General features: G+C 70.0%; 62 protein-coding genes and 2 pseudogenes (2 of these 64 running past the window's edge). 25 read left to right on the plus strand and 39 right to left on the minus strand.

The window, feature by feature from the left end:
* On the minus strand, window positions 1-290 hold the 5' portion of the coding sequence (locus ACQB60_RS09725; RefSeq protein ID WP_496925434.1) for an antibiotic biosynthesis monooxygenase. The gene continues 301 nt to the left of window position 1, outside the view; 290 of the gene's 591 nt are visible here — the first part of the coding sequence; its start codon is at window positions 288-290; the stop codon falls past the left edge of the window.
* Window positions 291-410: 120 nt separating this feature from the next.
* Window positions 411-962: a DUF1062 domain-containing protein gene (locus tag ACQB60_RS09730; RefSeq protein ID WP_496925435.1), complete on the minus strand. Its 552-nt coding sequence runs from the start codon at window positions 960-962 to the stop codon at window positions 411-413.
* A gap of 325 nt (window positions 963-1,287) precedes the next feature.
* Here ACQB60_RS09730 and ACQB60_RS09735 point away from each other — a divergent pair, with 325 nt between their 5' ends.
* The gene (locus ACQB60_RS09735) at window positions 1,288-1,758 is read left to right on the plus strand and encodes a hypothetical protein (protein ID WP_496925436.1); all 471 of its coding nucleotides are present in this window, start codon (window positions 1,288-1,290) and stop codon (window positions 1,756-1,758) included.
* A 31-nt stretch (window positions 1,759-1,789) separates the two neighbouring features.
* On the opposite strand, the gene ACQB60_RS09740 is transcribed toward ACQB60_RS09735, so the two are convergent.
* The 5 genes from ACQB60_RS09740 to ACQB60_RS09760 all read right to left on the minus strand — a co-directional run bounded on the left by ACQB60_RS09740 (window position 1,790) and on the right by ACQB60_RS09760 (window position 7,367).
* Window positions 1,790-2,479: a DUF899 domain-containing protein gene (locus tag ACQB60_RS09740; protein WP_496925437.1), complete on the minus strand. Its 690-nt coding sequence runs from the start codon at window positions 2,477-2,479 to the stop codon at window positions 1,790-1,792.
* A 117-nt stretch (window positions 2,480-2,596) separates the two neighbouring features.
* Complete coding sequence (locus tag ACQB60_RS09745) at window positions 2,597-5,446, minus strand: HAD-IC family P-type ATPase (RefSeq protein ID WP_496925438.1); 2,850 nt, start codon at window positions 5,444-5,446, stop codon at window positions 2,597-2,599.
* An 18-nt stretch (window positions 5,447-5,464) separates the two neighbouring features.
* On the minus strand, window positions 5,465-5,890 hold the full coding sequence (locus ACQB60_RS09750; RefSeq protein WP_496925439.1) for an ArsR/SmtB family transcription factor: 426 nt from the start codon (window positions 5,888-5,890) through the stop codon (window positions 5,465-5,467).
* 86 nt (window positions 5,891-5,976) lie between these two features.
* On the minus strand, window positions 5,977-6,471 hold the full coding sequence (locus ACQB60_RS09755; RefSeq protein WP_496925440.1) for an ABA4-like family protein: 495 nt from the start codon (window positions 6,469-6,471) through the stop codon (window positions 5,977-5,979).
* Window positions 6,468-7,367: a hypothetical protein gene (locus tag ACQB60_RS09760; protein ID WP_496925661.1), complete on the minus strand. Its 900-nt coding sequence runs from the start codon at window positions 7,365-7,367 to the stop codon at window positions 6,468-6,470. Before ACQB60_RS09760 ends, ACQB60_RS09755 begins: the two co-directional genes overlap by 4 nt.
* Window positions 7,368-7,667: 300 nt before the next feature.
* Here ACQB60_RS09760 and ACQB60_RS09765 point away from each other — a divergent pair, with 300 nt between their 5' ends.
* Both ACQB60_RS09765 and ACQB60_RS09770 read left to right on the plus strand, forming a co-directional pair.
* Window positions 7,668-8,321, plus strand: coding sequence for a MerR family transcriptional regulator (locus ACQB60_RS09765; RefSeq protein ID WP_496925441.1), 654 nt, complete (start codon window positions 7,668-7,670; stop codon window positions 8,319-8,321).
* 119 nt (window positions 8,322-8,440) lie between these two features.
* Window positions 8,441-10,609, plus strand: coding sequence for a hypothetical protein (locus ACQB60_RS09770; protein WP_496925442.1), 2,169 nt, complete (start codon window positions 8,441-8,443; stop codon window positions 10,607-10,609).
* A gap of 10 nt (window positions 10,610-10,619) precedes the next feature.
* Here ACQB60_RS09770 and ACQB60_RS09775 read toward each other — a convergent pair whose 3' ends face one another.
* The 5 genes from ACQB60_RS09775 to ACQB60_RS09795 form a co-directional block, all read right to left on the minus strand.
* Entirely contained in the window at window positions 10,620-10,808 is a 189-nt protein-coding gene (locus ACQB60_RS09775) for a hypothetical protein (RefSeq protein WP_496925443.1), read from the minus strand.
* Window positions 10,809-10,941: 133 nt separating this feature from the next.
* Window positions 10,942-11,412 (minus strand): hypothetical protein, encoded by a 471-nt coding sequence (locus tag ACQB60_RS09780; RefSeq protein WP_496925444.1) that lies wholly within the window; start codon window positions 11,410-11,412, stop codon window positions 10,942-10,944.
* Between the two features lie 35 nt (window positions 11,413-11,447).
* The gene (locus ACQB60_RS09785) at window positions 11,448-11,882 is read right to left on the minus strand and encodes a DUF4267 domain-containing protein (protein WP_496925445.1); all 435 of its coding nucleotides are present in this window, start codon (window positions 11,880-11,882) and stop codon (window positions 11,448-11,450) included.
* Between the two features lie 101 nt (window positions 11,883-11,983).
* On the minus strand, window positions 11,984-12,367 hold the full coding sequence (locus tag ACQB60_RS09790) for a VOC family protein (RefSeq protein WP_496925446.1): 384 nt from the start codon (window positions 12,365-12,367) through the stop codon (window positions 11,984-11,986).
* Window positions 12,368-12,482: 115 nt separating this feature from the next.
* Window positions 12,483-12,929 carry an anthrone oxygenase family protein gene (locus tag ACQB60_RS09795; protein WP_496925447.1) on the minus strand — a complete coding sequence of 149 codons (447 nt, stop codon included), beginning with the start codon at window positions 12,927-12,929 and terminating at the stop codon, window positions 12,483-12,485.
* Window positions 12,930-13,018: 89 nt separating this feature from the next.
* Between ACQB60_RS09795 and ACQB60_RS09800 the strand changes: the two genes are divergently transcribed.
* A complete protein-coding gene (locus tag ACQB60_RS09800; RefSeq protein ID WP_496925448.1) occupies window positions 13,019-13,597 on the plus strand; it encodes a TetR/AcrR family transcriptional regulator in 579 nt (192 codons plus the stop codon).
* A 74-nt stretch (window positions 13,598-13,671) separates the two neighbouring features.
* Here the strand turns inward: ACQB60_RS09800 and ACQB60_RS09805 are convergent, their stop codons facing one another.
* A complete protein-coding gene (locus ACQB60_RS09805) occupies window positions 13,672-14,610 on the minus strand; it encodes a TauD/TfdA dioxygenase family protein (protein ID WP_496925449.1) in 939 nt (312 codons plus the stop codon).
* Between the two features lie 428 nt (window positions 14,611-15,038).
* The gene (locus ACQB60_RS09810) at window positions 15,039-15,707 is read right to left on the minus strand and encodes a DUF4328 domain-containing protein (RefSeq protein WP_496925450.1); all 669 of its coding nucleotides are present in this window, start codon (window positions 15,705-15,707) and stop codon (window positions 15,039-15,041) included.
* 400 nt (window positions 15,708-16,107) lie between these two features.
* Here ACQB60_RS09810 and ACQB60_RS09815 point away from each other — a divergent pair, with 400 nt between their 5' ends.
* Complete coding sequence (locus tag ACQB60_RS09815; RefSeq protein WP_496925451.1) at window positions 16,108-17,499, plus strand: cryptochrome/photolyase family protein; 1,392 nt, start codon at window positions 16,108-16,110, stop codon at window positions 17,497-17,499.
* A gap of 76 nt (window positions 17,500-17,575) precedes the next feature.
* On the opposite strand, the gene ACQB60_RS09820 is transcribed toward ACQB60_RS09815, so the two are convergent.
* Both ACQB60_RS09820 and ACQB60_RS09825 read right to left on the minus strand, forming a co-directional pair.
* The gene (locus tag ACQB60_RS09820) at window positions 17,576-18,115 is read right to left on the minus strand and encodes a hypothetical protein (protein ID WP_496925452.1); all 540 of its coding nucleotides are present in this window, start codon (window positions 18,113-18,115) and stop codon (window positions 17,576-17,578) included.
* 198 nt (window positions 18,116-18,313) lie between these two features.
* Window positions 18,314-18,769: a VOC family protein gene (locus ACQB60_RS09825; RefSeq protein ID WP_496925453.1), complete on the minus strand. Its 456-nt coding sequence runs from the start codon at window positions 18,767-18,769 to the stop codon at window positions 18,314-18,316.
* A 92-nt stretch (window positions 18,770-18,861) separates the two neighbouring features.
* On the opposite strand from ACQB60_RS09825, the pseudogene ACQB60_RS09830 reads away from it, so the two are divergent.
* From ACQB60_RS09830 to ACQB60_RS09840, 3 genes and pseudogenes are all read left to right on the plus strand, one after another.
* A pseudogene (locus ACQB60_RS09830) lies at window positions 18,862-19,086 on the plus strand (SUKH-4 family immunity protein); the annotation flags it as partial.
* An 11-nt stretch (window positions 19,087-19,097) separates the two neighbouring features.
* Window positions 19,098-19,343, plus strand: coding sequence for an SUKH-4 family immunity protein (locus tag ACQB60_RS09835; RefSeq protein ID WP_496925454.1), 246 nt, complete (start codon window positions 19,098-19,100; stop codon window positions 19,341-19,343).
* Between the two features lie 162 nt (window positions 19,344-19,505).
* Entirely contained in the window at window positions 19,506-20,237 is a 732-nt protein-coding gene (locus ACQB60_RS09840) for a cysteine hydrolase family protein (protein ID WP_496925455.1), read from the plus strand.
* 77 nt (window positions 20,238-20,314) lie between these two features.
* Here ACQB60_RS09840 and ACQB60_RS09845 read toward each other — a convergent pair whose 3' ends face one another.
* Window positions 20,315-21,178 (minus strand): NAD(P)-dependent oxidoreductase, encoded by an 864-nt coding sequence (locus tag ACQB60_RS09845; RefSeq protein ID WP_496925456.1) that lies wholly within the window; start codon window positions 21,176-21,178, stop codon window positions 20,315-20,317.
* Between ACQB60_RS09845 and ACQB60_RS09850 the strand changes: the two genes are divergently transcribed.
* Complete coding sequence (locus ACQB60_RS09850) at window positions 21,159-21,851, plus strand: CGNR zinc finger domain-containing protein (RefSeq protein WP_496925457.1); 693 nt, start codon at window positions 21,159-21,161, stop codon at window positions 21,849-21,851. The genes ACQB60_RS09845 and ACQB60_RS09850 overlap by 20 nt on opposite strands.
* Before the next feature lie 76 nt (window positions 21,852-21,927).
* On the opposite strand, the gene ACQB60_RS09855 is transcribed toward ACQB60_RS09850, so the two are convergent.
* Entirely contained in the window at window positions 21,928-22,644 is a 717-nt protein-coding gene (locus ACQB60_RS09855) for a nitroreductase (RefSeq protein ID WP_496925458.1), read from the minus strand.
* A 142-nt stretch (window positions 22,645-22,786) separates the two neighbouring features.
* Here ACQB60_RS09855 and ACQB60_RS09860 point away from each other — a divergent pair, with 142 nt between their 5' ends.
* A complete protein-coding gene (locus ACQB60_RS09860; RefSeq protein WP_496925459.1) occupies window positions 22,787-23,431 on the plus strand; it encodes a TetR/AcrR family transcriptional regulator in 645 nt (214 codons plus the stop codon).
* A 65-nt stretch (window positions 23,432-23,496) separates the two neighbouring features.
* Here the strand turns inward: ACQB60_RS09860 and murJ are convergent, their stop codons facing one another.
* The gene (gene murJ, locus ACQB60_RS09865) at window positions 23,497-25,071 is read right to left on the minus strand and encodes a murein biosynthesis integral membrane protein MurJ (protein WP_496925662.1); all 1,575 of its coding nucleotides are present in this window, start codon (window positions 25,069-25,071) and stop codon (window positions 23,497-23,499) included.
* Between the two features lie 288 nt (window positions 25,072-25,359).
* On the opposite strand from murJ, the gene ACQB60_RS09870 reads away from it, so the two are divergent.
* From ACQB60_RS09870 to ACQB60_RS09885, 4 genes are all read left to right on the plus strand, one after another.
* Window positions 25,360-25,887 (plus strand): hypothetical protein, encoded by a 528-nt coding sequence (locus ACQB60_RS09870; protein ID WP_496925460.1) that lies wholly within the window; start codon window positions 25,360-25,362, stop codon window positions 25,885-25,887.
* A 404-nt stretch (window positions 25,888-26,291) separates the two neighbouring features.
* On the plus strand, window positions 26,292-27,926 hold the full coding sequence (locus tag ACQB60_RS09875) for a cytochrome P450 (RefSeq protein WP_496925461.1): 1,635 nt from the start codon (window positions 26,292-26,294) through the stop codon (window positions 27,924-27,926).
* 41 nt (window positions 27,927-27,967) lie between these two features.
* The gene (locus ACQB60_RS09880) at window positions 27,968-29,161 is read left to right on the plus strand and encodes an NAD(P)/FAD-dependent oxidoreductase (protein ID WP_496925462.1); all 1,194 of its coding nucleotides are present in this window, start codon (window positions 27,968-27,970) and stop codon (window positions 29,159-29,161) included.
* Between the two features lie 366 nt (window positions 29,162-29,527).
* Window positions 29,528-30,901, plus strand: coding sequence for a fibronectin type III domain-containing protein (locus ACQB60_RS09885; protein ID WP_496925463.1), 1,374 nt, complete (start codon window positions 29,528-29,530; stop codon window positions 30,899-30,901).
* Window positions 30,902-30,947: 46 nt separating this feature from the next.
* Here the strand turns inward: ACQB60_RS09885 and ACQB60_RS09890 are convergent, their stop codons facing one another.
* Both ACQB60_RS09890 and ACQB60_RS09895 read right to left on the minus strand, forming a co-directional pair.
* Window positions 30,948-31,211: a hypothetical protein gene (locus ACQB60_RS09890; RefSeq protein WP_496925464.1), complete on the minus strand. Its 264-nt coding sequence runs from the start codon at window positions 31,209-31,211 to the stop codon at window positions 30,948-30,950.
* On the minus strand, window positions 31,204-32,493 hold the full coding sequence (locus tag ACQB60_RS09895; RefSeq protein ID WP_496925465.1) for a damage-control phosphatase ARMT1 family protein: 1,290 nt from the start codon (window positions 32,491-32,493) through the stop codon (window positions 31,204-31,206). The genes ACQB60_RS09890 and ACQB60_RS09895 overlap by 8 nt, the downstream gene beginning before the upstream one ends.
* Before the next feature lie 152 nt (window positions 32,494-32,645).
* Between ACQB60_RS09895 and ACQB60_RS09900 the strand changes: the two genes are divergently transcribed.
* Complete coding sequence (locus ACQB60_RS09900) at window positions 32,646-33,293, plus strand: class I SAM-dependent methyltransferase (protein ID WP_496925466.1); 648 nt, start codon at window positions 32,646-32,648, stop codon at window positions 33,291-33,293.
* Window positions 33,294-33,329: 36 nt separating this feature from the next.
* On the opposite strand, the gene ACQB60_RS09905 is transcribed toward ACQB60_RS09900, so the two are convergent.
* The 5 genes from ACQB60_RS09905 to ACQB60_RS09925 all read right to left on the minus strand — a co-directional run bounded on the left by ACQB60_RS09905 (window position 33,330) and on the right by ACQB60_RS09925 (window position 37,714).
* The gene (locus tag ACQB60_RS09905; protein WP_496925467.1) at window positions 33,330-33,824 is read right to left on the minus strand and encodes a roadblock/LC7 domain-containing protein; all 495 of its coding nucleotides are present in this window, start codon (window positions 33,822-33,824) and stop codon (window positions 33,330-33,332) included.
* Between the two features lie 64 nt (window positions 33,825-33,888).
* A complete protein-coding gene (locus ACQB60_RS09910; RefSeq protein WP_496925468.1) occupies window positions 33,889-34,473 on the minus strand; it encodes a GTP-binding protein in 585 nt (194 codons plus the stop codon).
* Entirely contained in the window at window positions 34,454-34,840 is a 387-nt protein-coding gene (locus ACQB60_RS09915) for a DUF742 domain-containing protein (protein WP_496925469.1), read from the minus strand. The genes ACQB60_RS09910 and ACQB60_RS09915 overlap by 20 nt, the downstream gene beginning before the upstream one ends.
* Window positions 34,837-35,349: a roadblock/LC7 domain-containing protein gene (locus ACQB60_RS09920; protein ID WP_496925470.1), complete on the minus strand. Its 513-nt coding sequence runs from the start codon at window positions 35,347-35,349 to the stop codon at window positions 34,837-34,839. Before ACQB60_RS09920 ends, ACQB60_RS09915 begins: the two co-directional genes overlap by 4 nt.
* Window positions 35,342-37,714, minus strand: a complete 2,373-nt coding sequence (locus ACQB60_RS09925; protein ID WP_496925471.1) for a sensor histidine kinase — start codon at window positions 37,712-37,714, stop codon at window positions 35,342-35,344. Before ACQB60_RS09925 ends, ACQB60_RS09920 begins: the two co-directional genes overlap by 8 nt.
* 559 nt (window positions 37,715-38,273) lie before the next feature.
* Here ACQB60_RS09925 and ACQB60_RS09930 point away from each other — a divergent pair.
* A pseudogene (locus ACQB60_RS09930) lies at window positions 38,274-38,804 on the plus strand (HAD family hydrolase); the annotation flags it as partial.
* A gap of 281 nt (window positions 38,805-39,085) precedes the next feature.
* Window positions 39,086-39,586, plus strand: a complete 501-nt coding sequence (locus ACQB60_RS09935; RefSeq protein WP_496925663.1) for a GNAT family N-acetyltransferase — start codon at window positions 39,086-39,088, stop codon at window positions 39,584-39,586.
* A 40-nt stretch (window positions 39,587-39,626) separates the two neighbouring features.
* On the opposite strand, the gene ACQB60_RS09940 is transcribed toward ACQB60_RS09935, so the two are convergent.
* Both ACQB60_RS09940 and ACQB60_RS09945 read right to left on the minus strand, forming a co-directional pair.
* Entirely contained in the window at window positions 39,627-39,965 is a 339-nt protein-coding gene (locus ACQB60_RS09940; RefSeq protein ID WP_496925472.1) for a hypothetical protein, read from the minus strand.
* 73 nt (window positions 39,966-40,038) lie between these two features.
* Complete coding sequence (locus ACQB60_RS09945; RefSeq protein WP_496925473.1) at window positions 40,039-40,422, minus strand: DoxX family protein; 384 nt, start codon at window positions 40,420-40,422, stop codon at window positions 40,039-40,041.
* A gap of 279 nt (window positions 40,423-40,701) precedes the next feature.
* Between ACQB60_RS09945 and ACQB60_RS09950 the strand changes: the two genes are divergently transcribed.
* Entirely contained in the window at window positions 40,702-41,628 is a 927-nt protein-coding gene (locus tag ACQB60_RS09950) for an RNA polymerase sigma-70 factor (protein WP_496925474.1), read from the plus strand.
* An 81-nt stretch (window positions 41,629-41,709) separates the two neighbouring features.
* Here the strand turns inward: ACQB60_RS09950 and ACQB60_RS09955 are convergent, their stop codons facing one another.
* From ACQB60_RS09955 to stsA, 5 genes are all read right to left on the minus strand, one after another.
* Window positions 41,710-42,474, minus strand: a complete 765-nt coding sequence (locus ACQB60_RS09955) for an ABC transporter permease (protein WP_496925475.1) — start codon at window positions 42,472-42,474, stop codon at window positions 41,710-41,712.
* Complete coding sequence (locus ACQB60_RS09960; protein WP_496925476.1) at window positions 42,471-43,613, minus strand: ABC transporter ATP-binding protein; 1,143 nt, start codon at window positions 43,611-43,613, stop codon at window positions 42,471-42,473. Before ACQB60_RS09960 ends, ACQB60_RS09955 begins: the two co-directional genes overlap by 4 nt.
* Window positions 43,606-43,944: a PqqD family peptide modification chaperone gene (locus ACQB60_RS09965; protein ID WP_496925477.1), complete on the minus strand. Its 339-nt coding sequence runs from the start codon at window positions 43,942-43,944 to the stop codon at window positions 43,606-43,608. Before ACQB60_RS09965 ends, ACQB60_RS09960 begins: the two co-directional genes overlap by 8 nt.
* Before the next feature lie 5 nt (window positions 43,945-43,949).
* Entirely contained in the window at window positions 43,950-45,449 is a 1,500-nt protein-coding gene (gene stsB, locus ACQB60_RS09970) for a StsB family radical SAM/SPASM domain sactipeptide maturase (protein ID WP_496925478.1), read from the minus strand.
* Window positions 45,450-45,721: 272 nt separating this feature from the next.
* Window positions 45,722-45,859 carry a StsA family sactipeptide RiPP gene (gene stsA, locus ACQB60_RS09975; protein WP_496925479.1) on the minus strand — a complete coding sequence of 46 codons (138 nt, stop codon included), beginning with the start codon at window positions 45,857-45,859 and terminating at the stop codon, window positions 45,722-45,724.
* A 165-nt stretch (window positions 45,860-46,024) separates the two neighbouring features.
* Here stsA and ACQB60_RS09980 point away from each other — a divergent pair, with 165 nt between their 5' ends.
* The 3 genes from ACQB60_RS09980 to ACQB60_RS09990 are packed head-to-tail and all read left to right on the plus strand — an operon-like array spanning window position 46,025 to window position 47,679.
* Entirely contained in the window at window positions 46,025-46,723 is a 699-nt protein-coding gene (locus ACQB60_RS09980) for an IclR family transcriptional regulator (RefSeq protein ID WP_496925480.1), read from the plus strand.
* A gap of 59 nt (window positions 46,724-46,782) precedes the next feature.
* The gene (locus ACQB60_RS09985) at window positions 46,783-47,433 is read left to right on the plus strand and encodes a DUF7691 family protein (RefSeq protein ID WP_496925481.1); all 651 of its coding nucleotides are present in this window, start codon (window positions 46,783-46,785) and stop codon (window positions 47,431-47,433) included.
* Window positions 47,434-47,490: 57 nt separating this feature from the next.
* Window positions 47,491-47,679, plus strand: coding sequence for a hypothetical protein (locus ACQB60_RS09990; RefSeq protein ID WP_496925482.1), 189 nt, complete (start codon window positions 47,491-47,493; stop codon window positions 47,677-47,679).
* A gap of 58 nt (window positions 47,680-47,737) precedes the next feature.
* Here ACQB60_RS09990 and ACQB60_RS09995 read toward each other — a convergent pair whose 3' ends face one another.
* The 4 genes from ACQB60_RS09995 to ACQB60_RS10010 all read right to left on the minus strand — a co-directional run bounded on the left by ACQB60_RS09995 (window position 47,738) and on the right by ACQB60_RS10010 (window position 49,522).
* Window positions 47,738-48,562, minus strand: a complete 825-nt coding sequence (locus ACQB60_RS09995) for a nucleotidyltransferase domain-containing protein (protein ID WP_496925483.1) — start codon at window positions 48,560-48,562, stop codon at window positions 47,738-47,740.
* Between the two features lie 328 nt (window positions 48,563-48,890).
* Window positions 48,891-49,046 carry a hypothetical protein gene (locus ACQB60_RS10000; protein ID WP_496925484.1) on the minus strand — a complete coding sequence of 52 codons (156 nt, stop codon included), beginning with the start codon at window positions 49,044-49,046 and terminating at the stop codon, window positions 48,891-48,893.
* Window positions 49,047-49,127: 81 nt separating this feature from the next.
* Entirely contained in the window at window positions 49,128-49,331 is a 204-nt protein-coding gene (locus ACQB60_RS10005; protein ID WP_496925485.1) for a LexA family protein, read from the minus strand.
* A complete protein-coding gene (locus ACQB60_RS10010) occupies window positions 49,328-49,522 on the minus strand; it encodes a hypothetical protein (RefSeq protein WP_496925486.1) in 195 nt (64 codons plus the stop codon). Before ACQB60_RS10010 ends, ACQB60_RS10005 begins: the two co-directional genes overlap by 4 nt.
* A 169-nt stretch (window positions 49,523-49,691) precedes the next feature.
* On the opposite strand from ACQB60_RS10010, the gene ACQB60_RS10015 reads away from it, so the two are divergent.
* Together ACQB60_RS10015 and ACQB60_RS10020 are read left to right on the plus strand one after the other, a co-directional pair.
* The gene (locus tag ACQB60_RS10015; protein ID WP_496925487.1) at window positions 49,692-50,714 is read left to right on the plus strand and encodes a GNAT family N-acetyltransferase; all 1,023 of its coding nucleotides are present in this window, start codon (window positions 49,692-49,694) and stop codon (window positions 50,712-50,714) included.
* Between the two features lie 419 nt (window positions 50,715-51,133).
* The gene (locus ACQB60_RS10020; protein WP_496925664.1) at window positions 51,134-51,367 is read left to right on the plus strand and encodes a hypothetical protein; all 234 of its coding nucleotides are present in this window, start codon (window positions 51,134-51,136) and stop codon (window positions 51,365-51,367) included.
* Between the two features lie 112 nt (window positions 51,368-51,479).
* Here ACQB60_RS10020 and ACQB60_RS10025 read toward each other — a convergent pair whose 3' ends face one another.
* Both ACQB60_RS10025 and ACQB60_RS10030 read right to left on the minus strand, forming a co-directional pair.
* On the minus strand, window positions 51,480-52,391 hold the full coding sequence (locus tag ACQB60_RS10025) for a pentapeptide repeat-containing protein (protein ID WP_496925488.1): 912 nt from the start codon (window positions 52,389-52,391) through the stop codon (window positions 51,480-51,482).
* Between the two features lie 127 nt (window positions 52,392-52,518).
* Entirely contained in the window at window positions 52,519-53,028 is a 510-nt protein-coding gene (locus ACQB60_RS10030) for a hypothetical protein (protein ID WP_496925489.1), read from the minus strand.
* Between the two features lie 140 nt (window positions 53,029-53,168).
* Here ACQB60_RS10030 and ACQB60_RS10035 point away from each other — a divergent pair, with 140 nt between their 5' ends.
* Complete coding sequence (locus tag ACQB60_RS10035; RefSeq protein ID WP_496925490.1) at window positions 53,169-54,239, plus strand: hypothetical protein; 1,071 nt, start codon at window positions 53,169-53,171, stop codon at window positions 54,237-54,239.
* An 81-nt stretch (window positions 54,240-54,320) separates the two neighbouring features.
* A protein-coding gene (locus ACQB60_RS10040) for a YciI family protein (RefSeq protein ID WP_496925491.1) crosses the window boundary here: on the plus strand, window positions 54,321-54,511 show its 5' end (the start). It continues 217 nt past the right edge of the window; only the first 191 of its 408 coding nucleotides appear in the window; its start codon is at window positions 54,321-54,323; the stop codon falls past the right edge of the window.

Raw genomic sequence — 54,511 nt, forward strand, 5'->3', positions numbered from 1 at the left:
GGCACGAGCGTGTCGACGCGGCTCACCACCGCGGCGCGATGGGCACGGGCCCAGGCCAGGTGTTCCTCGTCGCTCGTCCACTGTGCGTAGAAGAGGAGCCCGGCACCATCCGTGGAAAGGAACAGGTGCTGCGCCAGCCGCGCCGTCGGCGCCTCGGCCGCCGCCCACTCCTCGATCATGGCGTCAGCGGCCGCGCGGGAACGCTCGTCGGTACCGGTGCGCCACTCACTCACCAGAGCGGTCCCGGCGGCGGGGTGAACGAGGTCCAGGAAGCGTGTCGTGTGTGTCATGGGCGCCAACCTCGTACGTCAACCGCACTTGAGGTCAAGCGGGTCGGGGCCCGCCCCTGTGTCCGCCCGACGGGGCCTGCCCGGCGGTTCTTGCCGGACAGGCCCCGGTCCCGCCGAGGTTCAGCGCTTGAGCGTGAAGGTGAAGTCGCCGGAGGTCTTGGCGGTCAGCCGGACCGCCGAGACCACTTTCCCCTCCTCGACCAGCCGCTCGGCCTCGGCCCGCGAGAGACCGCACCCGTCAGCGATCAGCCGCACCGGCCGGACCGGGATACGCGCCGCGAAGCGGACCGAGACGTCGATCGTCTCGGCGTGGTCCAGGTGATCCGATCCGCCGGTGTCGAGGCGCCACGCGCCCGCCCAGTCGAGGGCGATGCGGTTGCGGCGCCTTACGACCAGGTCCTGGAGCAACTCGGCTGCCAGGGAAGGGTCGTTGTCGTGCATGCGGTCAAGCAACTCAGTCCGTATGGAGCGCACATTCATCCGCTCGAAGACCGTGAGCTTGGCCGTCTCCCCGCACGTGGTGCAGAGCACGAGGAGCCAGGCGTCGAGGAGCTTGTGGTGGGCGTTGACACGGAATTTTCCGTGGGGCCGGAAGCGCCCGGACGCGCAGGCGTGGCAACGGCGGAGGACTGTCGGCAGGCAGGTGGGCATGACCACCCAGCTATTGAGCACAGAGGTACACCGGTTTCAGTGAGAAGTCCGCAGCAAAAGGCAGCGCGGCGCATGAGCGCGACGCGCGACAGATCAGCTCTCGGGAGGTCTCACACGGTGTACAACGGCACGTCCTTGCCTCGGCGACTTGGTCCGGCAGCACGGTAGCGGCGCACAGCGGCGCCGCTCCACTGGTTTTTCAGGTCGGTCGTCTCAACCGGGTTCCGCGGAGCCGCCTTTACACAGCCAGCGGATGTGCCCAGAATTCCGATGGCACAAGAGCCCCACACCGCACGGCCGTTGCGTGTGGGGCACGGGGGAAGAAGCACGGGGAAGAAGAATGACGATGACCGACACGACCGCCTTCCTCGTGGTCGGCATCCTCGCCCTAGTCCTCGTCCGGCAGTTCACCGTCCGGACCGTCACGTACCGCATGTACATCTGGGTGGGTCTGCTCGTCGTCCGCGGCTGCATTCCGCCGGGCCCCGCCGAGTGGGAGCCCGCGAGCATCGTGCTGCTCGTGCTCTCACTGCTCGCCTCGATCGGCTTCGGCGTCTGGCGGGGAGCCGTCTTCCCTATGTGGAAGGAGCCCGACGGGCGCGTGCTGCGCAAGGGGGACCGCAAGGTCCTTGCCCTGTGGGGCGGGACGGTGGCCGCCCGGCTGGTGTTCGTGGCAACCGGGGCGCTCGCGTTCCACGAGCCGTTCAACGCCGACGCGCTGTGGCTCGGCCTGGGCCTGACGCTCGCGGCACAGCACACGCTCATGATGCGCCGCCGGGCTGCGGCGCCCCTGAAGGCGCCGCAGGCGATCGCTTAGACGGTCTCCGTCAGGGAGTTGACCGTCTCCGTCAGACAGTCTCCGTCCCGTACAGCGCGGCAATGTCCTTGGACCCGGCCCACCTGCTGTACGTGGGCTGCTGCGGCCAGCCCTCGGGAGAGTCCTGCCACACCTCCTGGCGCCCGTACGGCAGGACGTCGATCAGCGCGAAGGAGTGGCTGAGCTGCTCGCCGCCGCGGCCGTCGGTGTGCCAGGTGCGGTACACGGTGTCGCCGTCGCGCAGGAACACGTTGATGGCGAATCCGCCGCCGGGCGGGGCGCCGACGTCGGCGCCGAACGGGCTGTTCGCGGTGGAGTACCAGGTCATCCGGTTCCCGACCCGGCGCTTGTAGGCGAGCGCCTCGCCGATCGGGCCCTGTGTGACGACGACGAACCGGGCGTCGTAGTTGTCGAGGAACCCGAAGCGCGTGAACTGCGAGGTGAACCCGGTGCAGCCCGGGCACTGCCACTCCTCGCCGGGGGTCCACATGTGGTTGTAGACGATCAGCTGCCGCTTGCCGTTGAAGATGTCCGCGAGCCGGACCGGGCCGTCCTCGCCGTCGAGGACGTAGTCCGGCATCTCGACCATGGGCAGCCGCCGGCGCTGGGCGGCGATCGCGTCGAGTTCCCTGGTCGCGGCCTTCTCCCGGACGCGCAGGACTTCGAGTTCACGCCGCCAGGTGTCGGCGTCGACGACGGGCGGGAGTGCGTGGGTACTCATGGAAGCCTCACAGATCAGATCAGGTGGGCGGATCACGGTCCGTGGAGGTAGACCCCGCCGGGCCCCCGAACTCATCGGTGGTCGTGCGGAGCAATTCAAAAGCAATTCAAGAGCAATTCAAAGGGGAGCAGTTACGGCATCCGTCGCCCACCGCCGCTCGTACCACCCACGCGCCGCCACCAACCCGCCCGCGTACAGCACGAGGACCACGGCGAGCAGCAGGTAGTACGACACCGGCAGCGCGGCGAGGCCGAGCAGGGAGCCGAGCGGCGACAGCGGCACCAGGAGGCCCGCCACGATCAGGGCGGCCGCCGCCCAGTGCACCGGGTTCGCCCTGCGGCCCTCGGCGGCGCGGCGGCCCGTGCGCAGGAGCAGCATGACGAGGGCCTGGGTCAGCAGGTTCTCGGTGAACCAGCCGGAGTGGAAGACCGCCGCGTCGTCGAGGCCGTCGGGTCCGTGCAGGGCCAGCGCGAGGACGCCGAAGGTCGCGAGGTCGGCGACGGCGTTGAGGACGCCGAACCAGGTGATGAAGCGCAGGAGTTCGCGGGGGCGCAGGACGGCCGGGCGGCGGGTGACGGCGCGGCTCGGCCGGTCGTACGCGAAGGCCAGCTGGGCCGCGTCGAAGGCCAGGTTCTGGGCGAGGACCTGCGCCGGGAGCATCGGCAGGAAGGGCAGGAGCAGTCCGGCGGCGAGCATCGCGATGACGTTGCCGAGGTTCGAGGAGAGGGTGACACGCAGATACGCCGCGATGTTCCCGGTGGAGCGGCGCCCCGCCGTGATCGCGTGCTCGACCGCGCCCAAATCCTTCGCGGCGTCGGCGAGGACCACGTCGGCGCTCTCGCGCACGACCGCCACGGCGTCCCGGGCGGCGATGCCGACGTCGGCGGCGCGCAGCGCGGGCAGGTCGTTGACGCCGTCGCCGAGGAAGCCGACGGTGTGGCCGCGGAGGTCTCCATCGGTGTGGCCGCCGGAGCGGAGCGCGGCGATGACGCGCGCCTTGTGGCCGGGCGCGCAGCGGGCGAAGACGGTGGTACGGGCGGCGGCTTCGGCGAGTTCGGGGTCGGTGAGGGCGTCTATGCGGTCGGCGGTCAGGACACCACCCCGTACCGCCGGATCGCCTTCTCGTACGGCCAGATCGCCTTCTCGTACGGCCAGATCGCCTTCTCGTACCGCCGGATCGCCTTCTCGTACCGCCGGACCTTCTTGTGAAATGCCGTCTGCCGACACCGGAATCCCCAGGTCACGGCAGGCCCTGAGCGCCGTCCCCGGATGGTCCCCGGTGAGCACCTTGATCGCGACGCCCCGTTCGGCGAGGCCCTTGAGCGTCTCGGCGGCGGTCGGCGCGAGCGCGTCCCGCAGGGTGACGAAGCCGTCGAAAGTGAGCCCACGCTCGTCGGCGGGGGTGTAGGCGCGGGTGCGGGCGGGGCGTTCGGCGGTGGCGACGGCCAGGACGCGCAGCCCGTCGTCCGCGAGCCGGGCGGCCCGTTCCAGGAGCTCCGCGCGCCGCTCCGGTTCCAGGGCACACCGCTCCAGTACGGATTCCACGGCGCCCTTGACGACGAGGGTGTGCGTGCCGAGGCGGCCGCCCGCCGCCCTCGGGGTCCGCACGACGGCGGTGGCCAGGCGCCGGTCCGCGTCGAAGGGGAGGGCGTCCACCCCGTCGTACGCCATGAGCTCGTCCTCGTCGGACGCGTCCAGGATCGCCTCGTCGAGGGCGTCGGGGGCGGGCAGGTCGGCGAGCTGGAGGGTCCACCAGGCGTTGACGGCGGCCCGGCGCAGGACGTCGGGGGCGTCGCGGCCGTCCGCGTCGAGGGCGCGGTCGACGACGGGGCGGTCCTGGGTGAGGGTGCCGGTCTTGTCGAGGCACAGCACGTCGACGGCGCCGAGGTCGTGCAGCGCGGGCAGCCGTTTGACGATCACGCCGTGGGCGCGGGCGAGCAGCGTGGTGCCGCGTGCGAGACAGGTGGTGACGATGACGGGCAGCATCTCGGGGGTGAGCCCGACGGCGACCGCCACGGCGAACGGCAGCGTCTCCAGGCCGCGCCCGCGCAGCGCCGCGTTGGCCAGGAGGACCAGCGGCGGGGTCAGCAGCATGAACCGGATGAGGATCCACGCGATGCCGTGCACGGAACGGTCGAAGGTGCTCGCCCCGCGCCGGTCGTCCCGCCCGTCGTGGGCGGCGGCGAACCGGGTCCGCTCCCCCGTGGCGACGACCACGGCGGTGCCGCTCCCGGAGGCGACGCTGCTGCCCTGGAAGCAGAGCTGCGGCAGGTCGAAGGGCGCCCCGCCGGGCGCGGTCGCCACGGCCCGCGCCGTACGCGCGTCGTCCGCCTCCTTGGCGACCGGCGCCGACTCCCCGGTCAGCGCCGCCTGGTGCACGGTCAGCCCGTGCGCCCGCAGCAGTCGTACGTCGGCGGGGACCAGGTCTCCCGGGCCGAGCCGGATCACGTCGCCGGGCACGAGCTCGGCCACGGGGATCTCCCGTGCGTCGGCCGCCTCGTCCTCGTGCGGGCGCCGCAGCACGGTGGCCGTGGTGGCGACGAGCCCGCGCAGTGCGCTCATGGACCGGTCGGCCCGGTGTTCCCCGCAGGCCCGCAGCACACAGCTGACCACCACGAGGAGCACGATCACGGAGGCGGTGCCCCACGAGGCGACGACCGCCGAGACGGCCCCGAGGCAGAGCAGCACGGCCGTGAACGGGTCACGGAGTCCTCGTACGAACAGCCGCGCCCAGGACGCCTCGCGCCGCCCCGCCGCCACGTTCTCGCCGAAGCGGGCGAGCCGCTCCTCGGCCTCCGTCTCGGTCAGCCCGCGCGGCCCGCTGTCGAGGGCGCGCAGCGTCTGCAGGACGGTCGGCGTACCGGCGGACGCGGCGGACTCGGCGGACGCGGCGGACGCGGCAGGCGCAACGGGGACCGGGCCCGGGCTCGAGTCGGCGACAACCACCTCGGGGGCCGACTCACGCACCGCGACGCACCCGCACCGTCACGCCCCGGTCCCGCGCAGCCGCCGCACCACGGCGGCCGAAGAACCGGAACCGGAACCGGAACCGGAACCCGAGCCGTAGCCAGAGCCCGAGCCCGAGTCCGTCAGCTGCCCGACCACCAGCCGCACGACCGTCACGACATCGGGGTCGCCGACGAAGTAGATCTGCCGCCGCCCCTCCCGGCGGGAGCGGACGAGCCCGGCGAGCTTCAGCTTCGCGAGGTGCTGGCTGACGGCGGGCAGCGCCCCGCCCACCCGGTCGGCGAGGTGGGTGACGTCGCTCTCGCCCTGGGCCAGGGCCCACATGATGTGCAGCCGCGCCGAGGAGGCGAGGAGCCCGAACGCCGCGGCCGCCTCCGCGAGCACCTCGGCGGGCGGGTCCTCGAAACCCTCGCCGCCTCCGCCGCCCACGACGTCCGACGCCACTGCACTCTCCCGTCCTGCCCGCTGCTGCCGCCTCCTGTGCGGGGCCCCAGTCTAGGTGTCCGCGCGCGAGGCCCCGGCCGCCGCAGTCACCCCGGGCGCACTCCCGGCACCGGCCTCCCCGGCCGCATCTCGACGCGGCCACCACCGCCACCACCACCGCCACCACCACCGCCGACCACCGCCCGCAGCCCCAGAAAGATCAGCATCCCGAACGGCGACAGCAGAATCGTGAACACCAGCAGCGGCCCCATCACCAGCGCATGCACCCCGAGCCGCCGCCCCTCCCGGTACATCCACTGCCCGATCAGCAGATCCCACGCGATGACCTGCGCCCAGATGGCACCGGCCCCGTCGGCGTGCGCGGTCAGCTCGCGGAAACCGTCGAGGCTCGGGCTGCGGACGGCGGCCCACAGTTCGGGGAAGACGGGCACCGCCAGCGCGAGGTAGACGAACAGGATCGGCACGACGGTCAGTGGCGAGGCGGCGACACGGGCGGTCACGCGCCAGGCCGGGGCGAAGATCATGAGGAGCCAGACCGGGGCGGCCAGCCAGAAGGAGAGAGCGAAGAGGAACCCGGTCATGCGACGACCTCGACTTCCTTGCGGGAGAGGGTGCTTGGCCCCTGCGCGGAGCGGACCGCCCAGTACACGGCAACCCCCGTGGCCACCACGATCCCGCCCGCGACCGCCAGCGTCACACCGTCCGGGTGGATCAGCGGCTGCCCCCGCAGCGCCTGCCAGGTGAGCAGGGAGAAGAGCGCCGCGTACGAGCCGGAGGCCACGAGCACGAGGCGCACGCGCACCCGCTCGTCGGCGAGGCGCACGGCTCGGGGCATGAGGGCGACGAGGCCCATCACCACGAGCGGAAGCAGCTGCAGCGCGTGCATGCCGAAGAAGTGCGGGATGCGCAAGTCACCGCCGGTCGTCGACCAGCCGGTCAGCGGCATCGAGGGCCCGCCGTCCGGGACACCCACACTGTGCGCGCCGACGACGTCGGACTCGCCGCGCACCTGCCCCGGCGCGGGCTGGGTCATCAGGAAGCCGACGGCCGCCCCGGCGAGGGCGATCGCGACGCCGCACCGCATGGCCCAGGCCGAGGCGCGGTCGGCGATGCGGGCGCGCAGCAGGAGGACGGCGATGGCGAGGGTGGCGGCCCAGAGGACGACGACGGTGACGGCCATCGCGTTGAACAGGGCCTCGTCGAAGGGGGTTTGGTGATTGAAGTGGCTGCGCTTCCCGCGCACCACCTGCCCGGTGATGATCACCATCTCGATCAGGCTGGCCGCGGCGACCACGGTCCCCGCCCACCAGCCGACGCGCCGCCCCCGGTCGAGCCACGACAGCATCCAGGCGAGCGAGAGCCCGTACGCGACGAAGGACACCGCGAACTTGAACGGCTTGGCCCAGATCGGCGCGCCCACCAGGACCCGGTCGTCGGCGGCGAGACCGACCGCGGATATGACGGCCAGGACGGCCATCGAGGCGGAGAACAGCACGAGTGGGCGGTGCCAGGTACGCCATAAGGACAAGGACACAGGTATCCCCTCAGAGGTCGGCCGCATAGAGCGAACAGAGCGCACAGAGCGCACAGAGATGTCGTACGGCGAGGAAGCATGATGGATAGCGGCGCTATCTGCTATCCGATAGCGCAACTATCTATGATGGGGGCGGGGTTGGCAAGGGCGCCCCCGGCCCGGCGCGAACCGCGAGAAGCCGACGAACAAGCCAGAGACCGACGAACAAGAACGAGCGAGACCGAACGAGGGCGTGAACAGACCGTGCGCATAGGCGAGTTGAGCCGCAGGACCGGCGTTCCGGTGCCGACGATCAAGTACTACGTTCGCGAAGGACTGCTGCCGCAGGGCGAGTTGAGCAGCCCGAACCAGGCGCAGTACGACGAGACACACGAGCGTCGACTCCGGCTGATCCGGGCGCTCCTGGAGGTGGGCGGACTCAAAGTGGCGGCGATCGCCGAGGTGTTGGGCGCCGTCGACGACCCGGAGCGCCCGCTCCACAAGGTGCTCGGCGCCGCCGCCCACCGCCTCGGCGGACCGGACGCGACGGACGACGACGCGGAGGCGGCCGCCGCGCAGACCGCCGTGGAGGAGCTGATCTCCCGTCGCGGCTGGCGGGCCAACCCCTCGAACAACGCCGCCGGGGACCTCGCCCGCGCCCTCGCCGCCCTGAACCGCGTCGGTCACGCCGACTTCGTCGAACTCCTCGACGAGTACGCCGACGCGGCCGAGCAGGTGGCCCGCGCCGACCTCGGCTATGTGGGCCGCCGGGTCGCGGTCGAGGATCTGGTGGAGAGCGTGGTGATCGGGACGGTGCTCGGCGAGGCGGTGTTCAACGCGATGCGCAGGCTCGCACACGTGGATGCTTCGGCGCGGCTGTACGGGGAGGGAGCGGCGGGGGCGACGGGCGTCTCGTGACCGATACATGATCACTTCGTTGCACGAGGCGAGTGACACCACTCTTCCTGCCCGTCCCGTCACGCTCACCGCTCTCGCCGCACTCGCCGCCCTCGCCGCACTCAGAGGTGATCTCGCTCGTGCCCGTACCCAAGTGGCTGCCGTTCGCCGCCACACGACTGGACGACATAGAAGCGACGCTCGTCGAGCAGTACGCCCGGCTCGTCCGCCTCGCCTACGTGGTCCTGCCGCGCCGCCTCGGCCGCCACAGCCGCGTCCTCGGCGCGCACGCCGTGGTCCAGCAGGCGCTCCCGCACACTCCCCTGCACCTCCTGCCGGGTCAGCGACACGACCCGGAGGCGCCCCATGAGGCACGCGGCGCGCGCGATGCGCATGACCCGCGTGACCCGCGTGACCCGCATGACCATCGCGATGCGCATGACCCGCATGACGCGCACGAGACCCACCAGGCCCACGAGGCCGAGTACTTCCTCGTACGAGAGCGGGTGCTCCGGCGGGCCCTGCGCCACGCCCACCGCCCGCGCGGCTGGCCCCGCTTCCTGCCGCCGCCGCGCATGCTGCGGCCCACCTTGCCGATGGTGTGGGGCCTGCGGCTCTTCCCGCACCTGGGCGGCACCGCCGAGGCCGAACTCGACCAGGCCCTGCACGCCGCCTCGCCGCCCGCACGCGCCGCCTTCGCGCTGCGCCACCTCGACGGTCTCGACGACGCGGACATCGACGCGGTGCTCACCGCGGTCGGCGTGCCCGACGCGTCCCGTTTCCGCGCGGAGGCACGGGAATTGGAGGAGAGCTTCGGCGCACCCGCCGAACCACTCGTCCTCTCCGACGAGTTCGACCCCTGCGCCGTGCAGGCGGGCCCGACCGACCTGCTGCGCCGCCGCAACCGCCGCCTGGCCGGGTTCCTGGCCGCCCTCGTCCTCGTGGCGGCGGCAGGGGTGAGCGCCGTGCGCTTCGCGGACGACTCCACCTCCACCAGCCCCCTGTCGCTGCCGTTGCCGCTGTCCGGCGGAGAGGCGGTCCAAAGGACGCTGAACCCGTGGAACTTGGAGCGCGTCGCGGACGACGAGTGGCTGCACACCGCGCGCATCGACTTCTCCGCGTGGCCCGCACGGGGTGAACTGACGGACGACAACACGGTGTTGGCGCGAGCGCTGGCGGCATGGTCGGCGCAGCCGACACGCGATCTGCGCCGCACGGCGACACCCGGCACCCCCACCGATCCACCGTCGCGCCCACCGCAGTTGCTCTTCGCGGGGAAGGTGGACGGGCGCGCGATCGTCGTCCTCCACGACGGCATGCGGCTCGTGCGCTACGGCGAACCTCTGACGGCCGGGTCCGGGAACGGCGCCGATGACGCGGGGGCGGCCTTCACGATCGACTTCGCCCGCACCGACGAGTCCGACGTGACCACGGCAGGCGCCGTCGAGATCTCCCGTGGCAGGGGCGGGGGCGAGGCCGGGACCGGGGCCGGGACCGAGGTCGGGAACCGAAGCAAGGAATCAGCCCGCTTCCTGCTGGCCCCCTGGATCGCCGAGAGCACGACGCGCGACCTGCTGCGCCCCAACACCCCGGCCCGCGACCTCCCCGTCTCCGACACGGGCATCACGGATCGCGCCCCGGTGCCCACCCAGCAGGGCTCGTGCACGTCATGGCCGGTGCTCCAACTCCGGTCCTCCTCCAAGGTCGCGGAGAAGCACGCCTTCCTCCTCTCCGACCTCGGCGGCCCCGCCCCCGCCCACCTCACGTACACACCGCTGCCCTCGTCGTCGGTGCCCGCCCGCCAGCCCAGGGAGGCGACGGGAACCCCGGCCCTGCTGGCCTGGGCTCACATCGCCTGCGGGCTCCAACAGGCGTACGGCAGTGGGATCCGGGCCGTGAACACCTGGGACTACGCCGAACAGCGCCTCCCCGAGCACGGCGGCAGGGCCGTGTGGTCCTGCGTGCGCTACGACTCCTGGCGCGGCCCCGGCGACGTCGCGGTCCGGTTCCGCGACAGCACACAGGCCCCCGACGCCCCGGCCGCCGACGTCGCCCGCGTCCGCAGGACGCACGCGTGCAGCCGCTTCGGCCAGCACGTGCTGGCGAGCCGCACCTGGACCGCGCCGTCCGGACACCGCTACCTCCTCGCGGCGGGCAGCAGGGCGGTGACGTCGATCCGCTCCCCCGGCACCCCGTCGATCCGGACATCGAAAACCACCCTTGCCGTGCGCGCCCCGTCCCACCCCGTACGACTCTCCGCCCGCCTCAGGACCGGCGGCACGGTCGAGGGCTTCACCGGCACCGATTAGCTCGGGCCGCTCAGCTCTCGGTGACGCGCCAGGCTCCCACCTCGCGGAAGGCGGAGTCGTAGATGGCCTCGCCGTCACCGGGAGCGAGGGGATAGTGGCGCACATTGCCGCCCCAGTACCGCAGGATGCGGCCGATCTCATCGCTGGCGTGCTCGCGGAACGCTGCATCGGTCATGTCGACCTCAAGTACGAACTTCATGCCTTCAAGATTCTCATTGAAGTCCCCAGTGAAGGTTGCGCCGCTACAAGGCAGGCAATTCCGTGCTTCACAGCGGTACAACCTTCAAACGCAGGCGAGGATGAAGAGTGCTCTGGGCCGAGTCCAGAGATTCTCACCGGAAGTCCGGAGCGGGCCCGCGCCGTGCTGTCGGTCCGAAGACGCGCGACACCCATTGATCGAGCCGGCTCGCGAAGGCGGCTGCCGAATCGATGCCGACCGCCGGCAGCACTCCGACGTCGTCGAGACCGTCGTGGCAATAGTCCACGTCGGCCCAGCCGCCCCGGAACAGCACCACCGACAGCTCGGCGTCCGCCGGCCCGGAGACGACCACGCCGATCGAGTCCGGGTCGCGCACGAGCGTCCGGTCCGTCTCCAACTGCTGTGGCCACGGCGCGGCTTCGTCCCGCCACGTCACACGCCCGACCGTGAGACCGGCCGCTCGCCACCACGCGGCTCGCTCCGCGATGACCGCACCTGCCTGGTCAAGATCAATGACTCGTCGCACCGGCAGATCATCGCACCCACGGGCACGCGCTCTGGAAGGCACGGGCGCCGGGTGGATCTCGAACTCGTCGAGACCCACGGTGAGCGGAGGGACCACGCCGCGCCAAGGCGGCGTCAGGCGGGCTGCGGGGCGGACGTTGCCGGAGCAGCCGCGACCTCGCGGTCCTCGCGGGTCTCGCGCAGCATCAGCAGACCGCTGACCACCATCACTGTCGCGGTCAGGCAATGGACACCGAACGCCATGGCCACGGAGCCGTGGTGGGACAGCACGGTGGCCATGTCCCCGTACGCGGCGAATGACTCCACCAGCAGCACCCAGCCCAGCGCCCGGCGGTGGCCCGTCACCAGCAGGATGCCCAGGACGAGGGCCAGGACGACGTCGCGTATCCCCTTGATGACCAGGAAGCCGCCGCCGTCGCCGGACGGCCAGTCCGCCAGGCCGAAGGTCGGCGCCGTCGCGGCCGGGCTCAGGATGAATTCCGAGCCGAACCAGAGGATGAAGAGGATGAAGGCGGAGACCAGGACGGTGTTGAACTTCTTCAGCGACATTGTTCTTCTCCTTGCGGGTCTTCGATATATGAGTCGTCGATTTACGCGCCTTGGATCTCGGCGGCCAACTGCCGCCGCGGGAAAGGGGATCAGGGGCCGGTTCAGCGCGTTGCGCCCGAGGTGAGGATCTCCATGAGATGACCGTCGGGGTCGCGGAAGTACGTGCCCCTGCGCCCTTCGACGTGCCTGCTGCGATAGACCTGCTCGACCTCTCGGCACGCGGGGTCGCCGTAGTGGGTGATTCCGCCCCGCTGGATGCGGGCGAGAGCGGCGTCGAACTCCTGCTCACTGACCATGAATGCGTAGTGGTGCGGCTCGAAGTCGTCCACCTGGTCGTAGTCCAGGCTGACTTGGTTGCCCAGCGTGACCGGCGTGAAGTGCGCCACCGGCGGATCGACGCTCAGGCCGAGGATGTCGGCGATGAACTGCGCCGAGGCTTGCGGGTCATGGGCGGGGACGATGGTGTGATTCAGCTCCACGGTCATGGTGACTCCTCGTCAGAGATGGGGTTACGCGTGATGGGGGGGGGAGGGAGAGGGCAGTTCTTCTCCGGCTGCCCTCCTCCGGCTGCGGCCGCCGTACTCGGCAACCAGCCGCGGTTCAGACGAGGGCGGCGGCCAGGAAGGCGAAGGCGGCGATGATGACGGCGACCCGGAGGTAGTGCCAGCGGTCCCAGCGCCGCAGCTGCTCTTTCCAGTCGGCCGGCCGGCTGTCGGTGGTCCACGCCTTGACCCGGTTGTTGATCGGGACGAGCACCAGGACCGAAAGGAGCACGCTGACAATCAGGAGCGCGCCTGCGGCGATCACGAGGCCGGTGCCGTGGTGATCCCATCCCGCACCGGCCCAGACGCCGACGAGGACGAGCGAGGTGATGTACCAGAACGGCATCACGGCACCGCCCACTCGCGCCCCGTGGGTGCGGGCGCGCAGGCCGTTGTCGCCGGGGAGGGCGTTGAGGATCGGGTTGCTGAAGACGGGGACGGAGAACTCCACCCCCACCATCACACCGACGATCACGATGGTGATGACCTGAAGCGCGTCGAACATGACAACCCCCTGAGATCTAGCGCTGCTAGGTGATGAGGCAACGCTAGCGCTACTATCGCTCGCTTGTCTAGCGGTGCTAGCCTCGAATCATGTCGGTACAGGAGCGCAAGCAACGCGAACGGGCGGAACGGGAACGCCTCATCGTGGCCACGGCCCGCGAACTCGCCGAGCAGCGAGGCTGGGACGCCGTCACCACCCGCAGGCTCGCCGAACGCATCGAATACAGCCAGCCCGTCCTCTACAGCCACTTCCGCGGCAAACGGGAGATCATCGGCGCCGTCGCCCTCCAGGGCGCCACCAAGATGGCCGTGGCGGTCAGGGCCGCGACCTCCGCCGCGGACGACCCACGCGAGCGGGTCACCGCCCTGACCCGCGCCTACCTCGACTTCGCCGTGCGCAACCCGGCGGTCTACGACGCCATGTTCCAGCTCGACGGCGGCCTGGCCTTCGCGCGGGAGGACAGCCCCGAGCCGCTCAAGGACGCCTTCGCCGCCCTGCTGGAAAGCCTCGGCGAGGTCGCCGGCGACGGCATCGACCCGGGGCTGTTCACCGAGCTGTTCTGGGCGTGCCTGCACGGCCTGGCCACCCTGACCCGGGCCGGACGGCTGCCACCCCAGGAGGCCGAGACCAGGGTGCAGCTACTGATGGACCGCCTCGCCGTGGTCTGACGGTATGGGTCGGATGGTCCGGCGGGCGCGCGGTCCAGAGCCCCTCAACCCGGCGCACCGGGCTGGCGCGCGCGTCAGTACGGCCGGTCCCCCGCGATCGCCACGCGCTCGGCGACCCGGCGTGCGTCCCCGTAGTCGGCGACGGCGTAGTGCTGCGTGGCCCGGTTGTCCCAGAACGCGATGTCACCGGCCGCCCAGCGGAACCGCACCTGGAACTCGGGCACATGGGCCTGCTGGAACAGCAGCCGCAGCAGCCGGTCGCTCTCCGCCCGCTCCACGCCGAGGATCCGGGTGGTGAAGGAGGTGTTCACGAACAGCATGCGCCGGCCGGTCTCGGGGTGCCGCCGCACGACGGGGTGCCGCACCGGCGGAAAGGACTCCTGCCACCGGGCGAGCCGGTCCGCCCCGTAGAACCGCCTGAAGCCCGGCAGGAAGTCGTGCTCGGCGACGGCTCCGTCGATGCGTTCCTTCACCGCGTCGTCGAGGTTGTCGTACGCGGCCGCCATGTCGGCCCACATGGTGTCGCCCCCGAAGGGCGGAACCTCGCGCAGCTGCAACACCGCGCCCATCGCGGGCCGTTCGCGGAAGGTCACGTCGGTGTGCCAGACGTTCTCGAAGCTGGGCACGGCCGCCGCGCTCTTGTCGAACCGCACCACCTCGTCGCTGTCCCCGCGCTCCAGGAGCGGATTGGTCTCCAACTTCCCCCAGTTGCGGGCGAATTCACGCTGCCGCTCGCTGCTCAGGTGCTGACCGCGGAAGAACAGCACCTTCCACTCGAGCAGGGCCCGGTTCAGTTCCGCGCGCAGCTCGTCGGTGACGGGTCGGGTGAGGTCGATGCCGCGGATCTCGGCACCGATGGTGGCGGCCTGCGGCACGACGTCGAACAGCTCGTACGGCCGGTCCTGCCACCCCTCGGGGGTGCGCCGCAGCAGCCGCCGTCCTTCATAGAGGCCGTCGGCGGGGATGGGGGCGGGACGCAGGGAGCCGGAGAGGGCGGAAGGGGCGGATGACATGAGGGAGAGGGAAGGAGAAGGAGAAGGGGAAGGGGTGACGGGCATGGGGCACCTCCGGAATCCGGAACGGGGGAACTCCCGTACGTGCGCGGCACGTTGGGGTCACCGAGGGTCGGCTGGTCAGGGACCTGCGAGCCCACGGGACCTACGGGCCCACGGGTCGTACGCGATTCAGGCGGCGTACACGACGCGACGTACGGAATGGAAGATCAACGGCGAGGGATCGAAAAGTCCGCTACAAGCCGCTGCGCGCGCAACCACATCGGTCCGGCACGGTGGCCGTACCGAAGGCGTGGGCGCGGTGGATGAACATGCCCTCATCCTGTGCCGCGAAGGATCCCCAGGTCAAGCCCTCCCCGGCCTCCCGACAACCGGCCCCGGCACCGCCCCTCCTGGACGGCGCCGACACCACCCACCACCGCCCGCCGCTAAAGGGCAGGCAGGTTCGGCACGAAGGGAGCCGTGCTCGGGCCCCGCATGGCCTTCTCGTGCTGCATGGACGTGAGGCGGCGTACGAAGAAGATGGCGAGCACCGCGGCCGCCATGTCCAGCGCGTCGGTCACCATGACCGAGCCGAGAGCGCGCTGGATCTCGTCGGCCGTTTCGGCGCGGGCGTACTGCCGACCGGCCGTCCGACCGGTGAGCCAGGCGAGAACCCACACCCCCCACCACCAGTTCAGGATCGCGGCACCGCGCCGGTTCTCGGCCGAGCTGGCGTTCCAAATGTCGAGGGCGATCCGGCGCGGGAACCAGAAGTTGACCACCGGGCAGAACCAGCCCCAGATCGTCCAGCCCCGGCTCTTCGCGTGGCACTCGGGAGCGAACACCTCGCCGTTGACCCGCACGCGGTGGAACCAGACGAGGAACACCACAGCGGTCGCGATCAGCGCCACGGTCTGGGCGCCACCGGCCAGCGAGTAGAGCGTGTCGGCGCGGTCGATCTCCTCGTCGGTCACGGAGCCGAAGCCGGAGGAGGCGAGCCGGTCCACCACGTCGTACGACTGGTAGCCCCGCCAGAGGGCGAAGACATCGGTGGCGATGACGACGGCCAACAGGATCGAGACCGCCTGCCCGAGCCCGACGGGCGAGCGGAGCACGGCCCACGGGCCGGGTGCCGATGATGAGGGTGATGACGCCGAGGACGGTGGTGGCGGTGGTGCGACAGGCAGGCCGGACATGTGGAAACCCCCCACGGGTCTTGGATCGTGATCGTGATCGTGATGCGCGGCGAGCCGCATCTCCCCAGGCGGCTCGCGCAAAATCGGAACTTTATGCGGCTCTCGTTCGCCATGTCCAATGCAAAAGGACGAGAAATAGCCAGGTCACCCGGTTATGGCAATAACCAGGGGCCGCCTGTCAACGTTACGAGGAGACACGTTCCCCGTACGTGGGGGGGGACGCCGTCTCCCGTGATCAGCCTTCATCAGTCGCAATCAGTCGCAATCAGCCGTCATCAGCCGTCATCAGCCGTCATCAGCGAATAGCGGAAAGGCCCAAGTGACCGTCTCCATCGTCCTGTTCACCGCCGACCTGCGCGTGCACGACCACCCGCCGCTGCGCGCCGCCCTCGACTCCTCCGATGCGATCGTCCCGCTCTTCGTCGTGGACGACGCCATCGCCGCGGGCGGGTTCGCCACCCCCAACAGGCGCGCGTTCCTCGCCGACTGTCTCGCCGACCTCGACGAGGGGCTGCGGCAGCGCGGCGGCCGGCTCGTGGTGCGCAGCGGGGAGCTCGCCGCCGAGGTGTGCCGGGTGGCGGCCGAGGCCGACGCGGAGGCGGTCCACATGGCGGCCGGGGTGAGCGCCTACGCGCACGCCCGGGAGGAGCGGCTGCGCCGCGCGCTGGCCGGGGACGGACGCGAACTGCACGTCCACGACGCGGTGATCACCGCGATCGCACCGGGCGCCCTCACGCCTTCCACCTCCGGCTCGGACCACTTCGCCGTGTTCACGCCGTATTTCAGGCGCTGGTCCGCGCAGCCCCTGCGCGGGGCCCTGCCTGCGCCGCGCCGCATCGAGGTCCCCGAGGCGATCGGCTCCGAGCCGCTGCCCCGGCGCGCCGACGCGGGCGCGGTCAGCCCGGGCCTGGCCCGGGGCGGGGAGACCCGCGCACGCGCGGCCCTGGCGACCTGGCTGCGGCAAGGCATCACCACGTACGAGGACTTGCACGACGACATGGCGGGCGATGCCACGTCGCGGCTCTCGCCGCACCTGCACTTCGGCACCTTGTCGGCGGTCGAGGCGATCCACCGGTCCCGGGGCGGGACGGGAGGCGGCAGCGGGACGGGCCCGGACGCCTTCGTACGGCAATTGTGCTGGCGGGACTTCCACCACCAGGTGCTCGCGGCGCGCCCGGACGCCTCGGTGCGGGACTACCGCACCCGCAACGACCGCTGGCGCGGCGAGGAGGAGGCCGCCGACGAGATCGCGGCGTGGAAGGAGGGCCGCACGGGCTACCCGGTGGTCGACGCGGCGATGCGCCAACTCGCCCACGAGGGCTGGATGCACAACCGCGGCCGCCTGCTGACGTCCAGCTTCCTGGCCAAGACCCTGTACGTGGACTGGCGCGTCGGCGCGCGCCACTTCCTGGAGCTCCTGGTGGACGGCGACGTCGCGAACAACCAGCTCAACTGGCAGTGGACGGCGGGCACCGGCACCGACTCGCGCCCCAACCGGATCCTCAACCCCGTGACGCAGGGCAAGCGTTACGACCCCGACGGCAGCTACGTCCACCGCTGGGTGCCGGAACTGAAGGGCCTCGACGGCCCGCACGTCCACGCCCCCTGGAACCTGGAGGGCCTTGACCGGGCGCAGTTCGACTACCCGGATCCGATCGTGGACTTGAGTGAGAGCCGGGCGCGGTTCCTGGAGGCGCGGGGCAAAGAGTAGGAGGACTAGGAGGACTAGGAGGTGATTCCGGCACCAAGTGCCACGCCTCGTCGCATCTGTGGGAGTTGCGCCGGATTCACCACCCGAACGTGGCGATCTTCACCAGGCCCTTGGCACCCTGTGTCACCGCTCCGACCACGGTCCTCGACATCACCTCGGCGACGCTCTCGCCGACCTCGACCACCTGTTGGGCGGGGCCGGCCAGTGCTTTGCTCTCCTTGAGCCGGGCGTTGACGTAGTAGCTGGTGGTGGCACCTGCGACAGGGCCGAGGACCGGGCCGACCACTGGCACGGCACCGCCGGCAATGCCGCCGGCGGCTCCGGCCGCACCGGAGACCAGCCCGCGCATGCCGGCTTCCACGTAGTCCTCGGTGTCGTGGAATTCGTCGTCCCTGACGAGAAGGGCCACCTCGATGACGGGTGTCGACACGACACCTGCCAGCGGTCCGGCCACTTTCACCAGGGTTTGCGCGCTACCTTTGGCCGTGGCGTATCGGGCCGCTTCCCGCCCGACCGTCTCGGCCCCGAGGGCTTCCGCCTTCTTCGTGAAGAGAACCTTCGTGCTCTCGCGGACCGTGGTCTTGATCACCTCGGCCATGAGGTCGTCCGTTGCCATCCCCCCGCCCTCCGCCCTTGTACGCCTGCACTCTTGTGGGCCTGCACTGTTTTCGAAGCTAAGCCGCTTCGGGGACTTGCGTGGTGCGCCTCGTACAGGTGTGGCGGGTGCGGCAAAATCGCCTTCACGAAATGAAGCACGGTCTCGCCTCGGCCTGCCTTTGCGCCCCCGTCACCACCCGGGCGCCCCCCTGAGGGCTCAGCCTCTGGACGACTCGTCGATGGCGGGCATCGGCTCCCCTCCCGGATGCCACGCGCCGAGGAAGCCGGACTGCCGTCCGACATCGACGAGTTCGACCCTGGCACCGATGCTGTCCATCCGGTGATAGGCGAACGGCCGCCCATAGGGACAGCCGGAGAAGTCCACGGGCATGCCCTCGTCCTCCAGACGCCGGGAACCGCGCCGCACATTGCTGCTCCAGAAGCCGATGTGATCGAACCTGGCCCCCTTCGAGGCGTCCCAGGGGCTCCCAGGCGGCCCTTCGATGAGCTCGATGAAGGGCGGCCCGCCCGCGGTGAAGACGATGCGGAAGTCCCACTCACCGAGCCGGTCGGAAACGGGATCACTCCACTCGACCCCGGCCGCACGCTGAAAGTCCTGCATTGCCTGCTCGATGTCCGGGACCACGAAGCACACATGGTAGAAGGCAGCCATTCACTCATGATCGAGCACGTCATCCAGAAGCCCAAAGGCCAAAAGGTCAAAAGGTTCAAGAAGGTCTAGAAGGTCAAGAGGTCAAGACAGCAGTGCCTTTTGACGTCACCATACGCGGTGAACTCGCCGCCTTCTTCGGCGCGGACCGGCTCGCGACCCTACCCGCCACGGCCTTCCCGCCCTCGATCGCGGACACCGAGGGCGCCCGCCTCCTGCAGACCGTCGGCATCCCCACCGGGACGCTGTGGCTGCGCGAGCCCGACGAGGACGGTAGCCGGCTGCCCCTGGTCCAGGACGTCATCGACAACGTCGCGCAGCACGCGTCCCATTGGCCCGTCTTCGGCTGGCTGCTCAACGTTCACCTCGCCCTGGACCCCGTTTACACGACTGCGATGAGGAGGCCGACTTCGAACGCCTGGAGCGCGAGGTCGAGCGCATCCGTCAGGAGACGAGCGGCATCGACCCGCTCCCCTTCCAGGACGACGAGACCGTCTGGTCGGTGGTCGGCGAGGAGATCGCCATGGGCCGGCGTTTCAAGGGCGACAGCCCGGGAGCCCGTTCGCTCTACGGGTGACCGGACGTTCCGGCGCACCCAAACTCCCCAACCCCCATGTCCGTAACTGCAATTGATACGTCATGGCTGCGAAGACGACCGGCTCCTAGCATTTCGTACGCGCCCCGCAGAAACGTGATTCCGATACAGCCATGCCAAAACGGCGCAGAGGGAGTTCGTCCGATGAAGCCGCTTCGTTCAGCCACCGCGCTCGGTGCCGCCGTCATCCTCGCGGCCACCGCCACGGCCTGCGGCGGAAGCTCGGAGGCCGCCACACGCACGGAGAAGAGCACAGAGAAGAGCAACGAAAAAGGCAATGAAAAGAACGTCGCGAGAAACACAAAGACGCTGCGCCAGCTCAACAACATGGACGAGACCCCGGCGAAGCTCTCGAACGCGACGCTGATCCTCGTCGACTACCAGAACACCTACACCAAGGGCGTGATGGAACTGGACGGCTGGCGCCCGGCGGTGAACAACGCCGAGGCTCTCCTCAAGCGCGCCCGTAAGGCAGGTACGCCGGTCATCCACATCGTCGACAAGGGATACGACCTCAACTCCAAGGCGGGCCAGATCATTCCGGCGCTCAAGCCGGTGAAGGGCGAGCCCGTCGTAGAGAAGAGCGTACCGAACGGCTTCCACGGCACGAATCTCGCCGAGGAGGTCAAGAAGGCGGGCAACAAGAACGTCATCGTCGCGGGCTTCATGACGAACATGTGCACCCTGTTCACGACGCAGGGCGCGTTCCTCAACGGCAACAACCCGACCGTGGTGGGCGACGCCTCCGCGACCCGCCCCCTCCCGCTGAAGGGCAACCCCCACGGCATCCCCGCGAAGCAGCTCCACGAGTCGGCCCTCGCCACGGTCCAGGACCTTTACGGGGTCGTGGTCCCGTCGCAGAGGTCCCTCAAGTAGCGCTTCACCGGCCGACGACGCCGACGCGGCGAACCCGCCCAAGTCCAGGTCTCCGACGTCGGCGTCGGCGTCGGCGGTCAGCGCGGCTGCTGTTCCGCGATGACCGCCCAGTCGTCCGTCCCGCGACCGTCGGCGATGGCCTGATCGAAGACGGCACGCAGTAGTTGGCCGATCGGGAGCGGAATGTCTTGGTCGGTCGCCGCGTCGAGTGCGAGGTGGAGGTCCTTGCGGCCCAGGGATGTGGTGAATCCGGCCGGCTGGTAGCGCCGTTCGGCGATCATCGATCCGTAGCCGGTGTAGACGGGTCCGGGGAAGAGCGTCGAGGTCAGCAGCTCGACCAACTGCCCGGAGTCGACACCGGCGCCCTCCGCGACGCTGACGGCCTCGCCAAGCGACTGGATCGCGCAGGCGATCAGGTAGTTCCCGAGGATCTTCACGATGTTGGCCTGCTCCGGACGGTCGCCGAGTCGCCAGGTCCGCGAGCCGATCACGTCGAAGAACGGCTGCACGCGGTCGAGCAGCGCACTCTCACCGGCCGCGAGGACGTTGAGCGCTCCGGCCTCGGCGACCGGGACACGGCCGAAGACCGGTGCCGCGACATATCCGACACCATGCTCGGCGTGCGCTGCACCGGCCCGGCGGGCCAGGTCGGCACTCACTGTGGCGAGGTTGACGTGAACGGTCCCGCCCGGGGTCTGGGCGAGGACCCCGGAGTCGACGAACGTCTCGGCGACGGCCCGGTCGTCGGACAGGACCGAGAAGACCACTGGCGACTGCATGGCCTCCGGCACCAAGGCGGCACGACGGGCACCCGCTGCGACGAGTTCGTCCGCGGGCCCGTCGGAGCGGTTCCACACCACGACGTCGTGGCCCGCCTTCAAGAGATTGTGTGCGATGGGCCTCCCCATGGCTCCCAGACCGATGACCGCGATGCTGCTCACGCCGGGCACTCCTCCCTTTGAACCGTCTGAAGCAGTTCACAGGATGTCATGGAGCTACGATCGCAACGAACCGTCTGAAGCAGTTCGACGGATGTTGTCGCTCACTGCGGAGGCTGAAATGACCGAGGATGCACGTCGCGTGTTCCGGATGGACAACGAGATCCTGGCGTTCCGGTTCACCGCCACCGTGAGCGATCGCGCCCGCCTGACGCCGAGAGAGCGACTGACCGATCCCGCACAACTGAAGACCTGGCTGGGGGCCACAGGGCTCGACGTCCCGGACGTGTCACCGACCGACCTGGCGGGCGCCGTCGAACTGCGCGAGGCGATCTACCGCGTCGGATCGGCGATCGCCGCAGGTGAACAGCCGGATTCCGAGGATGTCCGCACCCTCAACACGATGGCTGCCGCCGGGCACGCGAAAGCTGCGCTGGAACACGAACGCGCAGGATGGCGCCTGACGAGGACGACCCCGGTCGACGACGCCCTCGGGGTCCTCGCCACGGACGCCATCCGCATCCTCGGGGGCCCCGACCGCGACCGCATCAAGAACTGCGAAGGCCCCGGCTGCGCGGGACTGTTCCTCGACACCAGCCGCGCAGCCAACCGCCGTTGGTGCTCGATGAACACCTGCGGCAACAAGGTCAAGAAGTCGCGCATCAACACGAGCTGACCCGGCCGAACCGCGATCGGCCCCGTCGACGACGCGACGTCCCGGAACACCTAGGGCCTGATCCGCCGGACAGGCCCTAGGCGCGAAAGGTCGTGGTCGACTCGACCGGAGCCCGCTCGGTCCTCACCTGGTTCACCGGCGCGGCCTCGTCGGCGTAACCGAAGGAGATGCCGACGAGCAACTTGCCTTCGGTGACGCCGAGTTCGGTGACGCCGAGCTCCGTGCGTACGGTGTCGGCGTAGAAGCTCAACAGCCCCTGCGGGCAGCTGTCCACGCCGTACGCGGTCATCGCCAGGAGCAGCGTCTGCATATAGCCGCCGACATCCGCGGCGAGCCGCGCCTCACCCTCGCCGTGCACGAAGAGGAACGCCGCGTGGGGCGCACCGTAGAAGCGCAGGCTCTCGGCGTCGTAGGCGGCGCGTGCCGCGTGGTCGTCGGGGCCGATGCCCAGCGCTCCGTACAGTTCGGCGCCGAACGCCGCCCGGCGCGCCTGGTGCACCGGGGCGTACATCCCCTCGGAATACGGGTAGTCCACCGAGGTGCGCCTCTCGGCGTGGGCCGCCTGCAGGGCGTCGGCCAGGCGCTGACGTGCGGCGCCGCTCACCACCTCCACCCGCCAGGGCTGCGCGTTGGAGCTGGACGGCGCGGCGCCGGCCAGCGAGAAGATCCTGCGCAACGTGTCCTCGGGCACGGCTTCCGGACGGAACGCGCGGGTCGCGCGTCGGCCGCGTATCAGCTTCTCCGCGCAGCTGCTCAGCTCAGTGGGGGCGAACTCGCCCGTGGAACTGCTCATGGAACTGCTCATGGGACTGCTCATGGGACTGCTCATGGGACTCCTTGGTGCTGGAGAGCTCATGTAAACGGGATCGTTTACATGCAGGTGTCACCTTAGCCCGGCATCTCAGGTGAAGTAAACGGGGTCGTATACTTCCTTCATGAGGGCTACGGCGGGTACGGCCGCTGCAACAACAGCTGCTGCAACAACAGCTACGGCGTCCCAGCGGCGGGGACGCGGCGGGCGCGAGCGCATCCTGGCCGCCGCCGCCCGCCTGTTCGCGGCCCAGGGCATCAACGCGACCGGCATGGAACAGGTCGCGGAGGAAGCGCCGGTCTCCAAGCGGACGCTCTACGCGCACTTCCGCACCAAGAACGATCTGGTCATCGCCCACTTGCAGGGCCTCGTGCTGTCGGGTGCCACGCTGGAAGGCGTGCTGACGCGCGAGGACATCCCGCCGCGCGACCGGATCCGCAGGTTGTTTGACCAGCCGACGGCGGCCGCGGCAGCGGACGCGGCTCCGGTGCGCGGGTGTCCGTTCATTGACGCCGCCGCGGAGTTCCCGGACCCGGAGAGCGCGGTGCACTCGTACGCCCGGGAGCAGAAGCTGCGCATGGTGGAGCTGATCGTCGCCCTGGTGACGGAGCTGGGCTGCCGCGAACCCCGCTCACTCGCCGAACAACTGGCCACCCTCGCGGACGGGGCGGCCAGCCGCGCCATGGTCCTGGACGACGCGGACTACGGCCGGCATGCGCGGGCGGCGGCGGAGGTCCTCGTCGATCAGGCTCTGCCGGGAGCAAGCTGACGACGGCCGGGCACCACAGCTCAGCTCCCCTAGGCTCAGCTCAGCTCCCCTCGGCTCACCTCACCTCACCTGAGCCCAGGCAGCCCCCGCAGCTCACCCACCCTCAGGACACGGGCGAGGGCCAGGAACAGGACCGCCATGGTGGCGCCGCCCACGGCCAGGGAGAGCGCGGAGGACCACGTGCCCGAGTCCACATTCACGGCCCCGGCGCACACACGGGCGGCGAGCCAGGCCAGCGCGCCCGCCGCGACGGCGGAGGCGGTGAGTTTGCCGTAGGTCCGGCACAACCGCCTGCCGTCGAGCCGCCCTTCGAGGCGCCGCCGCAGCCGCAGCGCGGTGACGAGCAGCCCCACTCCGTACGAGACGGCGTACGCACCCGCCATCCCGGTGACCGCCCACCGCGCGGGCAGCAGCAGGTGGCAGCCCGCGGCCAGGGCGATGTTGACGACGGCGATCCACACGGCCATGAAGAACGGCGTACGGGTGTCCTCGAAGGCGTAGAAGCCGCGCAGCAGCAAGTACTGGGCGGAGAACGGGATGAGGCCGAGCCCGAACGCCTGGAGCATGTGGCCCAGCGGCGCGGCGGCCGCGGCGTCGGCCGCGCCGTGGGCGAACAGCAGCTGCGCGATGCGCGGGCCGAAGGCGAGGAAGAAGAAGGCGGCGGGGACGATGACGACTCCGCTGATCCGCAGCGCGCGGGACAGATCACGGCGCACGTCGTCCAGGCGCTGCTCGGCGACGGCCCGGCTCATGCGCGGGAGCAGGGCGGTGACGAGGGAGACCGTGATGATGGCCTGGGGCAGCATCCAGATCGTCTGCGCGTTGGAGTACGCGGTGAAGCCCACGCCGCCCTTGGGCAGGGCCTGGTCGGCGGCGGAGGCGTAGCGGGTCACGACGGTGCCGGCCACGAGGTTGGCGAGCACGAAGAGCAGCGTCCAGCGAGCCGCACCGAGACTCTTGCGCAGCCCCGTGCCGCGCCAGTCGAAGCGGGGCCGGAAGCGGAAGCCCGCGGCGCGCACGAAGGGGATCAGGGCGAGTGCCTGGACGGCCAGGGCGAGGGTCGTGCCGAGGCCGAGCAGCGTGACCTGGGTCGGGGTGATGTCCTGCACGCGGTCCGGGACGGTCATGAGCCCGACATAGACCCCGAACATCCCTACCAGAACAACGTTGTTGAGGACGGGGGTCCACATCATCGCCCCGAACCGGTTCCGGGCGTTGAGTACTTGCCCGAGCATGCTGAACAGCCCGTAGAAGAAGATCTGCGGCAGCAGGAACCGTGCGAAGGTCACGGTCAGCTCGAACGCCTCGTGATTCTCGGGCGTATCGCTCTGATAGAGGCTGATGATCTCCGGCGCCGCCCATACGGCGAGCGCGGTGCCGACCCCGAGAACGCACAGCACGAGGGTGACGAGTCGCTGCTCGAAGGCGGCGCCGCCGTCCGGCTGTTCGGCACGGGCCCGCACGAGCTGCGGGACGAGGACGGAGTTCAGGGCCCCGCCGATGACGAGGAAGTACAGGCTGGTGGGGACGGTGTTGGCCTGGTTGTAGGTGGTGGCGAGCAGCCCGGTGCCGAGTGCGGCGCCCTGCAACACCTGCCGGATGAGCCCGGTGGCCCGGGACGCGACGGTCCCCACGGCCATCACGACCGACGAACGCGCCAGCCCACCCTTGCCCCCGCCCTTACCCGGGCCCATCTTCGGGGCGGCATGCCGCCCCTTCTGCCGCTTCCGCCACCCCTGCCGCTTCCGCCACCCCTGCTGCTTCTGCTGGTTCTGCTGCTTTTGTGGCCGCGCTGTCGCCGCGGTCGGCGCCGTCCCCTCCGTCATCGCCCCAACGTACGGCTGGAGATGGCCTTCCCCACGGAAAGACGAGAGAGATCCTCACCACCCGGCCAGTACGGAACCGATTGCTGCTTTACGGTGCGACGCATGACCTCTCACGTCAGCTCCGGCACGGGAAGGGCCGCCGGGACCGCCGCCCTTCGGCTCACCTGGACGTTGACCGGACGGGGTTGGGCGGAGTGCGTGGTCGCGGCGGATGCCGTGAGAGTCACGCTCACCGCCTCGTACATCAGCAGCGCGCCTGAGGATCTCCTGACGGCTGTGGCCCGGATGCTCGCCGACGAGTCGGAAATGCCGCTGCAGTGCGTGCAGTTCGAGGCAGAGCCGACCGCCTACCGATGGCTCCTCGCCCGCAAAGGGGACACGGTATGGCTCCGCCTCCTTGCGCTGCGGCGCGCCCATGACCACGACGCGGCAGGGACCGAGCTGTGGTCGGGAGCGGTGAGCCTCGATCGTCTTGCCCGTGCGGCGGTTCGCTGCTTCGACGGCGTCGCAACGACCCACGGCGAGGACGGGTACCGCGACCGGTGGGGGCGGGACTTTCCCCGAAGGGAGCTGGAAGCGCTCAGGCGCGGGTGGCAGGTGTGGCAGGCTCGCCGGTGCGCCGACGAGTGACGACGGGATCAGCCGAGTAGTGACGGGATCAGGGGGCAGGGGCCCGAGATGAGCTACGCCCCGGTGAGGACGAATTCACCGCCGTGGGGCTGGACCGGTACCGGGACAACGACGGCTGGGCCTCTTCGCAGTAGCGCCTGATCCTCACTAGGAGCACCGCACCTCTGCGCTAACTAGGAGCACCGCACCTCTGCGCACCGCGCCACTACCTGGTCGGGGTCCGCTCCGCGCAGCCCTCCCCGCAACGCGATGCCCCGAACCTCCCTAATTTCACCGCCCTTTGACAGACCGTCCACGACACCCCTCGCATGTGACGCAATGATCACCAACGGGCTGCATCCCTTCAGATGATCTTGGGCATGGATGGGCCGCACCACTCCCCACACAAGGAGCCCCACGCCCCCATGAACGGCCCGAGCACCCCCTCCCCCACACCCCTCGCGCCCCCCGCAACCTCCACGCCCACCATGCCCGGCGCCCTCCCCCTGATCGGCCACGCCCACCGCCTGGCCCGCGACCCGTTGCCCTTCATCACCTCTCTCCGCGAGCACGGCAGCGTCGTCCGCATACGCATCGGACCGACCCCCGCCTACGTGGTCACGGACCCCGCCCTCACCCGCCAGGTCCTGGTGACCGACGCCGCGGACTTCGCCAAGGGCGGGAAGATCATCGATGCGTTGAGAGTCTTCTTCGGCGACGGACTCGCCACAGTGGCCGACGGCGACACCCACCTGCGCAACCGCCGGCTCATGCAGCCCATGTTCAACAAGGCTCACATCGCCACCCGCGGCACCGCCATGATCGACCAGGTCCGGTCCATGGTGTCCGGCTGGCGCGAGGCCGAACACCGCGACGTGTACGCGGACATGAACGACATCACCCTGGCCGCGTTCCTCGTCGCGCTGTTCGGCACGGACCTGCCCCAGCACCTGCAGGGCGAGTTCACCGCCCTCATGCCCGCCATCATGAAGGGCACGATCCGCCAGACCGTCCTCCCTCCCTGGATCACCCGCCTCCCCCTCCCCGCCAACCGCGCCCACGCGGACCGCGTCGCCCGGCTGCGCGCCCTCATCGACCAGGCCATCGACCACCACGCGAGCCGCATACCGGAGCAGACCCGGCCGGAGACGACAGGCGAAGGCGCCACCAGCCCCGCCACCAGCCCCGCTCCCGCCCCCGACGCCGATGCCGATGCCGATGCCGACTCCGGCTCCGGCTCCGGCTCCGGCTCCGGCTCCGACACCGGTCAGCCCACCGAATGCCCCCACGCGGCCCAAGCCCAGGCGAAAGCCCCGGCCCAAGCGAAAGCTCCGGCCCAAGCGAAAGCTCCGGCCCAAGCCCGAGTCCAAGACACAGAACAGCCGGGCCTGTTCACCACCCTCCTCAACGCCAAGGACCAGCTGAGCCGCCAGCAGCTGCAGGACGAGGCCATCACCCTCCTCACCGGAGCCATCGAGACGACCGGCACCACCCTCGCCTGGACGCTCTACGAGATCACCCGGCACCCCGAGATCGAGGCGCGACTGCGGGAGGAACTCGCCTCCGTCTGCGGCGACCAGCCGCTGAGCTACGAGCACCTCGACCAACTCCCGTACGCACGCCGGGTACTTCAGGAGGCCATCCGCGCCTACGGCCCCGCATGGATGGTGACCCGCACTGCGGTCCGCGACGTCGACCTGGGCGGACACCACATCCCGGAGGGCGCCGACGTCGTGTGGAGCCCCTACCTCCACCAGCACGACCCCGACCACTTCCCCAACCCGGACGCCTTCGATCCAGACCGCTGGACCCCCGAGCGGGCCGCGGCCACCCGCGGCTCCTTCCTCGCCTTCGGTGACGGCCGCCGCAAGTGCATCGGGGAGAACTTCGCCTGGACCGAACTCCAGCTCATCCTCGCCACGGTGCTCCAGACCTGGCCCCGCTTCGAGACGACGTCACGCCCGCCCCGCGCCCAGGCCGTCGTCACGGTGAAGCCCGACGCGTTGACCATGGCGTACTACTCCACCGACTCCGCGCAGAGCGAGGTGATGGCACGCTAGAGGCAGGAGTTGGCCCGTAATCCTGCACAAAGGGGGCATTCATGAGTGCCGGGTACGTGCGACAGCGACGCCTGCGTGTCGCTGTCATCGGTGTGGGCATCCTCGGAGCCAGCGTGGGCTGGAACCTGTCGCGGCACGGGGCCGAGGTGGTCTTCATCGACGCGGGCCGGCCGGGCGAAGGCGTCACCAACTGGTCCTTCTCGTGGGTCAACGCGAGCAACAAGACCGAGCGCAGGTCCTACTTCGACCTGAACGTCGCGGGCATGGCGGCGTACCGCGAGCTGGCGGAGGCCATCGGGTCGGACTCGTGGTGGTATCCCAACGGCCACCTGCGCTGGGCGGGCGACGATCCCGTGGCGGAGGCGAAGTTCCTGGAAACGGCGGAGCTGTTGGCCAGTTGGGACTACCTGGTCGAGGTCTGCACGGGTGCGGAGGTCCGCCGCAGCCTCGAACCGGCTCTCGCGGTGCCCGACGACGCCCAGGTCCTCTTCTATCCCGACGAAGCCTGGGTGCACGGACGTCATCTCGTCGGCCGCCTGGTCGACCGGGCCGTCGAGTCCGGCGCCGTGCACCGCTTCGGCGCCACGGTCCTCGACATCGACGTCGACGCAGAGAGGGGCGCCGATGGGAGCGTCCGGACGACCGTGGCCCTGTCGGACGGGAGCCGTCTCGACGTCGACGCCGTCGTGAACGCGGCGGGCCCCGGCGCCTCCCAGGTCGCCGGGCTCGTCGGACGGCACCTGCCGATGCGCCGCGAGCCCGGCGCCGTCACCCGCCTCGACTGCGCCCGGGTCCCGATTCACCGGGCCATGCACGCTCCCCACATCGAGCTCCGCCCCGACGGAGACGCTTCGATGGTCCTCCACAGCCGCGAGATCGACGCACGTATCGACGCCCGTATCGACGCCCGTATCGACGCGCACCTCGACGCACACACTGACCCCAACGAAGACGCAGAGGAACTCGCGCGGCTGCTGCACGAATCGGCGTGCCAGGTCGTGCCACAGCTCACCGACTCCCGTATCGCACGGACCCGGATATCCAACCGGCCCATCCCCACCGATGGATTCCCCTCAGTGGGAGCGGTGCCGTCCGTGCCCGGCTACTACGAAGCCGTTTCACACAGCGGCATCACGCTCGGCCCGGTGATCGGCCAACTGCTCGCCGAGGAGATTCTCAGCGGGAAGAGGGACGAGCTGCTCGCGGACTTCCGCCCGGAGCGTTTCCCCCAGTAACAGAACCCCTCCTCCTCCGCGAAATGGAACGGCGCCTCTTGTGTGACGTCCATGGCCCCTGCGCTGCCCGCCGTTCCGCATGAGGGGCATACGGGGGTACGCACGAGGGCGCACGACTGCCTGCACCCATAACGTGCCCGCAGACGCAGGCGCCGGCCCAACTCCCCTGCAGGGCGCGCCGATTCCCGTCCCGTGGCCCTCGCGAGCTACAGTTCTTTGCCCCCACAGCACCACCGGTACGACAGCACCGCCAGCGCAACAGCGCCACCAGCACGTCAGCACGACCGCTCCACCTCCTCCCCCCACGACTGCATCCCCAACTCCCGTACGCCCGTACGTGGTTCCACCGGAAAGGGAACGCCAGCCGTGTCTCAGAGCTCACGCCGTCTCAGACCCGCAGCCGTCGCCTCCGCGACCGCCGTCGTGGTCCTCGCCCTCGGCTTCACCGGCATAGGCACCGCCTACGCATCCGCACCCGCAGCGCCCGCCGCACCCACCGCACCACCCCCCAGCTCCGCCGAACACACCACCGGCGACGACCCCGACCAGCCCGACAACCCCCTCTACGACGCCCCCGAGGGCTTCTACGTCGCCTCCGGCCGCGAGTCCGTCTCCCTCTCCTGGAGCACGCTCTCCGCCGCCACCTCCTACGAGGTGTACCGCGCCGAGGCCGAGGGCACCGGGGACGACGAGGTCGGGCCGTACACGCGGCTCGCCACCGTGGGGACGGGTGCGTACGTCGACGGCGACGCCGACCCCGACGTCATGTACGCCTACAAGGTCCGCGCCCTGGACGACGCCGGGCACGTCTCGCCCTACACCGAGCCCCTCCGCGGCACCCGCGACACCGTCGCGCCCTTCGCACCGCGCGACCTCACCCGCGTCCGCGAGGACGAGCGCGGCGTGACCCTGACGTGGCGCACCGGCGACTCGGACTCGGTGAAGTACGTGGTGTACCGGTCCGAGTCCCTCAACGCCCACCGCACGAGGGTCGGTTCGACGACGTCGCTGACCTTCCGCGACACCAAGGGCGAGGCGGGCCTCACGTACACGTACGAGGTGCGGGGCGTCGACGCGGCCGGGAACGAGTCCGAGGCGTCGAACCTCGTGACCGCCACCAAGACGGTCGGCACCGGCACCGCGCCCAAGGCCCCCTACCTCGCAGGCGCCCAGCTCGTCGGCAAGCGGCTCAGCCTCTCCTGGTCGCAGAGTCCGTACGTCCCGGTCGCGTCCTACACGGTCTACCGCTCCAAGACGTCCCCGGTCGACATCACCGACCCGGCCAACCGCGTGGCCACCACGACGCGTCCGGAGTACACCGCCACGGTGAGCGAGAGCGCGGACGAGCGGGACTACTACTACGCCGTCGTCGCGACGACCCGGTACGACGTCGCCTCGCCCGCCTCCGCATCGGTCAGGCCGACGTACTCGGAGCCGCAGCCGCCGGGCACCACCACGATCTACGACGTCGCGCCGGGCGCGGGCAGTGTGCGGCTCAGCTGGTACGACGTCCCGTACAGCAACGGCGACTCACCCGTGACCGGCTACCGCGTCTACCGCTCCACGAAGCCCGGCGTCACCAAGGAGAACGCCGAGTTCACCTACACCACGTCCACCAGTGAGTACCTGGACCGCGGCCTGACGGGCGGCACGAAGTACTACTACGCCGTCGCCACCCTCAATGAGGACGGCCTCGAATCGGCCCTCTCCCCCGAGGTGTCGGCCACACCGACCGCCTGACGGACCAGGGGCCGGGAGGCTACTAGTCGTCCCGGCCCCGCCCGGCTCAGTCGTTGTCCCGGCCCCGCCCCGCCCAGTCGTTCTCCGCCCGAAGCCGCTGACGAGCAGCCTCAAGCCGCCTGCCGTAGTCCGCCGCGAACAACTCGGGCAGCGCCTTGTCCAGCGTTCCGGCGATGCGATGGATCGGTGACCACACCGCCGGATCGTCGACGAAGCGGCTGAGGTCCGTCATCTGGAGCCTCTCCAGCCAGTCCGACAGCACCAACGCCTCGTCACTCGTGAGCTTGATCGTGACCTGCCCCTCACTCATGCGCACTCCCAACGCCCCCGGTCTCCCGGTCATGGCCCCGCACCTGAATCAGCGCATGCGTACCACTGGTGCGCCACCGCTGCTCGTACGCGGCGACGAGCGCGGCCTCCGTCGCCGCATCGAGCCCGACGATCACGTCCGACTTCAGGGTGCGCAACGCGGCGACGGGGCTCGGGAAGCAGGACGTCCGGTCCCCGAACGCCTCTGTGGCGGGCCAGAGTTGGTCACCCACCAGGCGCCGGTAGTTCAGGTCGCCCTTCAGGATGGTCACCGTGGCCTCGGCGAACTCTCGTCGCAGATCGTCGGGCATCTCCGCGTACGGGAGGGGTGCGCAGGAGAAGGAGTGGGCGCGCACGGCCAGTTGGCCATTCCCCATGGCCGCCCACAGCCGCTCCCCGACCTCCCCGGCGACGCCCCCGGCCCGCTTCAGGTGGCGCAGGCCGTCGACGACGTCGGCGGTCGTGGCGTCGGAGACGTAGTACGGGTACGGCTTGACGTGCAGGACGACGCGTTCGGCGCGCCGATGACGCAACAGATGGTCGATGAGCAGGAGATCGGGGACGAGTTCACGACCGGCGTTGTCCGCGACCAGGTACACGGTCGCGGCTCCCCCGACCGGCAGCAGCGACCACAGCTCGTCCGAGTCGTCGGCGACGAGAGGAGGACCACTGGGCTCCCCCTCCCCTTCGACCTCACCCTCACCCTTGCCCTCACCCTCATCCATTGCCGCACCGGCATCAGCAGGCGCGGCCATGCGGAACCCGAGGTCGGCTCGGTTGCCCCACAGCGAGCCATGAAGCAGCGCACGGTCCTGTTCCCCGACGGGGCGCTGCGCGAGCTGCTCCAGGACCGCCAGCTCCGCCCCGGCCTCCTCGCTCTCCAACTCCACCAGCTTGAAAGGCCGGAAGGGATCGACGCCCCGCCAGGCCCCGGCGGGCTCGAAGTAGCCGACGGCGTCGAGCAGCTTCCGGTAGAAGAAGCTCTCCGCCCACAGGAACGGCACGTCGAACCACGACTGCCCGATCCACGACGTCCCGCCGGGCCCCCGCTGCCACCCCTCCCACAGCCACCGGTCATGGGCATCGAGCCCAAGAGGTTCGATCACTCCTGTCGTACTGGACGCAAGCAGCGCGTCGAGCGCCCGGTGCTGCTCCGGTCCGTACGGGAAGGCGTCACGCACCCTCTTGATGAGGGCCGGGTGCCTCTCGGCCAGCACGCTCCGGGGGAAGGATCCGGGTTCGTTGCTGAGGATGACGGGTGCGCCGTCGACGGCGTCTGGCATGACGGGGTGGTCCTCCGGGGGCAGTGATCGGGGGGCGGTGACCGACTGGAGCGTGGCTCCTTCCAGGAGTGCTGTCACTCTGTCGATCGGCTAGGGAAATCGGCGTACCTTGTCATGCCATTGACCATCGCCGGCAGAGGGAGGCAACCGCCGTGTCCGACCTCGACAGCCAGATTTCCTACTGGGACTCCGCCGCGGCCACGAAGACGTTCACACACCCGCTCCACCTGCCTTGGCTCGCTGACTTCGGTGCGCATGCCGCGATTCTCGACTACGGGTGCGGCTACGGCCGCGTCCTTCAAGAGCTTGAGCAGCAGGGGTTCGACGATCTCACGGGTGTCGACACCTCGCCGGCGATGATCGGACGAGCCCGGAGCCTTCGTCCCGGCATGCGCTTCGCGGTCCTGGATGCGCCGCCGCTCTCGCCGTACCCGGATGCGGCCTTCGACGCGGCGGTGCTCTTCGCCGTATTGACCTGTGTCCCTCGCGAAGAAGCGCAGCGCCGACTGATCGCTGAGCTCCGTCGGGTCCTCAAGCCTGGCGGGACCCTGTATGTCAGCGACTACCCGCTGCAGGACGACGAGCGCAACCGCGATCGGTACGACCGCTGCGCCTCCCTCTACGGCAGTTACGGTGTTTTCGCGACGGACGAGGGCGCGGTGTTCCGGCACCATGCCCGCTCGTGGTTCGCCTCGCTGCTGTGCGCGTTCGAAGCCGTGGACACGCGGGACATCACGGTGAACACCATGAGTGGGCATGAGTCGACGGGCATCCAGATCCTCGCTCGCAAGCCCGCCTGATCACTGGCTGACAGGTAGCAGGCGACAGAGGGCTTTTCAGCTCGCCGCCCCGAGGAACATCCGCCACCGGCCCGTGTGCATCGGGTCGTTGAGAGCGCGGGCCAGGTCGTCGGCGGTGCGGGCGGCCTCGTAGAGGACGTGGGAGAGTTCGCCGCGTTCGCCGTGTTCACCGTGCTCGTCCGCCTTGAACAGCAGGCTCGCGTTGTCGTCGACGGGCATGAGGCAGAGGTGGTCTCCGCCCATGTCGACGGTGGTGACGTTGACCCAGCCGCCGCCGTACACCTCGGCGGCGCTGCGGGTCAGGGCACCGAGGCTGCCGGCGAGGGCGGCGAGGCGTTCGGCGTCGTCGGGGTGCAGGCGGTCCGACGCGCACAGGACGAGCCCTTCCGCCGACAGGAGGACGGCGAATGCGGCGCCCGGGGTGCGCGCGCAGAAGTCGCTGACCATCTGGTCGGGGGTGGCGACGTCGGGAGTGACCATGTCGGGGGTGACCACGTCGGGGGTGGGGACGGGGTGCCGGACTGGGGGCATGGGTGAACCTCCGGGCGGGATGGGGAGCAGGTGCGGATGCGGTTGCGGTTGCGGGCGCAGTGCGTCACGTACGGCAGTGGCGGGACAGCGCGTACTCGACGAGCGTGATCAGGGTGGACTTCGCGCCGCCCCGCGTACGGGCGTCCATCGGGACCACCGGCACGCCCTCGCCGATCTGCATCGCCTGCCGCACCTCGTGGGGGTCGTAGGGCTGGTGCCCGTCGAAGGCGTTGAGGCCGACGACGAACGGGAGTTGGCGGTGCTCGAAGTAGTCGACCGCCGGGAAGGAGTCGGCGAGGCGGCGGGTGTCGACGAGGATCACCGCGCCGATGGCTCCGCGCACGATGTCGTCCCACATGAACCAGAAGCGGTCCTGGCCAGGCGTACCGAAGAGGTAGAGGACGAGCTCGTCGTCCAGGCTCAGGCGGCCGAAGTCCATGGCCACGGTGGTGGTGTGCTTGTCCGGGGTGCGCGCCAGATCGTCGACGCCCTCGGACGCGGACGTCATCACGGCCTCCGTGCGCAGCGGCGTGATCTCGGAGATGGAGCCGATGAGCGTGGTCTTGCCCACGCCGAAGCCTCCTGCCACCACGATCTTCGCCGAGGTGGTCGGCGCGGTGGTGGGGGGATCAGAGACGGCGAAGGCCACCGAGGACCCTTTCCATGAGGGCCGCGGTCGGCTGTCCGTCCGCGGGCTGGTTGATCGTGACGAAGCCCTGGACCGCCAGGTCCGAGACGAGGACGCGCGCCACGCCGAGCGGCACGTTCAGGACGGCCGACACCTCGGCCACCGAGGTCGGCACCGTGCAGCGCCCGAGGATGCCCCGGTGCTCGGGCCCCAGACCGGCGACGGCGAGGGCGGCCGGAGCGGCGTGGGCGCGCACGGTCGTGATCAACGCCTCGACGGCGAGCGGGAGTTGGCCTTCGGTGCGGCCCCCGGTCAGGGCGTAGGGGCGGGGGCCGAGGGGAATGCCCTCGGCTCCCTCGATCCCGACCCCTGTCGTCGCTGCGCTCATGCCGCGCCGGTACGGGGGTGGGTGCCGCTGCCGTCGGTACGGGGATGGGTGCCGTCGGCGCTCCGGCGGAGGGTGTCGCGGAGCGCAGGGGTGAGGACCTGCCCGACTCTCCGTACGAGACGGGTCATCTCATAGCCGAGTACGGCGCGGTCGACGGCGGCGTCCGCGGACACCGCGAGCATCGAACCGTCGCCCACGGCCATCACGATGAGCACGCAGTGCTGCATCTCGACGACGGTTCGCTGCGCGGCGGGCGCGGCGAGCAGCTGGGAGCCCGCGGCGGCGAGGGCGGCCACGCCGCTCGCGATCGGCGCGGCGAGTTCCGGTGCGACGGCCTCGGGCAGCGCGGCGCGCGAGAGCAGCACGCCGTCGGCGGAGACCACGGCGACGTCGAGGATGCCGGGTGTCTGGTCCAGGAACCGGTCGAGCAGCCAACGGAATTCGCCGACGGCGCGGCCGCCCGAAGGGACTCCGGAGGGGACAGCGGGCTGGGGCAGCGGGTCATACACGGGCGGTCTCCTCCTTGTCCGCGCCGCCGGACTGCGGACCTGCGTGAGTGCTGCCCGCATGAGCGATCCCCGCGTGCAGTCCGCTCATGCGGTCGCGCAGCTCCTCGGGGCTGGGGCGGCCGGTCGGGGTGCCCCCGCACTCCTGCGCCGGGGCCGCACCCTCGGGCCACTTGGCCACGCGTCCGCTGCGTGCCTGGGGCGTACGGACGGGGAGTCCCGCCGTGGTGGTGGTGAGGGGGGCGTCGGTGTCCTGCGGTACGGCGGGCTGGCCACTGTCGGCGATTTGGTACGCGGCATGGGCGGGCGAACCAGCCTGGGCAAAGGGCACCGTGTAGGCGGGGGCGACCGCGTGGGCGGGAGATGCGGGCAGCACCGAGGCAGTCTGCGCCGCCTGCCCCACAGCCACGGTGGGCCGCTCCGGCACGGCCAGCAGCTCCTTCGGCACGATCACGGCGGAGACGAGCCCGGAGGGCACGTTGGCGTGGAGCCGGACCTCGACGTTGTGCTTGCGCGCGAGGGTCCCGACCACGTACAGCCCCATGGTGTCGGAGACGTCGACCTTCGTGTCGGCGGTGGCCCGCAGGATCCCGGCGGCGGTGGTGAGTTGGTCCTCGCTCATGCCGATGCCCATGTCCCGGATCTCCAGGAGCAGTCGGCCGTCGGGGACGCGCTGGCCGCTGACGGTGACCTGGGTGTCGGGGCTGGAGAAGGAGACGGCGTTGTCGAGGAGTTCGGCGGTGAGGTGGACGAGGTCGTTGGCGGCGTACCCGGCGATGGCGACGTCGGGGAGGGACCGGTAGACCACGCGCTCGTACTGCTCGATCTCGGATGCGGCCGTGCGCATGAGGGCCAGCGCGTCCAGGGGCGCGGAGCGGTGGTTGCCGATCTCCGCGCCGGCGAGGACGAGGAGGTTCTCGCTGTTGCGGCGGATACGGGTGGAGAGGTGGTCCAACTGGAAGAGGCGGGCCAGGCGCTGGGCGTCGGGCTCCTGCGACTCCAGGTCGGTGAGCAGGGCGAGCTGGCGCTGTACGAGGTTCTGGTTGCGTCGCGACAGGTTGCGGAAGATCGCGTTGACGTCCTCGCGCAGCTCGGCCTGGGCCCGCCCGAGCCGGACGGCTTCCAGGTAGACGCGGTCGAACGCCCGCGCCACATCACCGAGTTCTTCCCTGGAACGGATACCGAGCACCTTGCCTTCCAGCTCGGCGGGGAGCCGGGTGCCCTGGGTGAGGTGCCGGGTCACCTCGGGCAGATGATCGTCGGCGACGGTGGTGGCGGAGGCGCGCAGGGAGCGCAGGCCGCGGACGAGCCGGCGGGAGGTGAGGTAGGCGAGGGCGGCCGCGACGACGAGGATGACCGCGGCGACGGCGGCGTCGGTCCACATCTGGTCGCGCGCCTTGTCGCGCTGCGCGTCCGCGGCGGCCACGACCCGCCGCTCGACGTCGTGCTGCACCTCGGTGAGCTGCTCGCTGACCTTGGTCATCGCCGGATACCAGCCCTTGGGCAGGGACTTGGCGAGGTCGGCGCCCTCGGTGCGCTGCACGGCGGCGACGGCCTTGTCGACGACCTTCGAGTCCCCGGACCCGGCAATCTGCTTATACCGCGCGGCTTCACGGTCATCGGCGAAGAGCATGAACTCGTTGCCGGTGATGTCCCGGACGAGCTGGGAGGCCACGATGTCACCGAGCTGCCCGGAGCCGAGCTTGCCGTCCTTCTCGGCGCTGGCGAGCATCGAGCGCTGGCTGGTGAGCATCATGCTGTTCAGACCGATGGAGTAGAGCGTCCACCCCGCGGACTGAGCGTTCTCTCCAATACCACCCACCTGGTTGTGCACACCGCTGATGGATACGAGCAGCGCCCCGTACCCCTTCTCGACCTCGGGGACGGGCGCGCCCTTGTCGGCGGCGGCGCGCAGGGCGGTGAGCTGCGCGAGCGAGTCCTTGATGGCGCTGCGGTGCCGGTCCATGCCCGCACCGGTGGGCAGCGCGTCCAGCTCCCGCTGGAAGTCACCGGCCTCCCGGTCGGTGGCGCGCCGCGCCCCACCAAGAGCGCCCTTGCCCTCGGCCTTCTGCTTGCGCGGGTCGGTGGTGAGATCCCTCTCGGCGGCGAGGGACCGGGTGAGATCAGAAGCCGACCGGCTGGCGTCCGCGATGCTGCGGATGTCGCCCGAGCGGTCGGCGGTTTTCCAGGCGTCGTGGATGCGCAGCCCGGCGAAGGTGAGCGCGGCGAGCAGCGGAACCAGCACGACGACGAGCATCCGCTCGGGCACCCGGAGATCGGCGAGGGACCAGGCGCGCCGACGCGCCTTCCCGCGCCCTCGGGCCGTCTTCCGGTCGTCTGTGGCGGGAGGGGTTCGCTCGTGCTTCACGTGTACTCGTCAGCTCGTCTTCGTTGAAGGGAACGGGGGGCCGGGAGTGGGGGCGGAGCAGTGGCCGCCTCTCCCCGGGTCGAAGGTCGATCCCAACATGTCGACAAAGATCTTTTCGGCTACGTTGGTCCCGGCTCGATGGACTTCGGTCCTTTCTGTGGACGCGGAGCTGCGCGCCTTGCGGAATCAGGAGCCGTTTCAGCGATACCGCTGCACTACCGCTGCGTCCGGCCGGGAGAACGCCAAGGACCAGCCCGTCACCCCGGGACACAGGCCACGGGAAAAGACCACAGGACACAAGCGAGACTGTCGCCATGCCTGCCACGCGCCCTCTCGCCTCCCCGGACGAGATCCACACCTATCTGGTCACCCGACTCAATGACGCCCTCCGGCGGCCGGGCATGTGGGGCGGCGAGCTCACCATCCGTCTGGTGCTGGACCACCTCCTGGCCGGCACTTGGGCAACCACTGCTTCTCGCAGTCCACCGCGGCGAAAGCCCATTCCCTGACAGCTTCACCTTCACCCCGGCAGGGCGATCCCACCGGCCCTTACACGCCCGGCACCGTGCATGAGCGGATGTACGACGTGTGGCGCGCCGGAAGCGTCGGGAGCATCAGCGAACGCCGAGTGTACGAGGAAATAGCAGCCCGGCTGGGCCTCGACAGCCCTCAAGTCGACGCCTTCATAGCCGACTTGTGGACGGCGTACCTGGGAACGCCGAACAAAGAACTCATCGAGTACGTCCGCCAACTACGGGGAAGCTGCAGGCTGGGCATCCTCAGCAACAGCTTCGTCGGCGCACGCGAACGCGAAACGACGCTGTACCACTTCGACGAACTCGTGGAACAGATCGTCTACTCGCACGAGATCGGCATCGAGAAGCCCGACCCGCGTGCCTACGAGGCCGCTTGCGCAAGCCTGGACGTACGCCCGGAGAGCTGTCTCTTCATCGACGACGCCGCACCGAACATAGACGCCGCCCAAGCAGCAGGCATGCAGGCCCATCTGTTCGAGGGCAACGCCCGGACCGTCGCGCGCATCGCGGCTCATCTGGAAGTGGAAGCCGGGCCGTCGGCGCCACGACTCTGACGGCTCCGACAGCTCGACAGCTCCGACGACTCGCAGCGAGCAGACCCGCTCGCCGAGGGGCGCTTCGAAAGTCCGTTGCCCGTCGCACCGAGCAACGGATACTGTCGCGCCGGCGAGCGCGGCAGTCCAGCGCGCCATCAAGCACGTGATCGCGGGATGGGGAGGTTGATGAATATGGCCGTCGTCGGCCCTCATCGGCATGCCCTCATCCGGCCCGCGCGATAGCAGACCGCGGACCGGGTCGTTCCAACGACCAGGAGAATCACGTGTCTTCCTCTCCCATCTCTCGCACCTCTCCTTCTTCCTCTTCCTCTTCAGCCGCCGGTGCGGACATAGCCACCAAGCGACTGGTCCTGCGCCCTTGGACCACGAGCGAAGCCACCGCGGTAGTCGACAACAACCGCTCCCCGCACTGGGCGGACGACTTCCCCGCCGAAGGCGACCAGGTCATCGCGGGCCTGCTCGACCAGAACCCCGCCTGGTTCGGCGCATACGGCCACCGGCTGATCATCGAGCGCGAGAGCGGCTTGGCGGTGGGCTCGATCGGCCTGTTCTGGCCACCCAGCGAGGGCGTACTGGAGATCGGATACGGCATCGTGGCCTCCCGCCGCGGCCGGGGCTATGCCCCCGAAGCCACCCAGGCCCTGGCGGAGTTCGCCCTCACGGCCCCCGACGTCCACACCATGTCCGCGACCGTGGAACCGTCCAACCCGTCCTCGATTCGCGTACTGGAAAAGGCCGGCTTCCATAGGTACGGGACCCAGTTCCGGATCACGCGGTAACCACGGAATACGCCCCGGGCCTTCCCGGACCCCCTGGGAACTACGTCCACACGGCGGCCACCACGGCTGCGGCCGCCGTGAACACCCCCACGGCGTAGAAGGCCCACGGTCTCTTGTTGCGCATGCCCACCAGCGCTGTCACCGCCACCAGGGCGTCCAGGGCCAGTTTCACCGCCATCTTCGCGTGAGGCACCGGCAGGTCCAGGGATGTGCGGGTCCAGATGAGTCCCGCACCCGTGACCAGCTGAACGACCGCGCTGCTCAGCATGTAGCTGCCGGTCCTCGGGTCCTTCCCTCTCAATTGGAAGAAGAGCCCCCCGAGGAGAGCGGCGAACCCGAAAAGGTGGAAGACGAGGAACACGTACCGAAGAATCTCCATGCCGGCGCTCTTTCGCTCTCTCTATAGAAGCAGAATGGGTTACCAATTCCCTGGACAGGAACTCGACGGACGGTCAGCCGGTGAAGGGCGCGGGGCCGAAGCGGCCCCAGGCGACGAAGACGGCCAGAACGAGGTAGACCAGGTCACCGGCGATCGTGGCTCTCTCACCACGGCGCAGCCGCATGGTGGCCGCGCAAGCGAACAACACGACGAGTCCGGTGGCCGCCAACGGCACCTGCACCGGCGCGATGTCGAGCGCGGCGGGCAGGATCAGGCCGACAGCGGCCAGCAGTTCGACCGCTCCGATGGCCTTGAGAGCGCCGGGGCTGAACTCCAGGACCCACTGCGCGGAGGAGCCCACCGCGGCCAGCTTCGCCTGCGGCACGAACATCTTGGCGCTGCCCACGAGGCAGACGGCGGCGAGCACTCCGGCGCAGATCCACAGCGCGAGATTCATCATCAACTCCCTGATCGAGAACGCCCTGAACGAGGACTTCAGAACCCGAGACGAGGCAGCACCCCGGCCTGTGACATCCCCGGAACCCCGAGTCGCCCAGTCGGCAGGTTCCACTGAACCGCCGCTGCCCGGAGCGAGGGGTGCCATGATCAGGACGGGCCGGACGGCAAGCACGAGCGAGCGTCGGCTGCTCCGATCACGCATCGATCGGAGGGTCTTCTCAAGATGCCTCGTCGGCGCGGGTCCGGCCGGGCGCCCGGACCGCAAGGGGGAGTCGGCGTGGGCAAGATCGAGGAGTTCGAGGAGCTGCGGCCGCTGCTGTTCTCGATCGCGTACCGGATCCTGGGCAGCGTGAGCGAGGCCGAGGACGCGGTGCAGGAGAGCTGGCTCCGCTACGACGCCTCGTCCACCCGGCCGGTGTCGGTCAAGTCGTTCCTGTCGGCCACCGTCACCCGGATCGCCATCGACGTCCTGCGTTCCGCCCGGGTGCGCCGCGAGCAGTACGTCGGACCGTGGCTGCCCGAGCCGCTGCTCGACGACCCGTACGAGGACCCGGCCCGCGCCGCGGAGTTGGCCGACTCGGTCTCGATGGCGGCGCTGCTGCTCCTGGAGCGCCTCAGTCCGCTGGAGCGCTCGGTCTTCGTGCTGCGCGAGGTCTTCGCCTTCGGCTTCGACGAGATCGCCTCGGCAGTCGGGCGTTCGGAGGCGGCGTGCCGACAGCTCCTCGTACGGGCCCGGCGCCACATGCACGAGGGACGCCCCCGGTTCGAGGCGGACCGTCAGGAACAGCAGAAATTGGCCGACCGGTTCTTCGAAGCACTCTCACAAGGAGACATGGACGGCCTGCAGAGCCTCCTCTCCGCCGACATCCAGCTCGTCGGGGACAGCGGCGGCAAGGCCCCGCAGCTGGCCAAGGCCGTCGCGGGCGCCAAGAACGTGGCCCGGCTCCTCGCCACCGTCCACCCCCTGATGACGCTGACCGGCATCACCTGCGAACCGCGCACGGTCAACGGCCGGCCGGGCGCGCTCTTCCGCGACCGCGACGGCAAGGTCCTGCGCGTCTTCGCCCTCGACATGTTGGACGGCCGGATCCAGACCATCCGCTCGGTCATCAACCCGGACAAGCTCGGCCACCTCGGCCCGGTCGCCGATGCCTGGGCCGTCGACCGGGAAGTGAGGGAGATCCGCAGGCGGTCGTCGCAGTGACGTCGTGAACGGTTCGACCTGTGGTTACGGCACCGTCCGGATTACCTATCGGGACCACGGGGGCGCTCCAGGAAGCCCGGCTCACACCTCTCGCGCCCGAACCACCAACGACCTCCCCAGCAAGCCCCCGGTAGTCACCGCGACCGCCGCCAGAATCACCATCCAGGGCCATGCCGTGCCGAAGCCGAACAGTGCTCCGTCCCGTACACAACGAATGCCGTACGTGACGGGGTTGCCCCACGACAGCCACTGCACCACCGGTGCCATCCGGTCCGCCGGGTAGAACGACGGGCTCGAGAACAGCAGGACCGGCGCCACGACGTTCACGGTCACGCTGAATCGCTGGAAGTCCGAGAACAGGGTGGCGAGCAGGAGGTACAGGCCGTTGAAGGCCATCGAGGCGACGGCGGTGCCGCACAGGACCGCCGCCCAATGGCTCGGCGGCCAGCGGAAGTCGAAGACCGCGAGAGCCACGGCGAGCGCCGCCAGGCTCTGCGCGAGGATCAGCAGGGTGCTGACGACCAGTTTGCCCAGGACGTAGCTGCTGCGCCGCAGGGGGTAGGACCAGAGCTCCACGTCCATGCGCCCCATGCGTTCCTGGAACAGTGACGTGCCCGCCGTCGTGGCCGCCGCGAGCATCGACGACAGCAGCAGCGCCGGGACGGTGAACTCCGCGTAGCCGACGGTCCGGCCCCCGTAGTGGATCTCGCCCACGAGGTCGGCGAGCGAGGTGGCGAAGAGCAGCAGGTAGACCGCGCTGGGGACGATGGCGAGCAGGAGGTTCGTACGGTTGCGGGTGAGCAGGCGGTACTCGCGGTACATGGTGGCGGCCATGTCGCCCGTCATGCCGAACCACCTCCCCGGGCTCCCCGGGTGCCGACAGCTTCCACTCCCCCCTCACCTGCCTCATCTATCTCATCTATCTCACCTGCCTCACCCATCTCACCTGCCTGACCCGCCTCACCCACCTCGCCCGCCTCGCCCGCCTCACTCACCCCGACAAGCTCGAGAAACGCGTCCTCCAACGAAGGCGCCCGGTACTCGACGGCACCGACATCCAGCCCGCGCTCCGTCGCGTCCCGCAACAGCCCGGGCAGCCGGACCCGCAGATCCTGCCCGCTCACCTCGACCCGGCCGTCCGTGACCGTGACCCGCAGCCGCGAGGTGCCGTGGTGGGCGGTGAGCACATCCGCCAACTCCCGCGCCTCGTGCGGGTCCACCGGGCGCAGGAGGGCGGCATGGCCGCCGTATCGCTCGGCGAGTTCGCGCGGGGTGGAGTAGCGGACCAGGCGGCCCCGGTTGACGATGAGGACGCGGGGGCAGTTCCGCTCCAGCTCCTCGACGTAGTGACTCGTCCACAGCACCGTCGTGCCGTGCTGTCGCCGCAACTCCTCCAGCAATGCCCAGACTTGGCGCCGTCCGGCCACGTCGAGCCCGGCGGACGGCTCGTCCAGCAACAGCAGGGGCGGATCGCCGAGCAGCGCCCTCACCACCTGGAGGCGGCGCATCTCGCCGCCGGAGAGGGTGAAGGTCAGCTGGGACAGCTTGCCGTCGAGCCCGAACGCGCTCAGCGACTCGTGCACCGTCCGGCGTACGTCGCGCCAGCGCAGCCCCTTGAAGGAGGCGGCGATCCGGAGGTTGTCGAGCGCGGGCAGCATCATGTCGAAGGGGCCGCTCTGGTGGACGACACCGATGTGCCGCTTGGCCCGGCCACCCCGTGCCGCGGGATCGGCGCCGAAGACACGTACCTGCCCGCGCGTGGGCGAGGTGGCCCCGCAGATCAGCTTGGTGAGGGTGGTCTTGCCCGCCCCGTTGGGCCCCAACAGGCCGACGACCGCCCCCTGTTCGACGGTGAAGGACAGGTGGTCGACGGCGTTGACGTCCATGCCCTTGTAGCGCTTGACGAGGCCGTCGGCGCGGATGGCGGCGGTCGCGCCCGGCAGCCGTGGGCACGGGCGCGGGCCCGAGAGGGCCGGTTCAGGCATCGGCGGATTCCTCACAGGCGGCGGCCACGAGCAGCCCGCGAGCCGTGAGATCGTCCAGGAACGCCTCCACGTCGTCCGCGACTTTGCGGCGGCGAGCGGGGTCGTCGGCCCCGTAGCGCAGGACGAGCTCACCCACCAGGGCGTCGGTGTCCCGCCCCGCGGCGAGCAGGAGCCACACGGCCGCCGCCGTGTCGTTCAGGGCGTGGAACTGATCGGCGGCCGGGTCGTACAGACGGACCTCGCCGTCGTCCGCGGTCCACACGACGTCGGGATGGATTCCGAAGGACTGGTTGCGGCCATGGCTATGGCTATGGCTACGGCTACGGGACATGGACATCAGGCACTCCTCACACCGCTGGCCGGCAGGCTCTTCGCACCACCGCTGGTGGGCAGAATCGGCAACATGCGGCGCCCGGCACTCCGCCAGTCCTCGTGTACGGGATGCACGGCGTCGTCACGTACGAGACGGGGCGTGAACATCACGTCCTGGTGCTCGGAGAGCGTGCGGCCCGAAACACCCACGGCCCGCCACCAGTTGGAGATCATGCTGTGCCGCAGGAGTCGGCACAGTCGGCGGCCGTTCCGGTGCACGTCCCCGGTCTCCGCCATGTGGTACGCGCGGCAGCCGCCACCACAGGCCGCCCGGATGTAACAGCGGCGGCAGTCCTTGAGGTTCTCGCCCTCATAAACGCTGTTGGTGCGCATATCGGCGAGTACGGGCTGCGCGAACAGCTCGCTCAGCGGGCGCTGCCGGATATTGCCCGCGCGGTGCACATCCTCGGTGACGAGTTTGCAGGGGTAGACGTCACCGAGCGAGTCGACGTAGATCTCGGTCCCGCCCATGCCGCAGTTCCCTTTGATGGAGCAGGGTTTCTCGGCCTTGGGCCCGTCGGGCAGAAATGCCTCCGCCCTGGGGTCGGTCCAGAAGAACTCCTGGACCTTGCGGAACTCCGTCCAGCCGAAGTCGTATGCGTCGCTGACGGCCCGCCCGAGTTCGGAGTGGTACATGAGGCGTACCTGGCGCACCTTCAACCCGGAGACGAAAGCACTGAGTTCTTCGAGTGCGTCCACGTTCTCGGTGGTGACCACGTGGTTGATGGTGGGGATCACCCCGGCGTCATTCAGCAGGGAGAGCCCTTGGGCGGTGCGTGCGAACGTCCCCTTGCCGCGGGTGCGTTCATGCATCTCGGCGGTTCCGCCGTCGATGCTGACGGTCACCGAGTTGAAGGTGTCGGCGATCCTCCGGGCCGTCTTGGCCGACCGTATCGTCGTGCCGTTGGTGATCATATTGAGGGCGAGGCCCCGCTGCTGGGCGTGCTCGGCGACCGTGAACAGGTCGCGGCGCAGGGTCGGTTCGCCGCCGGTGAAGATCAGGGTACGGGTGCCCATGTCGGCGATCTGGTCGACGAGATCGAGCGACTCGGCGGTGTCCAGCTCCCCCGGCAGGGCCTTCTCCGAGGAGGCGTAGCAGTAGGGGCAGCGCAGATTGCAGCCGTCGGTGATCGCGTAGTAGACCATCGAAAGGCGCGGCTCGGACGGGCGTATCTCCGGCCGGTGTCCGGGCAGGTAGACGATCCAGTTGAGCACGAGCTTGGCGAGGGTGCGGGCGGTGTCGGCCGCACCTTCGGCATCCGCTCGGCCACGTGCCGTACGACTGACATCAGGCGGCGCCTCGCCCCGGGCGAGCGCCCGCAGCACCACGGCCTCGGCTTCGCCGAGCACGCACCAGGCCGCCAGTTCCGGGTTGGCCACCAGCCTGTTGCCGGACGCGCCGTCCAGAAAGTAGACGAGATCGTCGGGGACGACCAGGTCGTCCCATCGTTCCAGGAGCTTCATCCCCCACCTCACCGATGCAGTACATATCGCGCGCCTTTGTCGTCCTGTTCCGCTGTGCCTTTGGCCAACTGCTGTAAATCGATTGCCGATTGACAGTCACCTCTGGCACTTTCCCTCTGGTGCCGGTCGGGTTCGGGCGACGGGACAGGGCCCGGCCTTCTCCACCGGACCCTGCCCCTCGGTGCCGTGACGTCATCGAGCCGTACGTCAGAACTCGATGTGCCTCAGAACTCGACGCATCTAGAACTCGATGCGCCTAGAACTCGATGTGCCTAGAACTCGATCTCGGTCTCGTCCTCGGCATTGCCGGAGCCGCCACCGGCCCCGCCCTGGCAACCGCACTGACACTTCTGCTCGACATGGAACTCGACCGGAAGAAGCTCCGGTTCGACCCAAGTGGCGCTTTCCATGACGCTTACCTCTTTTCGTCCGATCCCGAATCAGGCAGCGCTCAAGCTAGCCAGGGCTCACCGGGCCGGGCGACGGCTGTTCCGCTGAGCGGACCGAGATCACGTTTAGTGGCTACTTATCGTGGTGTGCTGGACTTGTCCCCCGTGACGGAGAGGGGCGTGAAGATGGCCCGACCGACCGGCGGCCGCGGAGTCCTCGAAGGTGCCTTCGCCCTGCTGGACGCCCTGGAGGAGACGGAGGAGGCCGGCCTCTCGGCCCTGGCGACCGCCGCCGGCCTCCCCAAGACCACCGCGTACCGTCTCCTGGAGCAGTTGGCCGAACTCGGCGCCGTGGAACACCGCGACTGCCGCTACCGCGTCGGGCCACGCGTCTTCCGGCTCGGCCAGGGCTGGCAGCCCCACCCGCGGCTGCGCCCGGCGGCGGCCGGACCGATGCGGCGCCTCGCGGCCGCGACGGAGGCCACGGTCGGCCTCTGCGTGCTGAGTGAGGGCCGCACCCTGGCGGCGATGGGCATCCCCGGCATGGTCAACGAGCTGGCCCCGCTGCGCCCCGGCGCGACCTGGCCCTGGACCACGGCCGCAGGGAAACTCCTGGTCGCAACGGCACCACCCACACTGCCACTGGACCCGCTCCCCGCACTCTGGCCCCGCGAGGCGCGCACCATCCGGGACGCACAAGTCGCCCTGGACCGCGAGGACTTGATCGCCGGAGTGTCCTGCGTGGCCACCCCTGTGACCACGGCTCACCACCAAGTCGTGGGCGCCCTCTGCGCGATGGTCACGCCCGCGTACGACATCACGAAGCTGACGCAGGCGGTCCAGCAGACGGCACGCGCCATCAGTACGGGACTGCGCCGCCGCTAGGGACCGGGCGCCGACCGGCCGAGCCCGGCACTGTCAGTGCCGCTTGGCACCATACGCACATGAGCAAAGTCATCAACTTCAGCACCGCCGACCAGGCCGACGTCCTGCGCTTCCTCGGCGCCAAGGACCTCACGGCGGACGAGGAGCGCCGCCTGGGAAACATGCGCAGGCTCGCACGCGCGAAGCAGGACGACCTCGACCGCCAGGAGGTCGACTGGGGCCTGTCCGTCCCCGACGCGCTGGAGGACCTGATCGCAGGACGGGCCGACTCGGACGCCGAATGCGCGGGCAACGCCTACTACACCGCGCTGCAGCTCATCATCGACCGCAACGCCTCGGACCCCTACACCCTGGGCAGCTACTCCAGCCCATCCACCTTCTTCGGCCTGCTGGACAAGGAACTGGCAGGCGCGGGCGTACCCACCGACCTCCTCCCCCATGACTTCCTGTACGCCGGCCCGCCCGAGCAGATCCCCTTCCGCATCCCCAGCCCCATGGACGGCTACCCGGAGATAGGCCGCTGGCCCCTGTCCAAGGCCAAGCCCGCGGCCGATGCCTACCGCGCGGTGCTCGACCGGATCGACCCCGACTTCCGGTACGACCTGAACCAGCTCATCGAGCGCCTGGACTTCGAACACGACGAGTGGCAGGACAGCCAGCACCTGGACTGGTACTCGCAGGACACGATCTTCTTCTCGATCGTAGGCTGACCAGGTACATGAGCACCGTCCACAGGACGGTTCCGCCAGAGAAACGGGGACGAGGAAATGACCATCATCGTGTGCACGGTGATCGTGCTGGCAGTGGCGATCGGGGCGTGCTTGGTCGTCCTGCGGCGCAGGAGCGGCTCGGGGGAACGCGGGGCGCTGGAGCGCGGGGCAGCGGAGCAGTCACTCGCCCAAGGTCTGGGCGAGTCGAACGCGGCGAGGCAGAACGCGGGCCCCTTCGGACCGTGAGCCCACGGGAGAGCGGGCCGAGGCCGCGGGGACGGCGTTCTGGATGTCCATGTTCAACTCACGCTTCAACGCGTTCAGTTGAGCCTGCCCGCGCCCGGACGAGGAGGTCGTGCAGGGCGTCGTACACGGACGCGTCCGGACTCTCCGGGAGGGGCGAGGCGTCCTGGGCGGCATCGAGCACGGCACGCAGAGCTGCGACATCAGCCTCCAGCCGCGCAGCGTCGACCACGTCCGGTACGGGCCCGTGCTCGGCCTCCGTCTTCGCCGCAACCAGCTCGCCCGTGTAGGGCGGGGCCTCGCTGACCAGCCCGGTCAGCGAGGGCAGGTGGGCGACGAGCTCGCCGCTGCGCATCAGGTGGATACCGGTGAGCAGCACGCGCAGGGTGTAGAGCAGCGGCTTCAACTCCCCCTGCTTACCGAAGAGTCGCCACTGGGTCGTGGCGAAGCCCCGGTAGTGGTGGGCGTGGTGGCGTGTGAGCACGGCGGGTGCGAGCGCGGCGAGCTCGGTGTGGAGGGCGGTGGTGTGCACGACCAGCGGGGACAGGAGCTGTTCGAGGACGTAGCCGTTGCGGCGCAGCATCAGCCGGACGAACTTGCGCAGGTCGTGCGTGACGAGATCCATCTCGACGCCGTCGCGGTCGCCCATCTGCGTCCGGGTCTCCTCCGGTTCCCGCAGGCCGATCAGGTCGGCGACGGGCAGCAGATGGGCGCCGCACAGGTCGACGTCGGAGTCCCGCGACGGGAAGCCGTAGAGGTGAGCGCCGGAGACGGTGGCGAAGACCAGCGGATGGCTCTGCTCCGCGAGGACGGGGGACAGATCGGTCGTGGGCAGACCGGCCTCCCGCAACCTCTCGACTGCGGACCGCAGGACATGATCAGTCATGGCCACCAGTGTTCCACCCGGAGCTCGCGGAGCGCGCCGGACCCCTTGGACCTACCGCCCCACCCTCAGACACACACCCAGGCACGCATCCAGACGCACAACCGGACGCACATATCCGGACGCACATACCCAGACGCACATCGGCCCCACCCCGCAGAAACGGGATGGGGCCGAGATCGGAGCGCTGGGCAGGCCTTGCACCTGCATTTCCCCGCAGGAAGCGGGGCGTCTTTCCTTGGACGACCAACGCACAGTCAGGCACCGGGAGTTCCGGCGACCCGCTCAAGATCAACTGTACCGCACGAAACACGGTACGGAATACGGCCCGCTAGGCCGCCTCGTACTCGTGCGCATGACCGCCCCGCCAGTGAATGAGCGGCGAATCCCCGAACACCAGCTCTTCGGCGTTCTCCAGCCCGGCCCGACGCAAGAATTCGATCAAGTCACGGTCGGCGCGCGCGAGACCGAGGATCGCGCCGTCCACGGTGACCCGGCGCCCGCCGCTGGGAGACGGGCGATGCACAACTATCACAGGCGCCATACACACACCCTCTCGCCGCACTGATCAGCTCGCGAGCCGATACGCCCGCCAGCGACGCTCGTCCCGCACCACAACACCTTGCTCCTCGAGTCGCTTCAACTGGTAGTGCACGGACGACCGGCTGGACAGTCCGACGTAGACCGCGATCTCTCCGAGCGTCGGGGGCTCGCCATTGTCTTCCACCCACTTCCTGATGCACCGCACGATCTGCTCCTGCCGCTCGGTCACCGACCCTCCCGCGCAAGGCGCCGCAGCTCCATGCGCTCCGTCGGGCTCAACCGCTCTTCGGCCAGTGCTCGCGACAGGCAGAGGAGGCGGCGGCGCAGCACGGTGCGTCCGGGCTGCGCCGCCAGCTGCCGGTAGGTCTCCGTCCACGCGCGCTGCGTCCGTACGAGGTCATCGGTGATGGTGTGCCCCATGACTCCGACTAGAGCACGTGTTCGATTTCTTCGGCAAGTCGCCGCACAGAGCACCGAGGCCGGTTCCCGTGTCGTGCCGCGCCCCGGCGCGACCGACCCAGCGAGATCCACGGCCGTGTACGACCATCGAGAGATGACGGAAACATCGAGGCCAGACGCCCTCCGGGGCATGGCATCACTCAAGGCGCGCCCCCTCTCCAGGGAGGACATACCGGCCTGGCTGGAGCTGCACCGCGCGGTCGAGGCCGTCGACCGGACCGGCGACCACGTGGACGCCGTCGATCTCACCGAGTCGCTGGACGATCCCAAACTGGACCTGGACCGGGACACCACCACCCTGTGGGACGGGCCGAGCATGGTGGCCTACGCGCGCATCCACACACCCCACGGCGCGGTGGACGCGGCACGCTACGGCGGCGAGGCCGCGGTGCATCCGGACTGGCGACGCCGGGGACTCGGAGCCCGCCTGGTGGACTGGCTGGACGCCCGCGCGCGCAAGCTCCACGCGCAGGACCCTCATCTGTCCGCGCTGCCCGCGGAGTTGCTGATCACCGGCAAGTCCACGAACGAGGGGCTCCGGAAGCTGACCGAGCACTGCGGCTTCACGCCGTGCCGCTGGTGGTTCGACATGACCCACCCGCTCCACACCGACCGCCCCGCACCGCGCCCCACCCCCGAAGGCACCCGGATTCTCCCCTTCAGCACCGAGTACAGCGAGGCCGCCCGAGCCGCCCACAATGACGCCTTCCGCGACCACTGGGACTTCGCGGAGGTGGACACGCACGACTGGCACCACCACCTCATCGCGTCGCGGTCGTTCCGCCCCGCGCAGTCCCGGCTGCTGATCGCGGACGAGAACGAGGACGAGGGCCAGAGCCAGGACAAGGGCCAAGGCCAGGGCAAGGGCGAGGAAGTGGCGGCGTTCCTGCTCGCCAGCGAGAGCGCGGCAGACACGGCGGCGAAGGGCAAACGGGACTGCCACATCGACCTGTTGGGCACCCGCCGCGCCCACCGCGGCCGCGGAGCGGCACCCGCACTGCTCGCCGACGCACTCGCGGGAATGGCGGCCGAGGGCTACGACTCGGCCTCTCTGACGGTGGACACGGTCAACCCGTCGGGGGCTCTGGGCCTGTACGAGAAGTCAGGGTTCACCGTCGACAGAGAGTTCGTCACCTATGCCCGGCCGCTGTAGCGCTCAACTCCCTTGCGGTGAAGCCCTGTTCGGCCGGGTCCTCCCTGACGGATGGGCTGCAAAGTTGGCGCGCTCCGGCCGACCGGCTGGAGCGGCGATCTCGACCATCGCCGCCCTTATCGCCGGAGCGACCCTCGCGACAACGGCACCCAGCCGCACTCGTGCACAAGGTCACAAGCGCCGCGCCCTGACCGCGGATGACTCGGGCACCCGGGTGGATCTGCCCGCCACCAGCGCCGGGAAGCTGACGGTGACGGACCCCACCGGCACGCAGATCAAGATCGGCCTGCCCGGCTCGGACACGGCGAAGGCCCATGCGTCCACCGGCGGCACCGTGGTCCATCCGCAGCTGACGGGCACGGCCATGGACGTCGCCGCGCAGGTCACGACGGAGGGCGGCGCAAGTTCGCGATCAAGAAATAGATCGCCACACCCAGCGATGGGGAGCGGACAGTGCCACGGTCCATGTCTCCGCGGCCATGGCCCTGGGCGACACGGCCGACCCGGCCGCCCTCGACCCGCTGGCCGAGGTCCTGGACGATCCGTCAACTGACCTTCGGCTGCAGGCGATCCAGTCGTGGCCGTCCAGCGCCGAAGCCACCGCTGCGCTGGCGCGCGGCGCCGCGTGCAGCCTTCGTACGGGGCACTACTGATGCTGTGGGAACGGGCAGAGCTCGTGGGGCGCCCCGTGAGTTGCGGGGTGCCACGTGGGTTACGGGTGCTCCGCGGGGGGGCGGGCATCGCCTCACCGGCCGCGTGCGCCGGTCAGTTCTCCGGTCCGAGCTTGCGGGTGATGTGGCGGACGAAGGCGTCGGCTTCCTCGGGGGTGATCTCGACGTGATCGTCATCGTTGTGGCCGAGGTAGTGGCGGCGCAGGTACTCCGTCTCCTCCCAGCGCAGATTGCGGGTGAAGGCGTCGTCGCGAACGAAGGTTCCGGCCCTGCGGCGGCGCACGATCCCTGCCGGATGACTGCGCGAGAATCCGTCTCCGATACGGGCGTAGTACGTCGTGGTGTCCGCCGGGGAGTTGAGGACTTCTACCGTCGCCCCGTGCTCGGCCAGCCACAACTCCAGGGCCAACCCGGCGAGTTCACGGCGCCCGTCTTCCTCGGCGACGAATGCAGGCCCATAGACGCTGCCGTGCATACCCTGAAGCTGGGTGTGCTCGTCGAGGACCACGTCGAAGCTGGTCCGGGCCACGCTGACCCCTCGCAGGTCGGCACCCTCCAGCCGGGTGGCGCCCAGCAGCGAGGCACCGTCGAGGCGCGCCGCCGCCATCCGGGTCCCGCGGGCGTCGACCGCGTACAGGTCGGCGCTGCCGAGGTCGGCTCGGGTCAAGTCCGCGTCGCGCAGCACCGATTCCGTCAGCTCGGCCTTGACCAGGCAGGCACCGGTCAGCACCGCGCCGGTGAGGTCCGCCCAGCCGAGATTCGCCCGGTACAGGCATGCTTCCCGCAGTACGGCGCCACGAGCCGTCGACGGGCAGAACAGCGCACTGGACAGATCGGCGCCGGACAGATCAGCCCCTGACCAGTCCAGATAGGTGGCATCCAAGGTGACGTCGGCACCGGCGGCGGCCCACTCTGCGAAGACAGCAGCCGCCTCCGCGTCGACCGGTGCCACGAGCACCTCGCGTGCCGCGCCGTGCGTCAGGGCGGAGGCCCCCTCTGCGTCCACGCCTCTCGGGGTGGAGCCGCTGGTGGGAGGGTGCGGGGAAGGTGAGGTCACTCGGCGGTCCGGTGTCGGAGCCTGGCGGCGGTCGCGCGCAGGGGGAGCTGGTTGTCGGCCCTGTTCTGGCCGAAGGTTACGGAATCAGTGCTCGCAGCGGGTCCGCAGAGAGGCGAACCGGATCTGCGAGCGCGGCCTCATAGGCAGGGCGGGCGAAGACGTAGGGCCCCACGGGAAGCTCCCCCCACTCCTTACGGAAGGGCTGCCGGAACGAGGACCAAGTGACGGTTTCAGGAGTCGTGGTGATGGTGGTGAGAAGGGGCCAGCACCCCCAGAGACCGCACGAACAACCCAGAACCGGAGTGGCGCCGGTGGAGGGGTCAACGAATTCCGGGGCAGGGTCGCCCAGAAAATGGGGTGCGGGGTCCCCCATCTCGGACAGGGTGATGCCTCCGTGCTGATGGAGCAGGAAGCGCTCCTCCTCGTCCAAGTCCTCATCCTCGCCGTCGCGTTCCCGACGCCAGAGGTCGCGGGTGGCATCGGCGACGTACACGCGTAGATCAGTGCCGTCGATGCGGACGCCCCACTCGAGAAGGTCCGGCGCCTTTTCGCCGATGGGGTAGTTCAGGAACTCGATGCGCTGCATGGCCGCCATCTTCTCGTGTTGCGCAGCATCGTGACTCATCGGCTGCCCCCTCCCCGCCACCCAAAGAACCGTGCACTATCCACCCAACGTCCCTACCTGGACCGGCCGCAGAACCCGGAACGTACAGAAGGCTCCCCCCCATGCCCGCACAGCACGACCGCACGGCACCACCCCCGGGCGGGCACCCGGAACGCGACGTCGCCACCACCGCGTTCGCCGCCCTGCGGCAGCACCGGGGCGCTCTGACGGGTGCGACGGCACGCGTCGTCGGCCTCTCCGGACTGGCCGGGCTGCTGATGACAGCCACGATATTCGCGCTCGCCTGGCCCGTCTTCACCCACATGCGAAACGAACGCATCCGGTACCACCAGCTAGAGGACCCCTACCTGCACGACCACACCGACCTGGCGCTGGTCGCCGTCTGGACGCTCCCGCTCTTCCTGCTCCTCCTCGGCACCGGAAGCGCGATCCTGCAGGCTGTGTGCTCCCGGGCGGTCGCAGCGGGGGCTCAAGGACCGCCCTCCCAAGCGGACCAGGGCCAACGCCAGGGCCGGGGCCGGGGTGGGGACCGGGACCAGGGCCGGTCCCGTGCCGCGCGCCTCTCGCGCCTCGCACGCCTTTCGTGGCTACGACCGGCACTCACCGTCTACGCGCTGCGCGGCCTGATCGTATGGACCCTGCCACTGCTCGCCGCAGCCGTGGCGCACCGTCTCACCGGCGACCAGCTCGACACCCCGCAGCCCCTGGAACGCGGCTCGTGGTCCTACGCACTCGTCGCGGCCTCCCCCGCGGCTGCCGTGTTCGTCGCCGTGCTGCTGCGCCTCGCGCTCGCCCTCGCCCCGGCCGCCGTGGCCGACGGCCTCGGTCCTCTCGCGGCCCTGCGCCGTTCCTGGTCACTGACGTGGACGCGCACCGGAATGCCCCGGGTCCTCGCCCTCGCCCTGCCCCTGGCCGCGCTCACCGCCGGGGCGGTCTGGCTGGTCACACTGCTCGCCCTGCCGCTGCGCCCCCTCGTACGGACCTTCCTCCAGCAGGCCACGGGCAACTTCTTCGCCGCGTACTACGCCGGCATCCTCGCGCCCGTCATCGTGGGCATCCTGCTCACCGCGGCCGTGGCCCTCCCCCTCACGTGCACGGCCTTCGCGGCGCTCCACGACCGCCTGCGGCCGCCCCACGACGTCCGTCAGGAAATCCCTCAAGAAAATTCGTGAGGGGAAGTCGAGAACTCGCGCCCGGCTCCGTCCCAGCAGCGAACACGGCCACAATGGCCGCACCTCACCAAGGAGAAGACGATGGCCAAGTACCTGCTGCTCAAGCACTACCGAGGCGCGCCAGCATCGGTCAACGACGTGCCGATGGACCAGTGGGAACCGGAGGAGGTCACGGCCCACGTGAAGTACATGAACGACTTCGCCGCCCGGATCGAGAAGAACGGCGAGTTCGTCGAGAGCCAGGCGCTCTCCCCTGAGGGCACGTTCGTCCG

The sequence above is a fragment of the Streptomyces odontotermitis genome, assembly GCF_050510915.1.
In the GTDB taxonomy this organism is placed as follows: domain Bacteria; phylum Actinomycetota; class Actinomycetes; order Streptomycetales; family Streptomycetaceae; genus Streptomyces.

Bases quoted from the DNA above. Each gene is read 5' to 3' on its own strand.
- ACQB60_RS09735 (WP_496925436.1), top strand. From the start codon at position 1,288: ATGACCGACACGACCGCCTTCCTCGTGGTCGGCATCCTCGCCCTAGTC.
- ACQB60_RS09740 (WP_496925437.1), bottom strand. From the start codon at position 2,479: ATGAGTACCCACGCACTCCCGCCCGTCGTCGACGCCGACACCTGGCGG.
- ACQB60_RS09755 (WP_496925440.1), bottom strand. From the start codon at position 6,471: ATGACCGGGTTCCTCTTCGCTCTCTCCTTCTGGCTGGCCGCCCCGGTC.
- ACQB60_RS09760 (WP_496925661.1), bottom strand. From the start codon at position 7,367: ATGGCCGTCCTGGCCGTCATATCCGCGGTCGGTCTCGCCGCCGACGAC.
- ACQB60_RS09775 (WP_496925443.1), bottom strand. From the start codon at position 10,808: ATGAAGTTCGTACTTGAGGTCGACATGACCGATGCAGCGTTCCGCGAG.
- ACQB60_RS09785 (WP_496925445.1), bottom strand. From the start codon at position 11,882: ATGTCGCTGAAGAAGTTCAACACCGTCCTGGTCTCCGCCTTCATCCTC.
- ACQB60_RS09790 (WP_496925446.1), bottom strand. From the start codon at position 12,367: ATGACCGTGGAGCTGAATCACACCATCGTCCCCGCCCATGACCCGCAA.
- ACQB60_RS09795 (WP_496925447.1), bottom strand. From the start codon at position 12,929: ATGTTCGACGCGCTTCAGGTCATCACCATCGTGATCGTCGGTGTGATG.
- ACQB60_RS09800 (WP_496925448.1), top strand. From the start codon at position 13,019: ATGTCGGTACAGGAGCGCAAGCAACGCGAACGGGCGGAACGGGAACGC.
- ACQB60_RS09805 (WP_496925449.1), bottom strand. From the start codon at position 14,610: ATGTCATCCGCCCCTTCCGCCCTCTCCGGCTCCCTGCGTCCCGCCCCC.
- ACQB60_RS09820 (WP_496925452.1), bottom strand. From the start codon at position 18,115: ATGGCAACGGACGACCTCATGGCCGAGGTGATCAAGACCACGGTCCGC.
- ACQB60_RS09825 (WP_496925453.1), bottom strand. From the start codon at position 18,769: ATGGCTGCCTTCTACCATGTGTGCTTCGTGGTCCCGGACATCGAGCAG.
- ACQB60_RS09840 (WP_496925455.1), top strand. From the start codon at position 19,506: ATGAAGCCGCTTCGTTCAGCCACCGCGCTCGGTGCCGCCGTCATCCTC.
- ACQB60_RS09850 (WP_496925457.1), top strand. From the start codon at position 21,159: ATGACCGCGATGCTGCTCACGCCGGGCACTCCTCCCTTTGAACCGTCT.
- ACQB60_RS09855 (WP_496925458.1), bottom strand. From the start codon at position 22,644: ATGAGCAGTTCCACGGGCGAGTTCGCCCCCACTGAGCTGAGCAGCTGC.
- ACQB60_RS09860 (WP_496925459.1), top strand. From the start codon at position 22,787: ATGAGGGCTACGGCGGGTACGGCCGCTGCAACAACAGCTGCTGCAACA.
- murJ (WP_496925662.1), bottom strand. From the start codon at position 25,071: ATGGCCGTGGGGACCGTCGCGTCCCGGGCCACCGGGCTCATCCGGCAG.
- ACQB60_RS09870 (WP_496925460.1), top strand. From the start codon at position 25,360: ATGACCTCTCACGTCAGCTCCGGCACGGGAAGGGCCGCCGGGACCGCC.
- ACQB60_RS09875 (WP_496925461.1), top strand. From the start codon at position 26,292: ATGAACGGCCCGAGCACCCCCTCCCCCACACCCCTCGCGCCCCCCGCA.
- ACQB60_RS09880 (WP_496925462.1), top strand. From the start codon at position 27,968: ATGAGTGCCGGGTACGTGCGACAGCGACGCCTGCGTGTCGCTGTCATC.
- ACQB60_RS09890 (WP_496925464.1), bottom strand. From the start codon at position 31,211: ATGAGTGAGGGGCAGGTCACGATCAAGCTCACGAGTGACGAGGCGTTG.
- ACQB60_RS09895 (WP_496925465.1), bottom strand. From the start codon at position 32,493: ATGCCAGACGCCGTCGACGGCGCACCCGTCATCCTCAGCAACGAACCC.
- ACQB60_RS09905 (WP_496925467.1), bottom strand. From the start codon at position 33,824: ATGCCCCCAGTCCGGCACCCCGTCCCCACCCCCGACGTGGTCACCCCC.
- ACQB60_RS09915 (WP_496925469.1), bottom strand. From the start codon at position 34,840: ATGAGCGCAGCGACGACAGGGGTCGGGATCGAGGGAGCCGAGGGCATT.
- ACQB60_RS09940 (WP_496925472.1), bottom strand. From the start codon at position 39,965: ATGGAGATTCTTCGGTACGTGTTCCTCGTCTTCCACCTTTTCGGGTTC.
- ACQB60_RS09945 (WP_496925473.1), bottom strand. From the start codon at position 40,422: ATGAATCTCGCGCTGTGGATCTGCGCCGGAGTGCTCGCCGCCGTCTGC.
- ACQB60_RS09955 (WP_496925475.1), bottom strand. From the start codon at position 42,474: ATGACGGGCGACATGGCCGCCACCATGTACCGCGAGTACCGCCTGCTC.
- ACQB60_RS09960 (WP_496925476.1), bottom strand. From the start codon at position 43,613: ATGCCTGAACCGGCCCTCTCGGGCCCGCGCCCGTGCCCACGGCTGCCG.
- ACQB60_RS09965 (WP_496925477.1), bottom strand. From the start codon at position 43,944: ATGTCCCGTAGCCGTAGCCATAGCCATAGCCATGGCCGCAACCAGTCC.
- stsB (WP_496925478.1), bottom strand. From the start codon at position 45,449: ATGAAGCTCCTGGAACGATGGGACGACCTGGTCGTCCCCGACGATCTC.
- stsA (WP_496925479.1), bottom strand. From the start codon at position 45,859: ATGGAAAGCGCCACTTGGGTCGAACCGGAGCTTCTTCCGGTCGAGTTC.
- ACQB60_RS09980 (WP_496925480.1), top strand. From the start codon at position 46,025: ATGGCCCGACCGACCGGCGGCCGCGGAGTCCTCGAAGGTGCCTTCGCC.
- ACQB60_RS09985 (WP_496925481.1), top strand. From the start codon at position 46,783: ATGAGCAAAGTCATCAACTTCAGCACCGCCGACCAGGCCGACGTCCTG.
- ACQB60_RS09990 (WP_496925482.1), top strand. From the start codon at position 47,491: ATGACCATCATCGTGTGCACGGTGATCGTGCTGGCAGTGGCGATCGGG.
- ACQB60_RS09995 (WP_496925483.1), bottom strand. From the start codon at position 48,562: ATGACTGATCATGTCCTGCGGTCCGCAGTCGAGAGGTTGCGGGAGGCC.
- ACQB60_RS10010 (WP_496925486.1), bottom strand. From the start codon at position 49,522: ATGGGGCACACCATCACCGATGACCTCGTACGGACGCAGCGCGCGTGG.
- ACQB60_RS10015 (WP_496925487.1), top strand. From the start codon at position 49,692: ATGGCATCACTCAAGGCGCGCCCCCTCTCCAGGGAGGACATACCGGCC.
- ACQB60_RS10030 (WP_496925489.1), bottom strand. From the start codon at position 53,028: ATGCAGCGCATCGAGTTCCTGAACTACCCCATCGGCGAAAAGGCGCCG.
- ACQB60_RS10035 (WP_496925490.1), top strand. From the start codon at position 53,169: ATGCCCGCACAGCACGACCGCACGGCACCACCCCCGGGCGGGCACCCG.